Annotated in this window: 51 protein-coding genes (2 of these 51 only partly in view); 24 read left to right on the top strand and 27 right to left on the bottom strand. The window is 60.9% G+C overall.

All coding sequences use genetic code 11. The features are described from left to right. Nucleotides 1–2,577, bottom strand: the 5' end (the start) of a protein-coding gene (locus HBO12_RS14660; protein ID WP_170042508.1) for a DUF4329 domain-containing protein. Its footprint begins 3,339 nt before the window's first position; the window shows 2,577 of its 5,916 coding nt (coding positions 1–2,577); its start codon is at nt 2,575–2,577; its stop codon lies off the left edge, out of view. 295 nt (nt 2,578–2,872) lie between these two features. Here HBO12_RS14660 and urtA point away from each other — a divergent pair, with 295 nt between their 5' ends. The 12 genes from urtA to HBO12_RS14600 all read left to right on the top strand — a co-directional run bounded on the left by urtA (nt 2,873) and on the right by HBO12_RS14600 (nt 14,303). Continuing rightward, a complete protein-coding gene (gene urtA, locus HBO12_RS14655; RefSeq protein WP_169952098.1) occupies nt 2,873–4,138 on the top strand; it encodes an urea ABC transporter substrate-binding protein in 1,266 nt (421 codons plus the stop codon). Nucleotides 4,139–4,296: 158 nt separating this feature from the next. Continuing rightward, nucleotides 4,297–5,799: an urea ABC transporter permease subunit UrtB gene (gene urtB / locus HBO12_RS14650; protein ID WP_170042506.1), complete on the top strand. Its 1,503-nt coding sequence runs from the start codon at nt 4,297–4,299 to the stop codon at nt 5,797–5,799. Further along, the gene (gene urtC, locus HBO12_RS14645; protein ID WP_170042504.1) at nt 5,799–6,878 is read left to right on the top strand and encodes an urea ABC transporter permease subunit UrtC; all 1,080 of its coding nucleotides are present in this window, start codon (nt 5,799–5,801) and stop codon (nt 6,876–6,878) included. Before urtB ends, urtC begins: the two co-directional genes overlap by 1 nt. Beyond that, on the top strand, nt 6,875–7,735 hold the full coding sequence (gene urtD, locus HBO12_RS14640) for an urea ABC transporter ATP-binding protein UrtD (protein ID WP_463671612.1): 861 nt from the start codon (nt 6,875–6,877) through the stop codon (nt 7,733–7,735). The genes urtC and urtD overlap by 4 nt, the downstream gene beginning before the upstream one ends. 133 nt (nt 7,736–7,868) lie before the next feature. After that, the gene (urtE, locus tag HBO12_RS14635; protein WP_170042502.1) at nt 7,869–8,567 is read left to right on the top strand and encodes an urea ABC transporter ATP-binding subunit UrtE; all 699 of its coding nucleotides are present in this window, start codon (nt 7,869–7,871) and stop codon (nt 8,565–8,567) included. A 30-nt stretch (nt 8,568–8,597) separates the two neighbouring features. After that, the gene (locus HBO12_RS14630; protein WP_170042501.1) at nt 8,598–9,437 is read left to right on the top strand and encodes an urease accessory protein UreD; all 840 of its coding nucleotides are present in this window, start codon (nt 8,598–8,600) and stop codon (nt 9,435–9,437) included. Between the two features lie 144 nt (nt 9,438–9,581). Then, nucleotides 9,582–9,884, top strand: coding sequence for an urease subunit gamma (locus HBO12_RS14625; protein ID WP_032862374.1), 303 nt, complete (start codon nt 9,582–9,584; stop codon nt 9,882–9,884). Between the two features lie 9 nt (nt 9,885–9,893). Next, on the top strand, nt 9,894–10,424 hold the full coding sequence (locus HBO12_RS14620) for a GNAT family N-acetyltransferase (RefSeq protein WP_170042499.1): 531 nt from the start codon (nt 9,894–9,896) through the stop codon (nt 10,422–10,424). A gap of 5 nt (nt 10,425–10,429) precedes the next feature. Further along, nucleotides 10,430–10,963 carry a GNAT family N-acetyltransferase gene (locus tag HBO12_RS14615; protein WP_169952110.1) on the top strand — a complete coding sequence of 178 codons (534 nt, stop codon included), beginning with the start codon at nt 10,430–10,432 and terminating at the stop codon, nt 10,961–10,963. Further along, nucleotides 10,960–11,265 carry an urease subunit beta gene (locus HBO12_RS14610; protein ID WP_170042497.1) on the top strand — a complete coding sequence of 102 codons (306 nt, stop codon included), beginning with the start codon at nt 10,960–10,962 and terminating at the stop codon, nt 11,263–11,265. The genes HBO12_RS14615 and HBO12_RS14610 overlap by 4 nt, the downstream gene beginning before the upstream one ends. Nucleotides 11,266–11,378: 113 nt before the next feature. Further along, the gene (ureC, locus tag HBO12_RS14605) at nt 11,379–13,079 is read left to right on the top strand and encodes an urease subunit alpha (RefSeq protein WP_170042495.1); all 1,701 of its coding nucleotides are present in this window, start codon (nt 11,379–11,381) and stop codon (nt 13,077–13,079) included. Nucleotides 13,080–13,178: 99 nt separating this feature from the next. Next, nucleotides 13,179–14,303, top strand: a complete 1,125-nt coding sequence (locus tag HBO12_RS14600) for a sensor histidine kinase (protein ID WP_169952116.1) — start codon at nt 13,179–13,181, stop codon at nt 14,301–14,303. A gap of 1,229 nt (nt 14,304–15,532) precedes the next feature. Here the strand turns inward: HBO12_RS14600 and HBO12_RS14595 are convergent. Further along, nucleotides 15,533–16,477, bottom strand: a complete 945-nt coding sequence (locus HBO12_RS14595) for a DnaJ C-terminal domain-containing protein (protein ID WP_169952118.1) — start codon at nt 16,475–16,477, stop codon at nt 15,533–15,535. Nucleotides 16,478–16,749: 272 nt separating this feature from the next. On the opposite strand from HBO12_RS14595, the gene HBO12_RS14590 reads away from it, so the two are divergent. After that, nucleotides 16,750–18,018, top strand: a complete 1,269-nt coding sequence (locus tag HBO12_RS14590) for an Hsp70 family protein (protein ID WP_170042494.1) — start codon at nt 16,750–16,752, stop codon at nt 18,016–18,018. Between the two features lie 137 nt (nt 18,019–18,155). On the opposite strand, the gene HBO12_RS14585 is transcribed toward HBO12_RS14590, so the two are convergent. From HBO12_RS14585 to HBO12_RS14575, 3 genes are all read right to left on the bottom strand, one after another. Next, nucleotides 18,156–19,169 (bottom strand): AI-2E family transporter, encoded by a 1,014-nt coding sequence (locus tag HBO12_RS14585; RefSeq protein WP_169952122.1) that lies wholly within the window; start codon nt 19,167–19,169, stop codon nt 18,156–18,158. A gap of 181 nt (nt 19,170–19,350) precedes the next feature. Further along, nucleotides 19,351–19,650 (bottom strand): PsiF family protein, encoded by a 300-nt coding sequence (locus HBO12_RS14580; RefSeq protein WP_169952124.1) that lies wholly within the window; start codon nt 19,648–19,650, stop codon nt 19,351–19,353. Between the two features lie 71 nt (nt 19,651–19,721). Continuing rightward, entirely contained in the window at nt 19,722–20,510 is a 789-nt protein-coding gene (locus tag HBO12_RS14575; protein WP_169952126.1) for an AraC family transcriptional regulator, read from the bottom strand. A 97-nt stretch (nt 20,511–20,607) separates the two neighbouring features. Between HBO12_RS14575 and HBO12_RS14570 the strand changes: the two genes are divergently transcribed. Next, nucleotides 20,608–21,480 carry a DMT family transporter gene (locus HBO12_RS14570; RefSeq protein WP_169952128.1) on the top strand — a complete coding sequence of 291 codons (873 nt, stop codon included), beginning with the start codon at nt 20,608–20,610 and terminating at the stop codon, nt 21,478–21,480. Here HBO12_RS14570 and HBO12_RS14565 read toward each other — a convergent pair. Then, nucleotides 21,477–22,367: an esterase/lipase family protein gene (locus tag HBO12_RS14565; RefSeq protein WP_170042492.1), complete on the bottom strand. Its 891-nt coding sequence runs from the start codon at nt 22,365–22,367 to the stop codon at nt 21,477–21,479. The genes HBO12_RS14570 and HBO12_RS14565 overlap by 4 nt on opposite strands. A gap of 177 nt (nt 22,368–22,544) precedes the next feature. On the opposite strand from HBO12_RS14565, the gene HBO12_RS14560 reads away from it, so the two are divergent. Next, a complete protein-coding gene (locus HBO12_RS14560; protein WP_169952132.1) occupies nt 22,545–23,075 on the top strand; it encodes a ferritin-like domain-containing protein in 531 nt (176 codons plus the stop codon). 112 nt (nt 23,076–23,187) lie between these two features. On the opposite strand, the gene HBO12_RS14555 is transcribed toward HBO12_RS14560, so the two are convergent. Then, nucleotides 23,188–25,257: an AsmA family protein gene (locus HBO12_RS14555; protein WP_170042490.1), complete on the bottom strand. Its 2,070-nt coding sequence runs from the start codon at nt 25,255–25,257 to the stop codon at nt 23,188–23,190. 368 nt (nt 25,258–25,625) lie between these two features. On the opposite strand from HBO12_RS14555, the gene HBO12_RS14550 reads away from it, so the two are divergent. Further along, nucleotides 25,626–25,964: a hypothetical protein gene (locus tag HBO12_RS14550; RefSeq protein ID WP_170042488.1), complete on the top strand. Its 339-nt coding sequence runs from the start codon at nt 25,626–25,628 to the stop codon at nt 25,962–25,964. Nucleotides 25,965–26,116: 152 nt separating this feature from the next. After that, entirely contained in the window at nt 26,117–26,749 is a 633-nt protein-coding gene (locus HBO12_RS14545) for a TetR family transcriptional regulator (RefSeq protein WP_076961541.1), read from the top strand. A gap of 5 nt (nt 26,750–26,754) precedes the next feature. Here the strand turns inward: HBO12_RS14545 and HBO12_RS14540 are convergent, their stop codons facing one another. After that, the gene (locus HBO12_RS14540; protein ID WP_170042486.1) at nt 26,755–27,273 is read right to left on the bottom strand and encodes a C40 family peptidase; all 519 of its coding nucleotides are present in this window, start codon (nt 27,271–27,273) and stop codon (nt 26,755–26,757) included. Between the two features lie 309 nt (nt 27,274–27,582). On the opposite strand from HBO12_RS14540, the gene ureE reads away from it, so the two are divergent. The 5 genes from ureE to HBO12_RS14515 all read left to right on the top strand — a co-directional run bounded on the left by ureE (nt 27,583) and on the right by HBO12_RS14515 (nt 31,279). Further along, nucleotides 27,583–28,083, top strand: coding sequence for an urease accessory protein UreE (gene ureE / locus HBO12_RS14535; protein WP_170042484.1), 501 nt, complete (start codon nt 27,583–27,585; stop codon nt 28,081–28,083). After that, complete coding sequence (locus HBO12_RS14530) at nt 28,080–28,754, top strand: urease accessory UreF family protein (protein ID WP_170042482.1); 675 nt, start codon at nt 28,080–28,082, stop codon at nt 28,752–28,754. The genes ureE and HBO12_RS14530 overlap by 4 nt, the downstream gene beginning before the upstream one ends. Before the next feature lie 9 nt (nt 28,755–28,763). Next, nucleotides 28,764–29,378, top strand: a complete 615-nt coding sequence (gene ureG, locus HBO12_RS14525) for an urease accessory protein UreG (protein WP_003217431.1) — start codon at nt 28,764–28,766, stop codon at nt 29,376–29,378. Between the two features lie 22 nt (nt 29,379–29,400). Continuing rightward, the gene (locus HBO12_RS14520) at nt 29,401–29,973 is read left to right on the top strand and encodes a HupE/UreJ family protein (protein ID WP_169952144.1); all 573 of its coding nucleotides are present in this window, start codon (nt 29,401–29,403) and stop codon (nt 29,971–29,973) included. Between the two features lie 184 nt (nt 29,974–30,157). Then, nucleotides 30,158–31,279, top strand: a complete 1,122-nt coding sequence (locus HBO12_RS14515; protein ID WP_169952146.1) for an AGE family epimerase/isomerase — start codon at nt 30,158–30,160, stop codon at nt 31,277–31,279. A gap of 111 nt (nt 31,280–31,390) precedes the next feature. On the opposite strand, the gene HBO12_RS14510 is transcribed toward HBO12_RS14515, so the two are convergent. The 9 genes from HBO12_RS14510 to amaB form a co-directional block, all read right to left on the bottom strand. Then, nucleotides 31,391–32,296 (bottom strand): cation diffusion facilitator family transporter, encoded by a 906-nt coding sequence (locus tag HBO12_RS14510; protein WP_169952148.1) that lies wholly within the window; start codon nt 32,294–32,296, stop codon nt 31,391–31,393. A 164-nt stretch (nt 32,297–32,460) separates the two neighbouring features. After that, the gene (locus HBO12_RS14505; RefSeq protein ID WP_169952150.1) at nt 32,461–33,225 is read right to left on the bottom strand and encodes an SDR family oxidoreductase; all 765 of its coding nucleotides are present in this window, start codon (nt 33,223–33,225) and stop codon (nt 32,461–32,463) included. A gap of 803 nt (nt 33,226–34,028) precedes the next feature. Next, nucleotides 34,029–34,745: an ABC transporter ATP-binding protein gene (locus HBO12_RS14500; protein WP_029300502.1), complete on the bottom strand. Its 717-nt coding sequence runs from the start codon at nt 34,743–34,745 to the stop codon at nt 34,029–34,031. Beyond that, nucleotides 34,742–35,617 (bottom strand): ABC transporter ATP-binding protein, encoded by an 876-nt coding sequence (locus HBO12_RS14495; RefSeq protein WP_029300504.1) that lies wholly within the window; start codon nt 35,615–35,617, stop codon nt 34,742–34,744. Before HBO12_RS14495 ends, HBO12_RS14500 begins: the two co-directional genes overlap by 4 nt. Then, nucleotides 35,614–36,891, bottom strand: coding sequence for a high-affinity branched-chain amino acid ABC transporter permease LivM (livM, locus tag HBO12_RS14490; protein WP_169952152.1), 1,278 nt, complete (start codon nt 36,889–36,891; stop codon nt 35,614–35,616). The genes HBO12_RS14495 and livM overlap by 4 nt, the downstream gene beginning before the upstream one ends. A gap of 2 nt (nt 36,892–36,893) precedes the next feature. Beyond that, entirely contained in the window at nt 36,894–37,808 is a 915-nt protein-coding gene (locus HBO12_RS14485) for an ABC transporter permease subunit (protein ID WP_029300506.1), read from the bottom strand. A 222-nt stretch (nt 37,809–38,030) separates the two neighbouring features. Next, complete coding sequence (locus HBO12_RS14480; RefSeq protein ID WP_104911477.1) at nt 38,031–39,167, bottom strand: branched-chain amino acid ABC transporter substrate-binding protein; 1,137 nt, start codon at nt 39,165–39,167, stop codon at nt 38,031–38,033. 389 nt (nt 39,168–39,556) lie between these two features. Further along, nucleotides 39,557–40,840, bottom strand: a complete 1,284-nt coding sequence (amaA, locus tag HBO12_RS14475) for an L-pipecolate oxidase (protein WP_170042481.1) — start codon at nt 40,838–40,840, stop codon at nt 39,557–39,559. Between the two features lie 152 nt (nt 40,841–40,992). Continuing rightward, on the bottom strand, nt 40,993–42,483 hold the full coding sequence (gene amaB / locus HBO12_RS14470; protein WP_170042479.1) for an L-piperidine-6-carboxylate dehydrogenase: 1,491 nt from the start codon (nt 42,481–42,483) through the stop codon (nt 40,993–40,995). Nucleotides 42,484–42,633: 150 nt separating this feature from the next. Here amaB and HBO12_RS14465 point away from each other — a divergent pair, with 150 nt between their 5' ends. Beyond that, complete coding sequence (locus HBO12_RS14465; RefSeq protein WP_169952161.1) at nt 42,634–43,521, top strand: LysR substrate-binding domain-containing protein; 888 nt, start codon at nt 42,634–42,636, stop codon at nt 43,519–43,521. A 65-nt stretch (nt 43,522–43,586) separates the two neighbouring features. Here HBO12_RS14465 and HBO12_RS14460 read toward each other — a convergent pair whose 3' ends face one another. The 10 genes from HBO12_RS14460 to HBO12_RS14415 form a co-directional block, all read right to left on the bottom strand. Then, entirely contained in the window at nt 43,587–46,967 is a 3,381-nt protein-coding gene (locus tag HBO12_RS14460) for an ImcF-related family protein (RefSeq protein WP_170042477.1), read from the bottom strand. Beyond that, the gene (locus HBO12_RS14455) at nt 46,954–47,937 is read right to left on the bottom strand and encodes a hypothetical protein (protein WP_170042567.1); all 984 of its coding nucleotides are present in this window, start codon (nt 47,935–47,937) and stop codon (nt 46,954–46,956) included. The genes HBO12_RS14460 and HBO12_RS14455 overlap by 14 nt, the downstream gene beginning before the upstream one ends. A gap of 140 nt (nt 47,938–48,077) precedes the next feature. After that, nucleotides 48,078–48,341: a PAAR domain-containing protein gene (locus tag HBO12_RS14450; protein ID WP_170042475.1), complete on the bottom strand. Its 264-nt coding sequence runs from the start codon at nt 48,339–48,341 to the stop codon at nt 48,078–48,080. Continuing rightward, nucleotides 48,338–50,686 carry a T6SS phospholipase effector Tle1-like catalytic domain-containing protein gene (locus HBO12_RS14445; protein WP_170042474.1) on the bottom strand — a complete coding sequence of 783 codons (2,349 nt, stop codon included), beginning with the start codon at nt 50,684–50,686 and terminating at the stop codon, nt 48,338–48,340. Before HBO12_RS14445 ends, HBO12_RS14450 begins: the two co-directional genes overlap by 4 nt. After that, nucleotides 50,674–51,195 (bottom strand): DUF3304 domain-containing protein, encoded by a 522-nt coding sequence (locus tag HBO12_RS14440; protein WP_170042566.1) that lies wholly within the window; start codon nt 51,193–51,195, stop codon nt 50,674–50,676. Before HBO12_RS14440 ends, HBO12_RS14445 begins: the two co-directional genes overlap by 13 nt. 170 nt (nt 51,196–51,365) lie before the next feature. Further along, entirely contained in the window at nt 51,366–51,878 is a 513-nt protein-coding gene (locus tag HBO12_RS14435) for a DUF3304 domain-containing protein (RefSeq protein WP_463671615.1), read from the bottom strand. Nucleotides 51,879–52,057: 179 nt separating this feature from the next. Next, nucleotides 52,058–52,579 carry a DUF3304 domain-containing protein gene (locus HBO12_RS14430; RefSeq protein ID WP_262376983.1) on the bottom strand — a complete coding sequence of 174 codons (522 nt, stop codon included), beginning with the start codon at nt 52,577–52,579 and terminating at the stop codon, nt 52,058–52,060. A gap of 72 nt (nt 52,580–52,651) precedes the next feature. Then, the gene (locus HBO12_RS14425; RefSeq protein WP_170042472.1) at nt 52,652–53,146 is read right to left on the bottom strand and encodes a YceK/YidQ family lipoprotein; all 495 of its coding nucleotides are present in this window, start codon (nt 53,144–53,146) and stop codon (nt 52,652–52,654) included. After that, entirely contained in the window at nt 53,143–53,898 is a 756-nt protein-coding gene (locus tag HBO12_RS14420) for a DUF4123 domain-containing protein (protein WP_169899448.1), read from the bottom strand. Before HBO12_RS14420 ends, HBO12_RS14425 begins: the two co-directional genes overlap by 4 nt. A gap of 10 nt (nt 53,899–53,908) precedes the next feature. Next, entirely contained in the window at nt 53,909–56,293 is a 2,385-nt protein-coding gene (locus HBO12_RS14415; RefSeq protein ID WP_170042470.1) for a type VI secretion system Vgr family protein, read from the bottom strand. 388 nt (nt 56,294–56,681) lie between these two features. Here HBO12_RS14415 and pncB point away from each other — a divergent pair, with 388 nt between their 5' ends. Next, nucleotides 56,682–57,278, top strand: the beginning of a protein-coding gene (gene pncB, locus HBO12_RS14410) for a nicotinate phosphoribosyltransferase (RefSeq protein ID WP_169952179.1). 618 nt of this gene lie beyond the right edge of the window; the window shows 597 of its 1,215 coding nt (coding positions 1–597); its start codon is at nt 56,682–56,684; its stop codon lies beyond the right edge, outside the window.

Genomic DNA, 57,278 nt, shown 5'->3' with positions numbered 1-57,278 from the left:
CCACAAGTCGCCCTGCTGAATCACCGTCAACTCGCCGGCACGAATCACCCGGTGCACGAACTCCCGGGACGACAACGTACCGTCGAGCAGTGCCGCCTGGTTGCCTTTGTCAGTCACCCTCTGGCCGGCCACGCTAAACAGCTCGTTGGCGGTATCGGCACTCGGCACCTGCCAATGCAGCAGCGCCCGGTCAGGGGCTTGCAGATACAACTTGAGCCCCAACCCGGCGATCTGCAGCTTGGAGGTGGCAAGAGCCTGGGTCATGACCTCCACCCATAGCGCAGGTGGGGCAAACCGCTTATACAGCCAGGCTTCATTGGCCGGCAACGGCCTCGGCTCGGAGGCAAACACATTACGGTAAAGGCCAACCAGGCGATAATTGGAGGGCAGTTTCGCCTGACCGTCGGCACGGGCGGGGAACAGACTGGCCAGGGTTGTGCCTGCTGCAACCGGTAGCGTCGCGATATAGCTCGGGGCATTCTGATGCTTGAGCACAAACCCCTGGTAAGCGCCCGCCGGCATGCCATTGATATGGTTCAGGGCGATCAGCGCGGCAACTTGCCCCGTGTTGGCCTGCGGCGTAAAGAACGGCTGCTCCTGCACGGTGTCCTTGGGAATGACCGGTTCGCCGACCCGCCACCCCCTGGCGACACGACCGCGAGCGCCGCCCCAGACACGGTTGGCCAACACCACCCGCAGGTCGCCCGCATCGGCAAAATTCCAGACAGTCCCTTCAAACTCGGTGACCGGCTGGATCGGCATCTCACCGGTCAACTGCTTGAGCAGCGTCTGCTCCGCCGTTGAACCGCTGCTCACGTACTTGAGCAACGAGCCCTGCGGGCCTGACAGGTAGTGGGCCGGGGCAAACTCACGGTTACCGATGACAAACGCCTGGTCGGCAGACGAGAAAAAGCTGATAAATATCTCCACCTCATCGGCCGTGAACTGAGTGTGCAACCCCTGTTCACCGGGAGAGCCCGCCGGGTGCGAGTGGTAAAAGGCGTAGCAGTCGAAGGGAGCCGGAGCAATGAAGTAGTCATGCTCATCGGTGGCCATGATGGCGCGAAAATCAAACTGTATCGACGCACCGGCCACCGGTTCTGTGGCGAAATAACGCGCGCCTTGTCGCAGCACCGCACCGCCATACTCCTTGTCGCGTCGCTCGCCGATCCGGTTGTGAGCCCAGCGCGCAGCATCATCGGCGGTGACAAAGGGCGGACTCAATACGGGTTTGGGAACCCTGGAGACGGCTCGCCACTGCGCGTCGACCGGGCCGAGCCTGTCCCAGATCTTGCCCGCCCGGATCACCGACAGATACCCGCCTGCCGCCACGCGCAGGACAAAGTCCCGAGGGCTCAGCGTACCCGCGAGCAGCGCCGAATCGATCTGGTTATCCACCACCTGACCGTCCGGCTCGACGCGAAACAGTTCAGTCTCGGCGGTCGAGAACGCGCACTTGTATTGCAACAACGCCCCATCATTGAGGTTGCGATAGAAAAACAGCTGACGCTCCGGCCCCAGCAAATCCCTGGACTGCACCCCATGGTAAAGCTGGGTCGCCAACTCCAGCGGGCTAAAAAAGTTACGGTACAGCCACGCGTCCCTGGACGGGAGACGCAGGGGCACCGGAGGGCGTCCCAGATAGACCGCCACCCAATGGAAGCTCTCGTGTGACACGCGCTTACCATCCGAGGTGCGCGGGAACAATTGCTGGATGGACACCGGTGCGGGCCCGCCGGCCGGGGGCTCGACCAGCACATAGTCCTCTTTGTTGGCATCCTTGAGGATAAAGGCGCGTTCAGGGTTGCGTTGCTGCAATACCTCCAGCAGGGCATCAAGCCCGGCGTACACCGGCCCGCAGGCCGGCAGCTCGTAGGTGCGCGAGACAAAGGCTGTGAACGGTCGCCATTGCCTGGGCACTGTGCCTGTCGAGCCACCCCACAACGCACTCGGAACCACGAAGGACAACTGGCTGACACTGGCGGCCTTCTTGAAGAAGGTCTCCGGTTTGTTATCGGCCGGGCCATCCGCATGACCAAAGTGCAGCTTTTTGTCGAGCCACACACCAAAACGCTGCTCCTCAGCCGAGCCGGTGGTGACATACTTGAGCAACCCGCCATCGGGCCCAGACAGATAAGAGGCCGAAAAAAAACCGCGCTCCAAAATAAAGATGCTCAGGTCAATATCCGAAAAAAAGCCATTCAGCCCCCTGACCTGACGCTCGGAAAACTCAGGGTTGTTCTCTTGAAAATCATCGAACGCATCGGGATGAGAGTGGTAGTCGGCCACGCACCGATAGCCTTGTGGGTGCAGGTACTGGCTATTGCTGTCGACTTTCAGCACCGTCCAGTAATCGAAGGTGTAGGCCCCGCCCGCTATCGGCTCGGTGGCATAGAAGTAGCCGTCCGCCAAGCTCTCCAGGATCACCCCGCCATACTCCTTATCGCGCCGGCTGCCGATCTGTCGATGGGCATAACGCGCCGCATCATCCATGGTGACAAAGGCCGGTCCCACTGGTGGCAGTACCACATCCGACTTCAATCCGCTGCCGAACCAACCGCGTTTAGGTCGTTCCATGACATCCCCTCAAATATGCCCCGACCAGACGCTGGCCAGGGTCACGGCGATCTTTACCGTTGGCGCGAGCGCGAGGGCGCTAAATAGATATCCACCGCGCCATACGCCCTGCCCCGTTCGGGCGCACGCCACGCACCAGCACGCCCGGCAAGCCCTCACTTGGTGCAGTGCAACCGACCAGTACAGCCCATGGCCCACATAACAAGGCAGCGCAGCCAATAGGCACAGCCTTTGCAGATGCTCTGGCAACGCCCCTATCCGCCCCCTGAAAATATTGAGTTCTGGAGACCGCACCATGAAGCGTCGCAGCTTGATCAAGGCTTTCACTCTGTCGGCATCCATTGCCGCCATGGGCCTGACCTGGACCGTCCAGGCCGCCGAGACCATCAAGGTCGGCATCCTGCACTCGCTGTCCGGGACCATGGCCATCTCCGAAACGTCCCTCAAGGACATGGCGCTGATGACCATCGACGAGATCAACGCCAAGGGCGGGGTGAACGGCAAGATGCTCGAAGCGGTGGTGGTCGACCCGGCCTCCAACTGGCCGCTGTTCGCCGAAAAGGGCCGGCAGTTGCTGACCCAGGACAAGGTCGCGGTGGTGTTCGGCTGCTGGACCTCGGTGTCGCGTAAATCGGTGCTGCCGGTGTTCGAAGAACTCAACGGCCTGTTGTTCTACCCGGTGCAATACGAAGGTGAGGAAATGTCGCCCAACGTGTTCTACACCGGCGCCGCGCCGAACCAGCAGGCGATCCCGGCAGTGGAATACCTGATGAGCGAAGAAGGCGGCAGCGCCAAGCGCTTCTTCCTGCTGGGCACCGACTACGTGTACCCGCGCACCACCAACAAAATCCTACGCGCGTTCCTGCATTCCAAAGGCGTAGCCGACAAGGACATCGAAGAGGTCTACACCCCGTTCGGCCATAGCGATTACCAGACCATCGTGGCCAACATCAAAAAATTCTCGGCGGGTGGCAAGACCGCCGTGGTGTCCACCGTCAATGGTGACTCCAACGTGCCGTTCTACAAGGAACTGGCCAACCAGGGCCTGAAGGCGACCGAGGTGCCTGTGGTGGCGTTCTCGGTAGGCGAGGAAGAACTGCGCGGCATCGACACCAAACCGCTGGTGGGCAACCTGGCGGCGTGGAACTACTTCCAGTCGGTAGAGAACCCGGTCAACGCCAAGTTCGTCGCCGACTGGAAAGCCTACGCCAAGGCGAAAAACCTGCCGGGTGCCGACAAGGCCGTGACCAACGACCCGATGGAAGCCACCTACGTCGGCATCCATATGTGGGCGCAGGCGGTGGAGAAAGCCAAGTCCACCGACGTCGACAAAGTGCGTGAAGCCCTGGCCGGCCAGACCTTCGCCGCGCCGTCGGGCTACACCCTGACCATGGACAAGACCAACCACCACCTGCACAAGCCGGTGATGATTGGCGAGATCCAGTCCGACGGCCAGTTCTCGGTGGTGTGGCAGACCGAAGGGCCGATCCGCGCCCAGCCGTGGAGCCCGTACATCCCTGGCAATGACAAGAAGCCGGATCACGCGGTCAAGAGCAACTAAGCCCAACCCACGAGCCCGCCCCCTGTAGGAGCTGGCTTGCCGGCGATAGCAGCGTGTCAGTGACAGATGAATCGACTGACACACCGCAATCGCCGGCAAGCCGGCTCCTACAGGGGGTAGGTGTTCACCCCGTCCGCGCATGTTCAGGACAATTTGTTATGCCCACTGCCCTCCACCGCCTCCTCCTGGCCTGCCTGCTGTTGCTGCCCCTGGCCGCACACGCCGGCGATGCCGAAGATTTCCTCGCCGCCAACCCGAGCCAACAGGCCAAGCTGTTGCAGGACTGGGCCGCCCAGCCTGACCCTGCGCGTATCGAGTTGGTCAACGCCCTGCAACAAGGCCAACTCACGGTCAACGGCGAAGCCAAGACCGTGCGCCTGAACAACCGCCTGCGCGGCCTGATCGACAACGTGCAAGCCAGCCAGCAACTGCTCGCCGCCGATCCCAAGGTGCGCCTGGCCGCCGCCCGAACCCTGCAAAAAAGCGCGCAACCGGCGCAGCTGAAATTCCTCGACCAGCAGCTCGCCAGCGAAACCCATGACCAGGTGCACAGCGCCCTGAGCCTGGCCCTGGCCAACCTGCAACTGGTCGACACCGACCCGGCCGTGCGCCTGGCTGCCGTGCGCCTGCTCGGCAGCACCGGCGACCCGCTGGCCCGCACGCGCCTGGAGGCCCTGCTGGCGCCCGGCGTGGAAGCCGACGCCGCAGTACACACCGCGGCCGAAACCAGCCTGGCCCAGGTCAAGCGCAAGCTGCTGGTGGGCGAGATCCTCGGGCAAGCCTTCAGCGGTATGTCCCTGGGCTCGATCCTGTTGCTGGCCGCCCTGGGCCTGGCGATCACCTTCGGCCTGCTCGGGGTGATCAACATGGCCCACGGCGAGATGTTGATGCTCGGTGCCTACTCCACCTATGTGGTGCAGTTGCTGATGCAGCGCTATGTGCCTCAGGCCATCGAGTTCTACCCGCTGATCGCGCTGCCGGTGGCGTTTTTTGTCACCGCCGGCATCGGCATGGCCCTGGAGCGCACGGTGATCCGTCACCTCTACGGCCGCCCACTGGAAACCCTGCTGGCCACCTGGGGCATCAGCCTGATGCTGATCCAACTGGTACGCCTGCTGTTCGGCGCACAGAACGTCGAAGTGGCCAACCCGGCCTGGCTGTCGGGCGGGATCCAGGTACTGCCCAACCTGGTGTTGCCATACAACCGCATCGTCATCATCGGCTTTGCCCTGTGCGTGGTGGTGCTGACCTGGCTGCTGCTGAACAAGACCCGCCTGGGCCTCAACGTGCGCGCCGTCACCCAGAACCGCAACATGGCCGCCTGCTGCGGCGTGCCCACCGGGCGTGTGGACATGCTCGCCTTTGGCCTCGGCTCGGGCATCGCCGGCTTAGGCGGCGTAGCCCTGAGCCAGATCGGCAACGTCGGCCCGGACCTGGGCCAGAGTTACATCATCGACTCGTTCCTGGTGGTGGTGCTCGGTGGCGTCGGCCAACTGGCCGGCAGCGTCATGGCCGCCTTTGGCCTGGGCATCGCCAACAAAATTCTCGAACCGCAGATCGGTGCCGTACTCGGCAAGATCCTGATCCTCGCGCTGATCATTCTGTTTATCCAGAAACGCCCGCAAGGACTCTTCGCACTGAAAGGACGGGTGATCGACTGATGAACCAGCCATTGATGCTCACGGCCGCGCAAAAGGCCGGCCCCAAGGTGACGATTGCAGTGGGCGCGGTGATCCTCGCCGTGCTGCTGGCGTTGCCGCTGCTGTCGCTGCTGCCGTCCGATAACGCATTGCATGTCTCGGCCTACACCCTGACGCTGGTGGGCAAGATCCTCTGCTACGCCATCGTCGCCCTGGCCCTGGACCTGGTGTGGGGCTACGCCGGCATGCTGTCCCTGGGCCACGGCCTGTTCTTTGCCCTTGGCGGCTACGCCATGGGCATGTACCTGATGCGCCAGGCAGCCGGCGGCGAGTTGCCGGCGTTCATGACCTTCCTGTCGTGGACCGAACTGCCGTGGTATTGGCTCGGCACCCAGTACTTCCTCTGGGCCCTGTGCCTGGTGGTGTTGGCGCCGGGTTTGCTGGCGCTGGTGTTCGGCTTCTTTGCCTTCCGCTCACGGATCAAGGGCGTGTATTTCTCGATCATGACCCAGGCCCTGACCTTTGCCGGGATGCTCTTGTTTTTCCGCAACGAGACCGGCTTTGGCGGCAATAACGGCTTTACCAACTTCCGTAGCATCCTGGGGTTTGGCATCACCGAGCCGGGCACCCGCGCGGTGCTGTTCCTGGCCACGGTGCTGCTGTTGGTGGGCAGCCTGTTTATCGGCTGGCGCCTGGCCCGGAGCAAGTTCGGCCGGGTGCTGACGGCCCTGCGCGACGCGGAGAACCGCCTGATGTTCTGCGGCTACGACCCGCGCGGTTTCAAGCTGTTTGTGTGGGTGTTGAGCGCGGTGCTGTGCGGCCTGGCCGGTGCGTTGTACGTGCCGCAGGTGGGCATCATCAACCCCAGCGAAATGTCGCCGACCAACTCCATCGAGGCCGCCGTGTGGGTGGCCCTGGGCGGGCGCGGCACCCTGATCGGCCCGCTGCTGGGTGCCGGCGTGGTCAACGGCATGAAGAGCTGGTTCACCGTGGCCTTCCCGGAGTACTGGCTGTTCTTCCTGGGGGCGCTGTTCATCATCGTCACGCTGTATCTGCCCAAGGGCATCATCGGCCTGCTGAAGAAAAGGGGCGAACAATGAGAGTCACGGCAACCGACCAGTTCATGCTCGAACCGATCATCGAACCGAACCGCGACCAGGGCACCAGTCGCGACGCCATCGGCCTCGGCCAGGCCGCCGGCAAGGGCCTCAATACCCGCCACGGCACGATCCTGACCCTGGAAGACATCAGCGTCAGCTTCGATGGCTTCAAGGCCCTCAACGACCTCAACCTGTATATCGGCGTCGGCGAGCTGCGCTGCATCATCGGCCCCAACGGCGCGGGCAAGACCACCCTGATGGACGTGATCACCGGCAAGACCCGCCCCAGCCACGGCAAGGCCTGGTTCGGCGAAACCCTGGACCTGACGCGCATGAGCGAAGTGCAGATCGCCCAGGCCGGCATTGGCCGCAAGTTCCAGAAACCCACGGTGTTCGAGGCCCTGAGCGTGTTCGAGAACCTGGAGCTGGCGCAGAAGACCGACAAGTCCGTGTGGGCCAGCCTGCGGGCGCGCCTGAGCGGTGAACAGAAGGACCGCATCGATGAAGTGCTCGACACCATTCGCCTGACGACTTCGGTACAGCGCCCGGCGGGTTTACTGTCCCACGGCCAGAAGCAGTTTTTGGAAATCGGCATGCTGCTGATGCAAGACCCACAACTGTTGCTACTCGATGAACCGGTGGCCGGCATGACCGACGCCGAGACCGAGTTCACCGCCGAGTTGTTCAAGCGCCTGGCGGGCAAGCATTCGCTGATGGTGGTGGAGCACGACATGGGCTTTGTCGGCGCGATTGCCGACCATGTGACGGTGCTGCACCAGGGCAGCGTGCTGGCCGAAGGGTCGCTGGCACAGGTGCAGGAAAATGAGCGGGTGATCGAGGTGTACCTCGGTCGCTAAGCCTGATGCAATCCGCTTTATGTAGGAGCTGGCTGGCCAGCGATAGCCAGGGTGACTGACACAGCGCCATCGCAGGCAAGCCGGCTCCCCCATTTGATCCGGTTCCCACAGGGGAATTGAGGAGATTTTGAACATGCTGCAAGTCGACAAATTGCACCAGTACTACGGCGGCAGCCACATCCTGCGCGGCCTTTCGTTCGACGTGAAAGTCGGCGAAGTCACCTGCCTGCTCGGCCGTAACGGCGTGGGCAAGACCACCCTGCTCAAATGCCTGATGGGCCTGCTGCCCGCCAAGGAAGGCGCGGTGAACTGGGAAGGCAAGGCCATCACCGGGTTCAAGCCGCACCAGCGCGTGCACGCCGGTATCGCCTATGTGCCCCAGGGCCGCGAGATTTTCGGGCGGCTGACCGTGGAAGAAAATCTGTTGATGGGCCTGTCGCGCTTTCCGGGCTCTGAAGCCAAGGAAGTCCCCGCGTTTATCTACGAGCTGTTCCCGGTGTTGCTGCAAATGAAGCATCGGCGCGGCGGCGACTTGTCCGGTGGTCAACAACAGCAGTTGGCGATTGGCCGTGCGCTGGCCAGCCGTCCGCGCCTGTTGATCCTCGATGAGCCCACCGAAGGCATCCAGCCCTCGGTGATCAAGGAGATCGGCGCGGTGATCAAGAAGCTCGCAGAACGCGGCGACATGGCGATTTTGCTGGTGGAGCAGTTCTACGACTTCGCCGCCGAACTGGCCGATCAATACCTGGTGATGTCGCGGGGGGAAATCGTCCAGCAGGGCCGCGGAGAAAATATGGAGGCCGAGGGTGTACGCGGCCTGGTTACCATCTAATCTGTAGCGTCTCGTTGATAAGCCCTGACCATGACCGTTCCTGCCCCCACCGCTCTGTTCACCCCCAGTTGGCACGCCGCGCTGGAGTTGGGTTATGCACGCTTTGGCGCCAGCACGCGCCCGGTGCTGCGCCGCCACCTGGGCCCGCTGCGGGTGCAAAAGCACCTGTATGCCGAAGGCCCCGAGGTGTGCCAGCACATCATCGTGCACCCGCCGGGCGGGATTGCCGGGGGCGATCGCCTGGAGATCACCGCCCACCTGGCTGAGGGCGCGTGGGCGCAACTGACCAGCCCCGGCGCCGCCAAGTGGTACCGTGCCAGCGGGCCGGCCTACCAGCAGGTGGCCTTGACAGTCGAGGCCGGCGCCACCCTGGAGTGGCTGCCCCAGGAAACCATCGTGTTCAGTGCGGCCCAGGCCGAACTCAGCACCCGCATCGACCTGCACGGCGACGCCCGGCTGTTGTACTGGGACGTGGTGGCGCTGGGGCGCCCGGCCAGCGGCGAACGTTTCGACCGTGGGCACTTCCAGTCGCACCTGGATATCCGTCGCGACGGCCAGTTGCTCTGGCATGAACGCCAACGCATCGTCGGCGACGACGGCCTGCTCGACTCGCCGATTGGCCTGGACGGCCAGCCGGTGTTCGCCACCTTGCTGGTGACCGGTGACATCGATACCGAACTGCTTGAACAATGCCGAGCGCTGCCCCATGCAGTACGCGGCGACCTGACCCAACTGCCGGGTTTGCTGGTGGCGCGCTGCCTGGCCAGCGAGACGTTACTGGCGCGGGCCTGGTTGATTGATCTGTGGCGGCTGTTGCGCCCGGCATTGCTGGGGCGTGAGGCCATACCACCAAGAATTTGGAACACATGAGATCAAAATGTGGGAGCGGGCTTGCTCGCGAATGCGGTGTATCAGTCAACATATCCATTACTGACCCACCGCATTCGCGAGCAAGCCCGCTCCCACATTGGACCTGTGTTGTTAATAATCGTTTTTCAAAACGGACTGCTGACCATGGACCTGACCCCAAGGGAAAAAGACAAGCTGCTGATCTTCACCGCAGGCCTGGTGGCCGAGCGCCGCCTGGCGCGTGGGGTGAAGCTCAATTACCCGGAAACCATCGCCTACATCTCTGCGGCCCTGCTCGAAGGCGCGCGCGACGGGCGCACCGTGGCCGACCTGATGCACTTTGGCACCACCCTGCTCAGCCGCGAGCAAGTGATGGAAGGCATCCCGGAGATGATCCCGGATATCCAGGTCGAAGCCACCTTCCCCGACGGCACCAAACTGGTGACCGTCCACCAACCCATCGCCTGAGGCCCGGCCATGTCCTTGCTGATTCGTGACGCGGTGCACGGCGATCTGCCGGCGATCCGCGATATCTACAACGATGCCGTGCTCAACACCACGGCCATCTGGAACGATCAACCGGTGGACCTGGGCAATCGCCAGGCCTGGTTCAGCGCACGCCAGGCGCAGTTTTATCCGATCCTGGTGGCGGTGGAGGCCGAGCAGGTGCTCGGCTATGCCTCGTTCGGCGACTGGCGGCCCTTCGACGGCTTTCGCCACACCGTCGAGCATTCGGTGTACGTGCGCAACGACCAACGCGGCAAAGGCCTGGGCCCGCTGCTGATGCAGGCCCTGATCGAACGCGCCCGGGCGTGCGACAAACACGTGATGGTTGCCGCCATCGAAAGCGGCAACCAGGCCTCGATCCGCCTGCACGAACGCCTGGGCTTTGGCATCAGCGGGCAGATGGCCCAGGTGGGCACCAAGTTTGGCCGCTGGCTGGACCTGACCTTTATGCAACTGCTGCTCAGCCCCGGCGCCCAGCCGCCGGCGGTCCACAAGGAGTAACACCGATGAATGCTGCCCAACTGCGTCGAGTCAATGCTGAAAGTTTTGCCCATTACCGCCTGGGTTTGATTGAGCTGTTGCTGGACGCGGTGAAGCATGGCGCTTCGGTGGGTTTCATGGCCGACTTCGATGATGCCCAGGCCCGCACCTATTTGAGCGGTGTGCAGGCGAGTATCGAAGAGGGCAGCCTGCTGCTCTGGGTAGTGGTGCGCGACGAGCAAGTGATCGCCAGTGTGCAATTGGCGTTGTGCCTCAAAGCCAACGGCCTCAACCGCGCCGAAGTGCAAAAACTGCTGGTGCACAGCAGCGCCCGCCGCCATGGCCTGGGCCAGCAACTGATGAGCGCTCTGGAACTCGCCGCGCGCCAGCACAAACGCGGCCTGCTGTACCTGGACACCGAGGCCGGCTCCGGTGCCGAAGCCTTCTACCAGGCGCTGCGCTACACAAAAATCGGCGAGTTGCCGGATTACTGCCAAAGCCCGGACGGGCACTACAGCCCGACCGCCATCTACTTCAAGACCCTGGGGCAACCTGCATGATTCCTGGTGAATATCAGATCCAGCCTGGTGAAATCGAACTCAACGTGGGCCGCCGCACGGTCACCCTGAACGTGGCCAACAGCGGCGACCGTCCGATCCAGGTGGGTTCCCATTACCATTTTTTCGAGACCAATGACGCGCTGACCTTTGACCGCGCCCTCAGCCGCGGCATGCGCCTGAACATCCCGGCGGGCACGGCGGTGCGCTTTGAACCGGGGCAGAGTCGCGAGGTGGAGTTAGTGGAGCTGGCAGGGTTGCGCCGGGTGTTCGGGTTTGCCGGGAAGATCATGGGTGATCTTTAGGGCCTCATCGCAGGCAAGCCAGCTCCCACATGGGAATGCACTTCAAATGTAGGAGCTGGCTTGCCGGCGATAGCGGTTTCACATTCAACACATATTTTCCAGGGTTCACACACATGAAAATCAGCCGCCAAGCCTACGCCGACATGTACGGCCCCACCGTCGGTGACAAGGTTCGCCTCGCCGACACCGAACTGTTCATCGAAGTGGAGCAGGACTTCACGGTTTATGGCGAAGAAGTGAAGTTCGGCGGCGGCAAAGTCATCCGCGATGGCCAGGGCCAAAGCCAACTGCTCGCCCATGAAGTGGTGGATACGCTGATCACCAACGCGCTGATCATCGACCACTGGGGCATCGTCAAAGCCGACGTTGGCTTGAAGAATGGCCGCATCCACGCCATTGGCAAGGCCGGTAACCCGGACATCCAGCCCGGCGTGACCATGGCCATCGGCGCCAGCACCGAAGTGATCGCCGGTGAAGGCATGATCCTTACCGCCGGCGGCATCGACTCACATGTGCATTTCATCTGCCCGCAGCAGATCGAAGAGGCGCTGACCAGCGGCGTCACCACCATGATCGGCGGCGGCACCGGCCCGGCCACCGGCACCAATGCCACCACCTGTACTTCAGGCCCGTGGCACCTGGCGCGCATGCTGCAAGCCAGCGACTCATTCCCGATGAACATCGGCTTTACCGGCAAGGGCAATGCCAGCCTGCCCGAGCCGCTGATCGAGCAGGTCAAGGCCGGCGCCATCGGTTTGAAGCTGCACGAAGACTGGGGCACCACGCCCGCGAGCATCGACAACTGCCTGAGCGTGGCCGATGAGTACGATGTGCAGGTGGCGATCCACAGCGACACGCTCAACGAGTCGGGCTTCGTCGAAACCACCCTCGCCGCGCTCAAGGGGCGCACCATCCACACCTATCACACCGAGGGTGCCGGTGGCGGCCACGCGCCGGACATCATCAAGGCCTGCGGCTTCCCTAACGTGCTGCCCAGCTCCACCAACCCGACGCGGCCGTTCACCCGCAACACCATCGACGAGCACTTGGACATGTTGATGGTCTGCCATCACCTGGACCCGAGCATTGCCGAAGACGTGGCGTTCGCCGAAAGCCGCATCCGCCGCGAAACCATCGCCGCCGAAGATATTCTGCACGACCTTGGCGCCTTCTCGATGATCAGCTCCGACAGCCAGGCCATGGGCCGCGTGGGCGAAGTGATCACACGCACCTGGCAAACCGCCGACAAGATGAAGAAACAACGCGGGCCACTGCCTGGCGACGGCGCGGGCAACGACAACTTCCGCGCCAAGCGCTACATCGCCAAGTACACCATCAACCCGGCGATCACCCACGGCATCAGCCATGAAGTGGGCTCCATCGAAGTCGGCAAATGGGCCGACCTGGTGTTGTGGCGCCCGGCGTTCTTCGGCATCAAGCCCACCCTGATCCTCAAGGGCGGGGCGATTGCGTCCAGCCTGATGGGCGATGCCAATGCGTCAATCCCCACCCCGCAGCCGGTGCACTACCGCCCGATGTTCGCCAGCTTCGGCAGCTCGCTGCACGCCACCAGCCTGACGTTTATCAGCCAGGCGGCGCTGGCAGAGGGCCTGCCGCAGGCCTTGGGCCTGAAGAAGCAGATCGCGGTGGTCAAGGGTTGCCGCCAGGTGCAAAAGAGCGACTTGATCCACAACGACTACCTGCCAGACATCGAGGTCGATCCGCAGACCTACCAGGTCAAGGCCGATGGCGAGCTGTTGTGGTGCGAGCCGGCGGACGTGCTGCCGATGGCCCAGCGTTACTTCCTGTTCTGACCGTTCATCGGCAGGCACCTGCTGTGCCAGTGAAGCCGGGAGACGTTGGCGCTACGATGCGCGACGTTTGTTCACTGTCTTGCACTTGGGAACCTGGCTATGCGCCTATCCGAATTCATCGTGTTGCATGCCGACCGAATCGTCGATGAATGGGAACAGTTTGCCGAAACCCTGACCCCGGCCGCCGAAACCCTGAACCGCGCGCAACTGCGCGACCACGCCCGTTCGATCCTGCTGGCCGCCGCGCGGGACATGAACACCCGCCAGAGCGCCAGCGAACAGGCGGCCAAGGCCAAGGGCGAAGGCCCGGAAAAAACCCCGAGCCTGGACGAAGCGGCCGCCAGCCATGGCGAACTGCGCCATACCGTGGGTTTTGACCTGGTGCAGATGACCTCCGAGTTCCGCCACCTGCGCGCCTGTGTGATTCGCCTGTGGGTCAATAGCCTGGAATCGCCGGACCTGGACTATTTCCAGGACATGATCCGCTTCAACGAAGCCATCGACGAAGCCCTGGCCGAATCCACGGCGGCCTACGCCGAGCAGGTCAATCGCTCGCGGGATATTTTCCTCGCCATCCTCGGCCACGACCTGCGCGCGCCCTTGCAGGCGGTGAAGATGTCCACCGAGATGTTGTTGCGCAAAGCTGCGTTGGACAGCAACGGTTTGAGCCTGCTGGGCAATATCCAAAATGGTGCGCGGCACATGGAGGCGATGGTCAGCGACCTGTTGGAGTTTGTCCGCAGCCGACTGGGCAGCAGCCTGCCTATCGAGCCCAAGCCGATGAACCTGGCCGATGCTGCCAAAGAGGCCATCAATGAAGCGTGCGCAGGCCGCCCGGACTGCCGGGTTCACCTGCACATCGACGGGGAAACCCAAGGGCTGTGGGATCGCGGGCGCATTGATCAACTGTTGCAGAACCTGATCGGCAATGCATTGCAGCACGGCCTCAACAGCCAGGCGGTGACCCTGAGCCTGGACGGCACGCCCGACAGCGTGGAACTGCGCATGCACAACTACGGCCAGCCGATTCCCCAGGCGGCGCTGGGCACCGTGTTCGACCCGCTGGTACGCAGCGCCAACGAAGAGCTGGGCAGCAACTCGACCAGCCTCGGGCTGGGCTTGTTTATCGTCAAGGAAGTGGTGCAGGCCCATGGGGGCACGATTGAAGTGACGTCCAGCGAGGCGGCGGGCACCACGTTTACCGTAGTGCTGCCGCGCCAGTAGACACCACCGATCCCTTGTAGGAGCTGTCGAGCTTTAGCGAGGCGGCGATAGCGGTGGGTCAGGCAGAATCAATGCTGGCAGTGCCGCCGCCATCGCAGCCTCGCCGGGGCTCGACAGCTCCTACATTTCATTTGCGATGTGGCGCAATTTTGTGCCCGGCAACGATCCCCTGTAGGAGCTGTCGAGCTTTAGCGAGGCGGCGATGGCGGTGGGTCAGGCAGCATCAATACTGGCAGTGCCGCCGCCATCGCCGCCTCGCCGGGGCTCGACAGCTCCTACATTTCATTTGCGATGTGGCGAAAATTTTTGCCCGGCAACGATCCCTTGTAGGAGCTGTCGAGCTTTAGCGAGGCGGCGATGGCGGTGGGTCAGGCAGCATCAATACTGGCAGTGCCGCCGCCATCGCAGCCTCGCCGGGGCTCGACAGCTCCTACATTTCATTTGCGATGTGGCGCAAATTTGTGCCCGGCAAAGATCCCTTGTAGGAGCTGTCGAGCTTTAGCGAGGCGGCGATAGCGGTGGGTCAGGCAGCATCAATACTGGCAGTGCCGCCGCCATCGCAGCCTCGCCGGGGCTCGACAGCTCCTACATTTCTTTTGCGATGTGGCGAAAATTTGTGCCCGGCAACGATCCCCGGTAGGAGCTGTCGAGCTTTAGCGAGGCGGCGATGGCGGTGGGTCAGGCAGCATCCATGCTGGCAGTGCCGCCGCCATCGCAGCCTCGCCGGGGCTCGACAGCTCCTACATTTCATTTGCGATGTGGCGCAAATTTGTGCCCGGCAAAGATCCCTTGTAGGAGCTGTCGAGCTTTAGCGAGGCGGCGATAGCGGTGGGTCAGGCAGCATCAATACTGGCAGTGCCGCCGCCATCGCAGCCTCGCCGGGGCTCGACAGCTCCTACATTTCTTTTGCGATGTGGCGAAAATTTGTGCCCGGCAACGATCCCCGGTAGGAGCTGTCGAGCTTTAGCGAGGCGGCGATGGCGGTGGGTCAGGCAGCATCCATGCTGGCAGTGCCGCCGCCATCGCAGCCTCGCCGGGGCTCGACAGCTCCTACATTTCATTTGCGATGTGGCGCAAATTTGTGCCCGGCAACGATCCCCGGTAGGAGCTGTCGAGCTTTAGCGAGGCGGCGATAGCGGTGGGTCAGGCAGCATCCATGCTGGCAGTGCCGCCGCCATCGCTGGCAAGCCAGCTCCTACAGGGTTTTGCTGATTTCCCACACAGGGCGGTTAGCGGCCCCAGGTTTCCCGCGGATCAAAATTGGCCTTTTGCGCCAGTTCCTGCCACAGCGCCTTGACCTCATCGTCACTGCTTTTGGGCATCACGGCCTTGAGCTGCACAAACAGGTACCCGCGCTGCCCGGCCTTGTTCAGCAAGCCATGGCCCTTGGCCCGCATACGCTGGCCGTTCTGGCTGCCGGCCGGGACCTTGAGGTTGATCTTGCCGGTCAGGGTCGGCACTGCGACTTCCGCGCCCAGAGCCAATTCCCACGGTGCCAGCGGCAAAGTGATCACCAGGTTTTCGCCTTCCACCTCGAACTTCGGGTGCGGCGCAAAGCGGATGATCAGGTACAAGTCGCCATTGGCGCCGCCACCGATCCCCGGAGCACCCTGGCCCTTGAGGCGAATGCGCTCGCCATCGGCCACACCGGCCGGAATCTTCACGTTCAGGCTCTTGGTGGTGTTGCTGACGTGCTGGCCCGCCGCATTGTATTGCGGCACCTGGAAGCTGATTGCCTTGGGCTCGGTGGACAGGGTCTCCTCCAGGAACACCGGCAACTCCATCTCCACATCCTGGCCGCGCCGCCCGGGGCTGCGCCCCTGGGCGCCGCCAAAGCCGTTGCCACGCGAGCCGAAGATCGAGCTGAAGAAGTCCGAAAACTCGCCCGTATCCTGGCCACCGCCAAACCCGCCACGGCTCTGCCAACCTGGCGGCCCTTGGAAGGGCTGACCGTGCTGGCCATAGCGGCGCAATTCATCGTACTCGGCGCGCTTGTCGGCACTTTTCAGCGCCTCATAGGCTTCCGAGGCGTCCTTGAACTTCTCTTCCGCGTCCTTTTCCTTGCTGACGTCGGGATGATACTTACGGGCCAGCTTGCGATAAGCGGCCTTGATCTGCTTGTCATCGGCCGTCGGCTCGACACCAAGAATCTTGTAATAGTCTTTGAAATCCATGGGGGCATCACCATCCGTTATCGAGATCGCACAGTCGGGCCCTGCCTGCCTGGGCATTGCGGGGCGATTCGAGGTGCGTCAGAAAAATATCGGCGGCTTGCAGGACAAACTTGATCCTTTCGACAGCCACCAACCGTATGCACAGGAGTTGGGGGCAAGGAGCCGACCTTTCAAGGTAACAAGTCTGCTGTATTTAGCGGATAGTCGGCCTACGCATCTGCACGCGAGTGACATACACTGCGCGGCCGTTTTTTAACCGGAACCTGTTAGACATGAACAACACCTCTCCAGCCCGTGCCTGCGGCATCGACTTCGGCACGTCCAACTCCACTGTCGGCTGGATCCGTCCCGGCATGGAAACGCTTATCGCGCTGGAGGACGACAAGATCACCCTGCCGTCGGTGGTGTTCTTCAACTTCGAAGAACGCCGCCCGGTGTACGGCCGCCTGGCGCTGCACGAGTACCTGGAAGGCTACGAAGGCCGCCTGATGCGTTCGCTCAAGAGCCTGTTGGGCTCCAAGCTGATCAAGCACGACACCAGCGTGCTGGGCACGGCCATGCCGTTCAAGGACCTGCTGGGGCTGTTTATCGGCCAGCTCAAGAACCGCGCCGAAGCCACTGCCGGCCGTGAGTTCGAAGAAGTGGTACTGGGCCGCCCGGTATTTTTCGTCGACGACGACCCGATGGCCGACAAAGAGGCCGAAGACACCCTGGTGGACGTGGCCCGCAAGCTCGGCTTCAAGGAAGTCTCGTTCCAGTACGAGCCGATCGCCGCAGCCTTCGACTACGAATCCACCATTGAACAAGAAGAGTTGGTCCTGATTGTCGACATCGGCGGCGGTACCTCCGACTTCTCCCTGGTGCGCCTGTCGCCCAAGCGGCGCAAGCACGACAACCGCCACGACGACATCCTCGCCACCGGCGGCGTGCATATCGGCGGTACCGACTTCGACAAACAGCTCTCGCTGGCCGGCATGATGCCGTTGTTCGGCTACGGCAGCCGCATGAAAAGCGGGGCCTACATGCCCACCAGCCACCATATGAACCTGGCCACCTGGCACACCATCAACTCGGTGTACTCGCAAAAATCCCAGTTGGCCCTGGGCAGCATGCGCTACGACATCGAAGACACCGGCGGCATTGACCGCCTGTTCAAGCTGATCGAGCAGCGCGCCGGCCACTGGCTGGCGATGGAAGTGGAAGAAACCAAGATCCACCTCACCCACGACGACAGCCGCCACGTGCCGCTGGACCGGGTAGAACCGGGCCTGAGCGTGGAACTGAGCCGCGCCCTGTTCGAATCGTCCATCGACAACCTGCTGGAACGGGTGCGCAACAGTGTGACCCAACTGCTCGACGACGCCTCGGTGGATGTGGCCCAGGTCGACACGGTGTTCTTCACCGGCGGCTCCAGCGGCATCCCGGCCCTGCGCCACAGCATTTCGGCGATGCTGCCCAATGCCCGGCACGTGGAAGGCAACATCTTCGGCAGCATCGGCAGCGGGTTGGCGATCGAGGCAAGCAAGCGTTACGGCTACTGAGTATTAGCTGAAACCACGGCGCGCTCTTTCGCGAGCAAGCCCGCCCCCACATTTGGACCGCATTCCCAAGGCGGAACTCGGTCGACATGTGGGAGCGGGCTTGCCCGCGATAGGGCCAGCCTAGACGCCCTCAACCTTCAGACCATCCCACCCAGCTTCAACTCACTCTTCAAATACGCATAATAAATCGGCCCTGCCACCACCCCAGGCAGGCCGAATGCGGCTTCAAACACCAGCATCGCCAACAACAACTCCCACGACTTGGCGCTGATCTGCCCGCCGACGATGCGGGCATTGAGGAAGTACTCGACCTTGTGGATCACGATCAGGTAGCCCAGCGCCGCCACCGCCACCCAGATCGACATCGACAACGCGACGATGGTGATCAGGGTGTTGGACATCAGGTTGCCGATCACCGGCAGCAGGCCCAGCAGGAAGGTGAGGACGATCAGGGTCTTGGTCAGCGGCAGGTGGATCCCCGCCAGCGGCAGCACCACCGCAAGGAAGATCCCGGTGAAGATGGTGTTGAGCGCAGCGATTTTGATTTGCGCAAAGACAATGTTGCGAAAAGCCTGGACCAGCAGGTGCAGGCGGTCGAACAACGCGGCGGCCAGGGGTTTGCGCTTGGTCAGGTCGGGGACCCGTTGCAGGGCGATGATGGCGCCCAGGACCATGCCGATCAGCAGGGTCACGAACATATGCGCCGCGTCCTTGCCCACCAGCTGCAGTTCGCTCAGGTGCTTGCTCAGCCATTCACCGATAGCCACGCGAAACTCGGCGGCGCTGGCCGGCAGGTAGGCGTCGAGGAACGGCGGCAACTGGCCGCGCGCGCGGTCGACCACGCCCATGAATTTATCGAGGGAAGCCCCGGGGTTTTCCGCTTCGTGCAGCAAAAAGCTGATGGCACCGGCAAAAATCAGGGTCAGCACGCTGACAATCACGGTGCCGAGCAATGCCACCGCCAGCCAGCGCGCGCGCCGGCCTTCGATCAAGCGTTGCAGTTGCGGGGTGAGCATGTTGACCAGTTCGAAGACCAACAGGCCGGCCAACAGGCTGGGCAGCAGTTTTAACGGTAGGACCAGCAGCAACCCGCCGAAAATGATGATGTAGCTGGCCAGCAACAACACATGACGCTGAGAAAACGTTGGCATACAGCCTCTAAACGAACGGCGTTAAAGGATGGGCAGTCTGCCAGCCTTGGGGCAATCAAGCGAGAAGTCTGATGGTTGTGAACACCATCAACTGTGGGAGCGGGCTTGCCCGCGATGGCGCTGGTTGGCTGACACACCGCAATCGCGGGCAAGCCCGCCCCCACAGGGGTATTTAAGCGGGTCAGCCTTTAAGGCAGGTGCTCATAAAGGTTTTACGCGCATCGCCGGCCAGCGCCTTGGTTTTTGCCGTCGCGTTGCAGTCCTTCATTTTTTGCTGCTGCGGGGTCAGGGTCTTGGCGTCATTGGCGGCTGGGGCCGAGAGGCAGGTTTTCATGAAGGCCTTGCGCTCGTCGCCCTTCAAGGTCTTGGTGGAGGCTTCGGCGTTGCAGGTGGTCATTTTGTTTTGCTGGGCAGTGGCCGCAAACCCTTGGGAACAGAGCAGCAGACCGATCATCAACAACGGAATACGCAACATCTTCATGGAGTTTTCTCCCTGTTACCACGCCGAGGGGCGCGGCCTCCCCTGCAGTGTAGACAAAGCCTGTTACACCTTCACCTGCTACGTAAGTTCGTTCGTCGATACTGCTCCGGCGTACAGCCGGCCTGGCGCTGGAACATCGCAATAAACGCCGAGGCGGTGCTGTAGCCAAGGTCAAAGGCCACTTCCTGGACGCTGCGCGTGTTTTCCAGGGCCTCGATGGCCGCCAGAAAGCGCAGGCGCTGGCGCCATTCGCCAAAGCTCATGCCCAGTTCGCGCACAAATTGCCGGGCCAGGGTGCGCTCGCTGACGTGTACCTGCTGCGCCCATAGCGCCAGCGCGCGGTTGTCCCCGGGATCAGCCTGCATGCCTTCAAGCACGCTGAGCAGGCCGGGGCTACTGGCATACGGCAAGAAACAGTCATGCACCGGCGCCTGGCGCAGTTGGTCCACCAGCACCTGGGCCAGGCGCACGTCGGCTTCGTTGGCCGGGATATTCACGTCGCGCTCGGCAAAATCACTGAGGATGGCCTTGAGGATGTTGCTGATGGTCAGGGTGCAGGGCTGCGTGGGCAATTGCTCGCACAGGGACGGCGCCAGGTACACCGAGCGGTAGATAATCGCCTGGGCGTTGTAGGAACTGTGCTGGGTGTTGGGCGGGATCCACACCGCATATTGCGGCGGCGACATAAACCGGTTGCCGCCCACTTCAAAGCGCATCACGCCGCGGGCCGAGTAGTCCAGGGAGCCCCAGGCATGCTGGTGGCTGGAGGCGCGGCTGTCGGCGGCAAATTCCGAGTAGCGAAAGTAGACCGGGGCCGGTAGCACGTCGAAATCGGGCAGGTTGATGTAGGTCTTCGGCATATTGTCTGGATACAGAGGCGGCTTGTCTGGATCGAAGTATAGGCTTCGATCCAGACAAAGGATAATCACCCCTCACTAACGTTCCTGGTTCCTTGCAATGCAATACGCTTATCCGCTGCTGGCCATCTTTATCTGGGCTGGTAATACCGTGGTCAACAAACTCGCCGTGGGCTCGATTTTCCCGGCCGAGATCGGTTTTTATCGCTGGCTGCTGGCCGCCATCCTGTTTACCCCGTTCATGCTCAAGCCAGTCATTGCCAACTGGGCGCTGATCCGCCCCAACCTGGGCAAGATCGCCGTGCTCGGCGTGCTCGGCATGGCGGTCTACCAGAGCCTGGCGTACTACGCCGCCAGCCTGACCAGCGCCACCAATATGGGGATCATCCTGTCGCTGATGCCATTGATGGCCCTGACTGCGGCGATTATCAGCCTCGGCCAGCGCCTGACCTTCGGCGCCCTGACCGGGGCGGTGCTGTCGTTTGCCGGGGTGGTGGTGGTGGTGTCGGCCGGCAGCCTCGGCGCGCTGCTGCAACACGGGGTGAACCTGGGCGACGCGATGATGCTGGTGGCCACCCTGGCCTATGCGATCTACAGCACCCTGCTGAAAAAATGGCAATTGCGCCTACCGCCCCTGGTGTTGCTGTATTTGCAGGTGCTGGTGGCGGTGGTGGTGCTGTTTCCGCTGTTCCTGGCCTCGGACAAGGTCGGCCTGGGCCCGTCGAATATTGGCCTGGTGGTGTACGCCTGCCTGTTGGCATCGATGATTGCGCCGCTTTCGTGGATGCATTCGGTCAAAAACCTGGGGCCGAGCCGGACCACGCTGTTTTTCAATTTGCTGCCGCTGATCACGGCGCTGATTGCAGCGGTGGTGCTCAAGGAGCAGTTGGCGCTGTATCACTTGGTGGGGGGTGTGTTGACCTTGGGCGGGGTGATTTTGTCGGAGCGCTGGACCACGCCGGTAAGGCGTTAAAGCCCGGCCGCCTTCAACCGCTGCGCATGTTCGACAAACAGGCGGATCGGCTCGGCACCCTTGCCCACCAGGCCCAGTGACTGGTTGACGATATCGAAATGGTCCAGCGCATAGTCATCGCCAATCACCGTGCCCAGGTGTGAGCTGTAACGCCCGACCATGCCGTCGCACTGGCCTTTCTCCTTGACGAAGGTGCGCGCAAACAGCCGGCAACTGCGGTTGGTGCCGTCCAGCAGGTTGCGCCCGCGATCGGTCTTGCCCGGCTGCAAAGTGCCGGACCAGGAGTAGTAGCGCACACCGCCCACTTCTTCGGCGCCCTGCCCGCCCCAGGTGTCTGGCAGGCCTTGTGGGTATTGACGATTGAACAGCGCCACCCCCGCGCTGGTCAGCGATTGATGGGAGGCGTGGATATCCGCCGCAAAACGCGGGCCGCGATGGCCGGTTTCCAGAAGCCCCATCAGCACGCCCACCAGGCGCAACAGCGCACTCATGATCCGGCCCTTGGCGCTGTCGGCCGGGTAATGGGTGTGCAGGTAGTCCGCCAATTCCGAACCGTGATTGGGCCCGGCCACCGAGGTCACCGAGGCCACCCATTCCGGGCGTTTGGCCGCCGCGTAACGGGCGGTTAGCGAGCCCTGGCTATGGCCGATCAGGTTGACCTTGTCGGCACCGGTCTCGCGGCGAATCTGCTCGATCTGCACCAGCAACTGCTCGCCGCGTACCTCGCTGGAGTTGAGCGGCGCCACCTGCACCGCAAACACTTGCGCCCCGCCCGCACGCAAGGCCGGGACGATGCCGTACCAATACGGGTACAGCAGCAGCCGCACAAAACCGAGCATGCCCGGCACCAAAACCAGGGGATAACGTGTAGCCAATGTCTGCGGCATGGAGGCAAACGTCCTTCAAAGGGGCGATTGAGCTGATCCTAGACCAGCGCCGCGGCAATCGATATGACACCCGGCAACATCCGATAAAACTTTTTGCGCCACGCAGCACTCACAACTTTGAGCGATCACACCCCGAGAGTGTGGCGCAAAACCGGATATCGCCCTGAGGAGATTGAAATGACCGACATGCATTTGTCTGACGTAAGCACCCTTCGCGAACGCGCGCGCAAGAATGTGGAAAACGGCGCAGTGACCGAAGGCTACAGCGCCGACCGCGAAGAGATCCTGCGCCTGCTCAACGAGTCACTGGCCACCGAACTGGTCTGTGTGTTGCGCTACAAGCGCCACTACTTCATGGCCAGCGGCCTGAAAGCCAGCGTGGCCGCCGATGAGTTCCTGGAGCACGCCAACCAGGAACTGGAACACGCCGACAAACTGGCCGAACGTATCGTACAGCTGGGCGGCGAACCAGAGTTCAACCCGGACCTGCTGTCCAAGCTGTCCCACGCACAGTACGTGGCCGGCAAGACCTTGAAGGACATGGTCTACGAAGACCTGGTGGCCGAGCGCATCGCGGTGGACAGCTATCGCGAGATCATCCAGTACATCGGCGAGAAAGACCCGACCACCCGCCGGATCTTTGAAGACATCCTGGCCCAGGAAGAAGAGCACGCCGACGATATGGCGGACATTCTCAAAGACCTGTAAGCCTGCCAGCAGCACTCACTAATGTGGGAGCGGGCTTGCTCGCGAATGCGGAAGATCAGTGATGGATATGTTGACTGATACACCGCATTCGCGAGCAAGCCCGCTCCCACATTTAGCCTTTCACCGTCTTCGGCGCCTTGCCTTCCCGCATCTGCTGCAACAGCGGCACGCACTGGTTGGGCTCATCCCCGCTCGGCGCCACCAGTGCCAGCAGGCCTGCCGCAGGTGCAACGATCACACCCAGCGCCACCATCCCCGCGCCACGCAGCAATAGCGGCACTGCCTTGACCCCGGCATTGGGCTTGATGAACGGTCCGTTGACGTACAAGGGCGAACGCAGCGAAAACAGGCGAAAGCCCTTGGACTCTGGGGTGATTGTCAGGTCCAGTTGTTCGCTGGCCATGTTCGCGGTGCCGTCGATGTAGATGATCGCGTTCTCGGTGTCGAACACAAACAACCGACTGGTGGCCAGGCCGGTCTTGATGCCGAAGTCCGCCGCTGCGCAGTTGATCTTCACTTCCTTGTCGCCAAACATCTTGCCGACCACATAGTTACCGACGTTCAGCCCGGCGATTTCCATCAGGCCTCGGCTGATGGCACCGTCGTTGATGAGCATTTTCAGATCGCCATTGGCACTGCCCAACAAAGCCGCCACCGAGTTGCCGCGCCCGGCGATATCCGCATCGCCGTTTAGCTCGCCAAAGCTGGTCTTCATCGGTTCAAAGGTGGGGAACAGTTGCTTGAGCTTGAAGTTGCGCGCCGTCAGTTTCGCCCGGCCTTCCAGCGGGGTGATGCGGCCATTGAGGCGAATCTGTGCATCGAGCTTGCCGCCCGCCACACCGAAACGCAGGGGTTCGAGGCTCAGTTGGCCGTCGTTGAGCACCAGGTGCGTGTAGAGGTCGGTAAAGGGCAGTTCGGCGCTGTGGACAATGCGCTTGCCGGTGAACTCGACATCGGCGTCCATATCGCGCCAGCGCTCGGTGCGAAACTCCTCCACCGGCAGCACCTTGGTCGCCGGTTGCTTGCTTTCACCACCACGGGCCTTTTGCTTGGCGTTGGAGTCGGCACCGATCAGCGGCGCCAGGTCGGCCAGCAGCAGTTGGTTGGACACCAGTGCGCCACTGAGCTTTGGCCGTGGCTGGCTGGCGACATAGGCCAGGTCGCCGTGGATGTCGCTGTTGCCGATCTTGCCGTTGAATTTTTCATAGCGGAACGACGCACCGCCCGCCTCATGCAACTTGGCGATCAGGCGCCCATCGGTGGAATAGGCCGGCGAGTCCGGCAGGGTCACGCCGGTCAGTGGGTAAAGGTTGCCCAGGCTGGTGCCAGACAGTTTCAGGCGCAGGTCCAGGGCGCCGAGGTTCAGTGGGTCGGTCAGGGTGCCGGCCAGGGCGATGCTGGTATCACCGACCTTCGCCTGGGCCTGCAGGGGGAACGGCTTGGCGGCGTCTTGCAGGGCCAGCAGCCCGCCGATCTTGCCGCTGCCGGCGAGTTTCTGGCCGTGGTACTGGCCGCTGACCTTGAGGCCAAACGCATAGTCCTGGGGTGTGGCGCCCTGCTCCAGGGCTTTTTTTGCATCGCGCTCGCCGACGATTTCGCTGAACGCAATCGGCTTGCCCAGGGGGTCGATCAGCACATCGAGACGGGTCTTGAGGGTCTGGTCGTCGAGGGTCACGTGGCCCTTGTCGAAGCCGATGGCGCCGATATCCACCACCCAACTGGACGGTTCGGCATTCGGGTCCTTGGGATCAAAGGTGAAGGTCCAGTTGGCGCGGCCATCGGCCAGGCGCTGCAATTGGGCACTCGGCTCGGTCAGGTCGATGCGCGGGATCACCACGCGCTGGGCCAGCAGAGCCAAGGGTGAGATGCGCAGTTCAACGCGCTTGAGGGTGACCATCTGCGGCTGTTTCGACCACTCGGGGTTGCCCAGGCTCAGGTCTTCGGCCACCACATGGGGCCACGGCACCCAGGCGCGCCAACCGCCCTCGTCCGGCTCGCGCTGCCAGACCACCGCCAGGTTGCCATTGATGGCAAAGGCGCGATGCAGCTCTTCGGAGACCTTGGCATTGAGTTGCGGCTTGATCCGGTTCCAATCGAAGAACACCAGGATCAGTACCACAGCGGCGATTAACAGAACGAAGCAGGCACTGCTCCAGGCGAGAATTTTACGAGTGCGCGTCATTGCACAGGGCTCCTGATTACGACTGCGCGTGCCACTGGCAACGCGCGCAAGGACTAAAGCTTATATGGCTACGACTGGCAAATGGCCTGGGGGTTTAACCGCAGATGGCAATTAGCGCTGAAAAGCGCTTTTTCTGACTAATCCGACAGCTTCTTTCATCAACGACGCACCGTTGTTACCCACGCCCGTGTCGAAAATACCCACCCCGGTGCAAAAGCGCGTGCTTGAGAGGCGCGATCTAGAGCCTCGGCGCAGAACAATCAATTCTGTTGATTATTACCATTGTGTTTATGAACTTTTATATCGAGATATCGAGAGTAGCATTAGCCCTGTACCCACTTTATCGCCCTCCCAAGGAGCAACTCATCATGAAACGCCAATTACTGTTCAGTGTTGCACTCTCTGTCCTGGCCACCAGCGCTTTTGCCCTGCCGGCTGCCGAACAAGCCATCCCGCAAGCCAAGGCTGACGCCACGCACATCGGTCAGACCGTTGCCGAAGGTGGTCGCGATCGCCTGGAACAAAAAGGCCTGGTTGAAGGTGGCTCGGACCGTCTGCAAAAACGCGAATTCGTCGCCGAAGGCGGCCGTGATCGCCTGGAACAAAAAGGCCTGGTTGAAGGTGGCTCGGACCGCCTGCAACAACGCGAATTCGTCGCCGAGGGCGGTTCCGACCGTCTGGATGACATGCATAAAGCTACGAGCTAAGCCTGTGCTGGCCCTGAAAAAAGCCCGATCCCCAGAGATCGGGCTTTGACTTTGTGGGATCTGCGCCACCTTTGTCCCGTTACAAGTTCGACGCAGGCAAAGTTGATTTGCTAGAGTGCGTCGCTGTCCTTGTCTACAAAGCCCACCCGCCAATGCTGCCCCGCGCCGAACAGAAGCAACAGACCCGCCTTGCCTTGATGGACGCAGCCCGCCATCTGATGGAGGGTGGCCGAGGGTTTGGCAGCCTGAGCCTGCGCGAAGTGGCCAAGAGCGCTGGCATCGTGCCCACCGGCTTTTACCGACACTTTGCCGATATGGACCAATTGGGCCTGGTGCTCGTCAGTGAGGTCGGCCAGACCTTCCGTGCCACCATCCGCCTGGTACGCCACAACGAATTCGTCATGGGCGGCATCATCGATGCCTCGGTACGGATCTTTCTCGATGTAGTGGCGGCCAACCGTTCACAATTCCTGTTCCTCGCCCGCGAGCAATACGGCGGTTGCCTGGCCGTGCGCCAAGCCATCGGCGCCTTGCGCGAAGACATCACCTCGGACCTGGCAGCCGACCTGACGCTGATGCCCAAGCTGCAGCACCTGGATGCCGACGGTTTGCATGTGATGGCCGACCTGATCGTCAAGAGCGTGTTCGCCACCCTGCCCGACATTATCGACCCGCCCGCCGCGGCCTTGCCGGCGCACCTCACGCCCCAGGCCAAGATCACCCAGCAACTGCGCTTTATCTTTATCGGCCTCAAGCACTGGCAAGGCCTGGGCAGCACCGAATAGGCCGGTCAGCGCAGCGCCTGGAAACGCTTGGCGGTGGTGTAGTTTTTCTTCCAATAGCTGTTGGCCAGTGAGTCGATGCGGATGCTCTTGCCCTTGCGCGGCGAATGAATGAACTTGCCCTCGCCCACATACAGGCCGACATGGCTGACCTGGTTGCGTCCATTGGCCCTGAAAAACACCGCATCGCCCGGTTGCAGCGCGTCACGCTTGATCGTCGCCGCCGTTGACCGGTGCATCGCCGCTGTGGTGCGCGGGATGACAATGTTGGCCTCGGTCTTGAACAGATAGACCAGCAAGCCGCTGCAATCGAACCCCTGGTCCTGAGAGCTGCCGCCCCATTTGTAGGCGGTGCCGAGCAATTGGTGGGCGCGGTCGACTACATTCTCGATGCTCGGCTGCGGCACGGCCTGTAGCGAGGCACTGAAGGGGGCCAGTGAGGTGTGGCGCTTGTTGAGGTTGGCCGAAGCCGATGACGTGACGCCAAACAGGCCGACCATCACTACACATAAAAATGACTTGAACATGATAAACAACGCAGTGGATTAAACACGGGGTGCAATCCTAGTGAAGCGATGCGAAGCAAGATGAACGGCAAATCCAAGATGGTCGTAGGACAAATCCCAAATCACCCCTAGCTATAAATAGCCCCGGCCAAATCGCCCAATTCAGGTGCCATCGCCCCCTGCGGCGCACCAAAATAGATCACTCCAACCTCCTGCCACCGCCCCGTTTAGTGGCGCAATGCCCAGAACCTACGGCCATTTCCTACGCGAAGCGTGGTTGGCAAGCCCCTTGCTCTAGCCTGTTTATCGCTCATTGCTGGAAGCTTCCCGATGCTGGTCATCCACCGCCGAATTGCGCCCCAAGCCACCTGGGCCGCGGAGTTGCTGCTGAACTTCGAAGCCCGCAGCAAAAGCCGCCTGCGCTGTTTCAGTGCCGAGGGTGAAGATGTCGGCTTGTTTCTGGAGCGCGGCCAGCCGCCGCTCTACGATGGGGAATTCCTACAAGCTGAAGACGGACGTGTCGTACGCGTCTGCGCACGCCCTGAACAACTGCTGCACGTCACCTGCAGCAGCGCCTTTGAACTGACCCGTGCGGCCTATCACCTGGGCAACCGGCATGTGGCCCTGCAAGTGGGGGACGGCTGGCTGCGCCTGCTCGATGACTACGTGCTCAAGGCCATGCTGGAGCAACTGGGGGCCCATGCCGCAACCCTCGAAGCGCCGTTCCAGCCCGAGCACGGTGCCTACGGTGGCGGTCATCATCACTCGCGCCACGGTGACGAAGACTTCAACTACCCGCCCAAACTGCATCAGTTCGGCGTGCGCCTGTGAACCCGGCCTGGGCGCTGCTGCGTCTGGCCAGTCCGCAATTGCCGATTGGCGGCTACAGCTATTCCCAAGGCCTGGAAATGGCCGTGGACAATGCCCGTGTCAGCGATGCCGACAGCGCCCGACGCTGGATCAGCGACCAACTGTTGCTCAACCTCGCGCGCTTCGAAGCGCCGCTGTTGCTTGCCCATTGCCAGGCGGCAGCTGCCCAGGACTGGGTGGGCCTGCGCCAACTGTGTGAAGAACACCGCGCCAGCCGCGAAACCCGCGAGCTGTTCCAGGAGAGCCGGCAAATGGGCTACTCCCTGCAACAACTGCTCAACGGCCTGCCGGAACTGGATGACGCGGCGCGGCGCTTTCTCGACATCACCCACGAACCCCATCTGGCCCTGGGCTGGGCACTTGCCGCACGAGCCTGGGCGATCAGCCCCGACGATGCCCTGGCCGCCTGGCTGTGGAGCTGGCTGGAAAACCAGTTGGCCGTGCTGATGAAGACCCTGCCCCTGGGCCAACAGGCCGCCCAACGCCTGACCAGCGAACTGCTGCCGTTGCTGCAACAAGCCCAGCAGGACGCCAGCCAGCGCGATCCCCACCACTTTGGCAGCGCCGCGTTCGGCCTGTCCCTGGCATGCATGGCCCACGAGCGCCAGTACAGCCGCCTGTTCCGTTCCTAGGAGAACCCCATGAACACACAACCTTTGCGCGTCGGTATCGGCGGCCCCGTTGGCTCCGGCAAGACCGCCCTGACCCTGGCGCTGTGCCTGGCCCTGCGTGATCGCTACAACCTGGCGGTGGTCACCAACGACATCTACACCCGCGAAGACGCGGACTTTCTGGTACGCAACCAGGCCCTGGCGCCCGAACGCATCATCGGCGTAGAAACCGGCGGCTGCCCGCATACGGCGATTCGCGAAGATGCGTCGATCAACCTCGAAGCGGTGGATCAACTGAACCGGCGTTTTCCCGGCCTCGACCTGATCCTGGTGGAGTCGGGCGGTGACAACCTATCGGCCACCTTCAGCCCAGAACTGTCGGACCTGACCATCTATGTGATCGATGTGTCGGCCGGCGACAAGCTGCCACGCAAGGGCGGGCCGGGGATCTGCAAGTCGGACCTGCTGGTGATCAACAAGATTGACCTGGCGCCGCTGGTCGGTGCTTCGCTGGAACTGATGAACAGCGACACCCAGCGCATGCGCGGCGGCAAGCCGTTTGTCTTCAGCAACCAGAAAACCGGGGTCGGCCTGGAAGAAATCGTCGCCTTTATCGAACGCCAGGGCCTGCTGACCGCAGCCTGATCCCCTTACCAAGGAGCTGTTTATGAGCCTCAACAAACTGTTTGCCGCCGCCGCCCTGCTACTGGCCCCGGCCCTGGCCCTGGCCCATCCGGGCCACGGCGACAATGGCCTGGTGGCCGGTATCAGCCATCCCCTCGGCGGGCTGGACCATTTACTGGCGATGCTGGCCGTCGGCCTGTGGGCGGCACAGCAACAAGGCGCGGCGCGTTGGGCGCTGCCGTGTACGTTTGTCGGCACCATGCTGATCGGTGGCTTGCTGGGTTTTGAAGGGTTGGCCTTGCCGGCCCTGGAGAGCGGGATTGCCGCGTCGGTGCTGGCCCTGGGCCTGGCAGTGGCCTTGGCGATCCGCCCGCCGGTGGCGGTGGCCGTGGCCGCAACAGCCGTGTTTGCCCTGTTTCATGGCGTGGCCCATGGCCTGGAGCTGCCGGACATGACCAGCCCTTGGGCGTATGCGGCCGGGTTCGTCGGGGCGACGGCGGTGCTGCATGCGGCCGGGTATGCGCTGGTGCGTTTCCTGCCGGCTGCGGCGGCACCGCTGGTGCGGGTGGCCGGTGCGGCTTCGGCGGCGACGGGGGTTTGGTTGCTGGCGGGCTGAGTCTGGCGGCGCCTGTAAGGTACTCATCGCAGGCAAGCCAGCTCCTACATTTGACCGAGTTCTACCTTTGGAATGGGGTCGAATGTGGGAGCGGGCTTGCTCGCGATAGCGGTAGCAAAACCACCGCAGCCCCCAAGCCTGCTACCATGCGCGGCAAACACCCCTGCCGTGACGACGCCAGCCGATGCCCATCGCTCCAAGCTCTGCCAACAAGCCTCAATTGAACGCTGTGCTCACGCACTTCAACGACCTGATCGTGCCGCTCTGGCAGGGTCCGGGCTGGAATGCCGAGTTGGCGCTGCCCTATGAGGCGCTGGATGCCGATCACCGCCCGTTGCCCCCGCAACGCTACCGCGCCATGGCCTGTGCCCGACAGTTGTATGTGTTTGCCAGCCTGATCGGCGCGCCGGGCAAGGACTTTGCCGAAGAACGCGCCGCGACGCTGTTTCGCTCGCTGCAACGGCACTTTCATGACGCCGAGCACGGCGGCTGGTTCTACAGCATCGACCCCCACGGCCAGCCGCTGGACAAGCGCAAAGACCTGTATACCCACGCGTTTATCATCTTCGCCTGCGCCCATTACTGGGCCAAGGTTCGCGAGCCGTTGGTGGAGTCGGTGCTCAATGCCGCCCTGGAAGTGGTCGCCGAGCGCTTTGCCACGGGCGACGGCCTGTATGAAGCGGTCCTGGAGCGTAACTGGTCGTCCCTCAAGTCCGGCCCGCTGCAGAACCCGCTGATGCACCTGGCCGAGGGCTTCCTCGCCACCCTCGCAGTGCGTGAAGATGCGGCGGTGCAACAGGCCCTGCTGGCACTGGCGACGGCCATGCAGCGACGCTTTATCGAACGCCAGCATGGCGTAATGATGGAAAAGCCCCTGGGGGCTGTGGATAACTGGTTCGAGCCGGGGCATCAGTTTGAATGGTTCTTCCTGCTGGAGTCCTCGCCCCTGCTGCGCGGCACTGCGCTGCATGCCTCGCTGAGCCGGGCATTCGCCTATGCCGAGCAAACCGGTGTGGATAACCTCAGTGGCGCGGTCAGCGGCATGTTGGCGCTGGACGGCAGCGTGCGTGACGCCACCCAGCGCATCTGGGCCCAGGCCGAGTACCTGCGCGCACTGACCTTGCGCCCGGGCAGCGCGGCAGTGCTGGAGCGCCAGTTGCTGGCGTTGCAGCAGCATTTTTTACATGCCAAGGGCTGGAATGAGTGCCTGGATGCCAAGGGTGAGGTGAGCCGGCGGGATATGCCGTCGACTACGCCTTACCATTTGGCGACCTGCTATCAGGCGTTGAGCGAGTTTCTCGGCTGATCTTTCTGGCCCCATCGCAGGCAAGCCAGCTCCCACACTTGAAGGGGTTCACCCATCAACAATGTGGGAGCTGGCTTGCCTGCGGTAGCCTCACCTCGGTCTAACGGCCGATCAAGCAATCCACTTGCGGTCCCCAGTAAAGCTGATCGTCAACCACCGCGCCTTGTCCGGCGCGCCCAGCCCTGTGGATATCTCTTCGCGCAGCCCGTCGAGCGTCGCGACCTTATCCACCGGGTAGTCCGCCGGCAGCACCACATGAATCTCGATAAACCGCGCCCGCCCGTGCTTCTGCACGTAGGACACGTAGTCGTCGAAACCATGCCGGGCCTGGGCCGCGTCCATCACTTCGCGCACTTTGTCGTCCAACTGGTCGGGGGCAATTCCCAGCACATCGCGCAAGGCCGGGCGCAAGATCTTCAACGCCGGCGCCAGCATGCTCAGGGCCAGCAGGATCAGGATCAAGGGGTCGACGTACACCGCCCACTCGCCATAGCCCTGGGACTTGAGCAGCAGCGCGGCCAGGAAGCTCACCAGCAGGCCCACGGAGAGCATGGCGTCTACCAGCCAACTGATGTTGTCGAACTGGATCAGCGACGACTGCAGCTTGCGGTTGCGGTGCCGCACATAGAAGAAGTAGGCGAACTCGACCACGGTAAACACCGCAGCGTAGATGATCACCAGCCCCAACTCGATCTCGCGCCCGCCATTGATAATGCCGAACACCCCGTTGAGAAACGCGTAGATGGCGATCAACAGCAGGAAACTGCCTTCGATCAGCAACACCATCGGCTCCAGGTGCCAGTAGCCGAACTGGAAGCGGTCGTTGCTTTTCTTGGCGATCAGCTTGGCCGTGATCAGCATCAGCACCTTGATAAAGGTCGCGATCAGCGAGAAAAAGCCGTCGAATAAAATGGATTGGGCGCCTGATATCACACCCGTGACAATCCCGGCGATCGCCACGGCGAACATCAGGATGGTCGATTGTTTGAGCAGTGCCTGCTCACCTCGGTTACTCACATATCCTCCTGTCAAAACCTTTAAACCGCTGGGTGCGGTGGGGTTTTCAGGAGTGGAGTGTACCTTATGCCGCCTTTTGGCCGATTTGCCGCCTTCGCGAGCAAGTCGAATCGGCGGTGCAGCGATTCGACTTGCTCACGAAACAGGCGACGCGGTCTCAAGCCTTACTTGGCCCCACGCTCAATCGCAAACCCAGCCCAGGTCTGGCTTACCGGCATCAGCTCCAGGCGGTTGATGTTCACGTGCGCCGGGGTGTTCATCACCCAGAAGATGGTGTCGGCAATGTCCTGCGGCTGGATCGGCTCGGCGCCAGCGTAGGTGGCGTCGTAACGCGCCTGGTCACCGCCAAAGCGCACCAGGGAGAACTCGCTCTCGCACAGGCCCGGCTCGATGTTGGTCACGCGCACGCCGGTGCCTTGCAGGTCGCAGCGCAGGTTCAGGGAGAACTGTTTGACGAACGCCTTGGAGCCGCCATACACGTGGCTGCCCGGGTACGGGTAGTTGCCGGCGATGGAGCCCAGGTTGACGATCCCGGCGCCACGGCCATGGGCGATCAGGCGCGGCAGCAACAGGCTGGTGGTGGTCAGCAGGCCCTTGATATTGGTGTCGACCATGGTCTCCCAATCGTCGAGGCTGCACTTGGGCGCCGGGTCGGTGCCCACGGCCAGGCCCGCGTTGTTGATCAGCCCGCGTAGCTTGCTGAACGACGCCGGCAGGTTGGCAATCGCCTCCTCCATGCCCTTGCGGTCACGCACGTCCACTACCAGGCCATGCACCTCGGTTTGCTTGGAAAGCTCTTCGACCAGGGCATTCAAGCGCTCGGCACGTCGACCGGTGAGCACCAGTTTCCAGCCAGCCTCGGCAAAGCGACGGGCACAGGCTTCGCCGAAACCTGAGGTTGCGCCAGTAATAAACAGCGTGTCGGACATGGTGTTCTCCTTGCGGGCATCGAGAAAAAATCAGCCAGCAGAATGCCCTTACGCCGCCGTCGCGGCAACCGCTATGCACACAACTTGAAGCACATCTGGTCAATTTTTAACCACCACAGGCAAAGCCTTATAAAACGTGGCACGCAGCCATGTGCGCGCAGGTTATCCACAGCTGCGCCCACAGTCTTTGGGGGCAAGTGCAAAACCCTCCAGGCCGCTGTGTACAAGGCTTTCAGGGCGATTCAAAAAGTTTTTTGCTTGACCTTGGGCGGCCCATATGTAGGCCCATGGGGGAGGACGCGCCAGGAGGCATGGCTCCAGGCCAGTAAATCCGGCCCCTGCACACGTCTTTCCAGAGTTTAACCACAGACTTATCCACAGGCTTGCAGGTCATGTTCCGGTCATATACCTGTGTCTATGAACAGGTTGACAAAACCTGCGGCACCTCCCGAAAAAGCCCCTGATCAAAAAACAGCCACCACGCTGTAAGCCCCGTAGATAAAGGCGTACAGCCAGCTACTCCCATGTTACCCACAGCCGGTTCCACAGTGGATGGGGACAAGTCATTTGTGTGACAAAACAGGGATTTGCGGCGGCTATATGTCGCGCTTTGGGAGGTGTGTGGATTTGTTTTCCACAATTTGCCGGAAGGCCTGCGGACTACCGAAAAATGTAGGCGCCCGCTTTATGTGGAAGCCGGGCTTGCCCGCGATGGCAGCACCTCGGTGTACCTGAAATACCGAGGTGTCTGCATCGCAGGCAAGCCAGCTCCCACACAAGCCGGCGCCTAGGGTGATGGCGGGTTAGTGCCCGCCGAGGTAGGCGTTGCGCACTTCCTCGTTCACCAGTAGCTCCTTGCCACTGCCGGTCAAACGGATTTCGCCGTTGACCATCACATACGCCCGGTCAGACAGGCGCAGCGCGTGGTTGGCGTTCTGCTCCACCAGGAAGATGGTCATCCCGGTGGCCGCCAGTTCGCGCAAGGTGGCAAAGATCTGCTTCACCACAATCGGTGCCAGGCCCAGGCTCGGCTCATCGAGCAGCAACAGCTTGGGCCGGCTCATCAACGCCCGGGCAATGGCGAGCATTTGCTGCTCGCCACCGGACATGGTCATGGCCCGCTGGTTACGCCGCTCCTTGAGCCGTGGAAACAGCTCGAACATGCGCTGCATATCCTCGCTGGCGTGCTTGTCGCCAATGGGGATGGTGCCCATCAGCAGGTTTTCCTCGACGGTCATGTCGGGGAACACCCGCCGCCCTTCCGGGGACTGGGCGATGCCGTTGGAGGCGATGTAGTGGGACGACTTGTGGGTAATGTCCACGCCCTGGTAGAGGATCTGCCCGGACTCGGCACGCGGCTGGCCGAAGATCGACATCAGCAGCGTGGACTTGCCCGCGCCGTTGGAGCCGATCAGGCTCACGGTTTCGCCCTCGTCGATGTGCAGCGAGACTTTCTTCAGGGCCTGGATCGGGCCATAGAACACGTCCAGGTCCTTCATTTCGAGGATAGGCGTCGTCATACCAGCTCCTCCTCATCGGCGCCCAGGTAGGCCGCGATCACTTTCGGGTCGTTACGGATCGCTTCCGGCCCGCCCTCGGCAATGACGTTGCCGTGGTCCAGCACCACGATGTGGTCGGAAATACTCATCACCATGCCCATGTCGTGCTCGATCAGTACCACTGTGAGGTCGTGTTCGTCGCGCAGCAGGCGAATCATCGCACTGAGGGCTTCGGTTTCCTGGGGGTTGAGGCCAGCTGCCGGTTCGTCCAGGCAGATGATCTGCGGCCGGGTGCACATGGCACGGGCGATTTCCAGGCGGCGCTGCTGGCCGTAGGACAGCTCGCCAGCCAGGCGGTTGGCGCAGTCCACCAAATCCACCACTTCCAGCCAGTAAAAGGCGTGGTCCAGTGCGTCGCTTTCTGCCTTGCGGTAGCCCTTGGTGTTGAGAATGCCCGCCAGCATGTTGCGGTTGACCCACATGTGCTGGGCCACCAGCAGGTTTTCCACCACCGACATTTCCTTGAACAGGCGAATGTTCTGGAAGGTACGGGCCAGGCCTGCGCGGTTCACCAGGTGGGTGCCGCCGAACATCTTGTAGTACACCCGACTGAAAAAGCTCTTGGGCGACACGAAGTCGGTAGGCTTGAAGCGCTCGCCGAGCAACTGGATCACGTTGGTCTGCTTGCCGCGGATGTTGAGTTCGATCTTGCCGCCACTGGCCGTATAAAAGCCGGTCAGGCAGTTGAACACCGTGGTCTTGCCGGCGCCGTTGGGGCCGATCAGGGCGAAGATCGAGTTGCGTTCGACCTTGAGGCTCACATCGCTCAAGGCCTTGATGCCACCGAAGTGCATCATCAGGTGTTCCACGTTGAGGACAACTTCCTTGCTCATGGCGCTACCCCCTTGCGTGGTGTCACACCGGTACGGCTGATCCGGATCAGGCCCCGTGGCCGCCAGATCATCATCACCACCATCAACACGCCAAACAGCAACACCCGATACTCGGAGAAGCTGCGCAGCAGTTCAGGCGCCACGGTCAGCACGAACGCGGCAATGACCACGCCCACCGTCGAGCCCATGCCACCCAGTACCACGATGGCGAGGATCAGCGCCGACTCGAAGAAGGTGAACGAAGACGGGTTGACGAAGCCCTGGTAACTGGCAAAGAACACCCCGGCCAGGCCGGCCGTCGAAGCGCCGATGGTGAAGGCCGAGAGCTTGACCAGTACGTGGTTCAGGCCCATGGAACGGCAAGCAATTTCATCCTCGCGCAAGGCTTCCCAGGCGCGGCCCACTGGCATGCGGGTCAGGCGATGCTTGATGTACAGCACCAGCAGCACCACCAGAAACAGCACGATGTAGATGAACAGGAACTTCACGTTGGGGTTGTAGGCGATGCCGAAGAACTCATGGAACGGCACCCCGCCCTCCTTGGCACGCCGGCCGAACTCCAGGCCGAGGAACGTCGGCGATGGCACCGGCATACCGTTTGGCCCGCCGGTAAACGACAGCCAGTTATTGAGCACCAGGCGGATGATTTCACCAAAACCCAGGGTCACGATGGCCAGGTAGTCACCGTGCATTCGCAACACCGGGAACCCGAGGATGCACCCCGCCAGTGCAGCAGCAATGGCCGCCAGCGGCAGCACCGTCCAGAACCCCAGCCCGAGGTATTGGTAACCCAGGGCCAGGCCGTAGGCGCCGATGGCGTAGAACGCCACGTAACCCAGGTCAAGCAGCCCGGCCAGGCCGACCACGATGTTCAGGCCCAGACCCAGCAACACGTAGATCAGCCCGAGGATCACCACGGTCAGCAGGTATTTGTTGGCGAAAAAAGGAAAGACAATGGCGATCACGATCAGCGCCGGGATGATCCAGCGCAGCCGCGACTTGTAGTCCGGCGCCAGCACATGCACGCCAGAGCCCGAGCTTTCAAAACCCTGGAGAATCTTCAAGCCCTTGGGGGTTTGCAGGAACAGGCTCATGAGCAGGCGACCGGCCATGACGATGGCCACCAGCAAGCCGACGCGGGCCGGTTCCAGGTTGAAGCTGTAGCCGTCCAGGACCACGCCGACGATGGGGCCGAATACGATCAGGGAAATCAGCCCGGCGAGGACCGCATCGACCACACTTTTCTTGATATCGATAGATTTGGCAGCAGACATGTTTACACCTTCGCCACGAGCGGGCGACCAAGCAGGCCCTGGGGACGGAAAATCAGAATCACCACCAGCAGGGAGAAACTGAACACGTCTTTGTAGTCAGAGTTGATCAACCCCGAGAACAGCGACTCGGAAATCCCCAGGATAATCCCGCCCAGCATCGCCCCAGGCAGGGAGCCGATGCCGCCGAGTACCGCTGCGGTAAATGCCTTGATGCCGATGATAAAGCCGGCATAGAAGTCGAACGTGCCGTAGTTCAGGGTGATCAGCACACCGGCCAGGGCCGCCATGGCGGCACCGATGACAAACACGTAGGAGATCACGCGGTCGGTGTTGATCCCCAGGATCGAGGCCATCTTGCGGTCTTGCTGGGTCGCGCGGCACATGCGGCCGAGCTTGGTGTACTTGATGATGTAGGTCAGCAGCGCCATGCCGGCAAAGGCCGCGACCAGGATGAAGACCTTGGTGTAGGTCAACTGTACGAACCCGGTGCCGATATCGACGCGCCAGGCGCCGGCCAGCAGGGTGGGAATGCCTTGTTGCTTGGCGCCCTGGGCGATCTGCGCGTAGTTCTGCAGGATCAGCGAGATCCCGATGGCGCTGATCAGCGGGGCCAGGCGAGTGGAGTTGCGCAACGGTTTGTAGGCGACACGCTCGATGACCCAACCATAGACGCCGGTGACGACGACGGTGAATATCAGGGTGCCGAGAATGAGCAGCGGGAAGGATTCGAGGCCGAAATAAGCCAGCAGTGCCAGACTGATCGCCGCGAGGTAAGCGGAAATCATATAAACCTCGCCATGGGCGAAGTTGATCATGCCAATGATGCCATAGACCATTGTGTAGCCGATGGCGATCAGGCCATAGACCGACCCGAGGGTCAGGCCGTTGACCAGTTGCTGCAGGAAAATACCATCCATAACGCAATCTCACGCGGTGAGAACCTGCACACCCTTGGGCGTGCGGCCCTTCTGGAGGAAAAAACAGATCTGGTGCCGGACGCAATGGCCCGGGCAACCGCGATCCAGTGTGGGAGCTGGCTTGCCGGCGATAGCGGTCTCACATTCAACACAGGTGCTGGCTGTCAGTCCGTCATCGCGGGCAAGCCCGGCTCCCACAAGGGGTCGGTGGTGGCTGGTTGATTACTTCTGCTTTTCCAACTGGTGGTACTTGCCGTCCTTGTCCCACTGGTACACCACGTAGTCGGAGACCTTCAGGTCACCCTTGGTATCCCATTCCTTCTTGCCCATCACGGTTTGCACCGGGTTGGCCTTGAGCCACTTGGCCGCGTCTTCGCCCTTGTTGGACTTGGCGCCGTTGAAGCCGGCCGCCAGGGCCTGGATCGAGGCGTAGGCGTACAGGGTGTAGCCTTCAGGCTCGGTGCCATTTTTGCGGAACTCTTCCACCACGGCCTTGCTGTCTGGCAGCAGGCGCGGGTCGGCGCCGAAGGTCATGTAGACGCCATCGACGTATTGCGCACCACCGGCGGTCGCCACCAGTTCGTCGGTCACCACACCATCGTCAGACATGAACTTGACGTCTTTGAGGCCCGCTTCACGGATCTGGCGCACCAGTGGGCCGGCTTCCGGGTGCAGGCCGCCGAAGTACACGACATCGGCGCCCAGCGAACGGATCTTGGTCACCAGGGCGCTGAAGTCTTTCTCGCCACGGGTCAGGCCTTCTTCGAGCACCGGCTTGACGCCGCGCTTGGTCAGTTGGGCTGCGGTGGCATCGGCCAGGCCTTTGCCGTAGGTGTCCTTGTCGTTGATGACCGCAACTTTCTTGCCCTTGAGCACGTCGACGATGTAGTCGCCGGCCACGATGCCCTGCTGGTCATCCCGCCCGCACATGCGGAACATGGCGCCCAGGCCACGCTCGGTCACTTGGGGGTTGGTGGAGCCAGGAGTGATTGCGATGATGCCCGCTTCGTCGTACACCTCGGAGGCTGGAATGGTGTTCGACGAGCAGAAGTGCCCGACCACGCCGATCACTTTGTCCTGGTCGGCCAGGCGGTTGGCCACGGCTACGGCCTGCTTGGGTTCGCACGCGTCGTCACCGGCCACCAGCTTGATCTGCTCGCCGTTGATCCCGCCCGCCTTGTTGATCACATCGGCCGCCGCCTGGGCACCTTTCATGTACTGCTCACCGAAGGCAGCGTTGGCACCGGTCATCGGCCCCGCCACGCCAATCTTCACATCAGCTTGAACAAACGTAGAAACGCCCAGCGCGGCAGCTACCGCGAGGGCCAGGAAACCTTTCTTGTAAAACGTCTGGGACATGAGTGGTGCTCCGAGTTTTTTGTTGAATGGGCACTGCAATTTCACTTCAAACTTTCACTTGAAACCTTCACTGGAAAGCTGAGAGCAAGCGGCGTGCCATTGCGTTTTTATATTTCAAAAAGACACGGTGTCATTGTTATTACAGGCGTTTCGATGCCTTTTTGGCGGGACGTGCAACCCTCTGGAACGCAGAGGTGCAACCACTGGCCCGAAAGAGTGAAACCTGCCCATTGGACTGATGTCAGCCAGCCATCAAGCGCCCCTTCGAGCATCTGTAACCATGCGCGTAACGGAAGTGCACATTTACAGTGCGTCACTGCTACGACTCGCACCAATACAGATTAGTAGCCGGCTAAGAAAATGCCGGCTTTTGAAGGGTATTTCGCTGATCAGATGACAATTCGCAGGCATTGGCCCGCGTGGTACAGCGAGAATCCGGCCTCGTACAGGCAACTGCGCAGGCCCACGCCGGCCAGCGGCTGCATCGGCGCAAACGGAATCGGCAGGGCCTTGGGGTCCTGGTGGCACAAGTAATCGGCAAATGCCTTGCCCACCACGCTGCCAGTGGTCACCCCACGCCCGTTGTAACCAGTGACTGCCACCAAACCGGGCGCCGGCTCGAAAAGACGCATCAGATGGTCTGGGGTGAAAGCGATGCAGCCGGTCCAGGTGTATTCCCAGTCCACTGCCTTGAGAAATGGGAAATAGTGCTGCTGCACGCGGTCGGCCCAGGCCTTGAGAAACCAGGTGGGTTTCTGGTTGCCATTGCCCAGGCTGCCCAGCAACAACCGCCCATCGGCATCGCGGCGGATGCTGCTCAGTACCTGGCGGGTATCCCAGGAACCCTGGCCGCCCGGCAGGATTTGCTGCGCAGCACCACCGCTCAGGGGCACCGAGGCCACCTGATAGTAATAACCGGGGAAAAAATTGCGCCGCAACTCGGTCCACTCGCCTTCGGTGTAGGCATTGGAGGCGATCACCACTTGTGCAGCCTGCACCGCACCCTGGGCCGTTTGCACAGACCAGGATTGGCCCTGGCGCTCCAGTTGGGTCACCGGTGAATGATCGAACAACTGCCCACCCAGGCCCACTGCGGCATTGGCCAGGCCACTGGTGTAGGCCATCGGGTTCAAGGTGCCGGCACGCCGGTCGAGCAAGGCGGCGGCGATCTTTTGGGTGCCGGTGGCCTGCTCGCACGCAGCACCGGTCAGCAGCTCCACGGGCGCGCCACGGCGCTTCCATTGTTGCTCGCGGCTGCGCAGGTCGGCTTCGCCACGGGCGTTGTGCGCCATGTGCAACGTGCCCTCGCGGCGCAGTTGGCAATCTATCCTGTACTTGTCGATCAGGCTGAACACCAGGGACGGCGCTGCGCCAAGCATCCGGTTGAGCTGGCTGCCCACCGCCGTGCCGAAACCAGCCTCGATCTCATCCGGAGGGATCCACATCCCGGCGTTGACCAGCCCCACGTTGCGCCCCGAACCACCATGGCCGGTGCGATGGGCCTCCAGCACGCAGACACTTTTACCTTGCTCCAGCAGGTGGATGGCCGCCGACAAACCGGTGATACCGGCGCCGATCACACACACATCCACCTTGACCTCGCCCTTGAGGGCGATGCGATCCGGCCGGCCAGGGGTCAGTTGTTCCCACAAACACGCTTCGCGTAATGGCATTGCCAGACTCCGGGATCTAACAAACAACTCTTATTCTGAATTGCGAACCCAATCGAATGTGGGAGCTGGCTTGCCAGCGATGACGATGGTGAATTCAATACCGCTATCGCCGGCAACCCAGCTCCCACATTGACCGCATTTCGGCTGGAGGCTCAGTCGAAGGTAATGCCCTGGGCCAACGGCAGCTCCAGCGAATAGTTCACGGTGTTGGTCTGCCGGCGCATGTATCCGCGCCAGGCATCCGAACCCGATTCACGCCCGCCACCGGTTTCTTTCTCGCCGCCAAACGCGCCACCGATCTCCGCGCCACTCGGCCCGATATTGACGTTGGCGATCCCGCAATCACTGCCCACCGCCGACATGAACTGCTCGGCCTCGCGCACATCGGTCGTAAAGATGCACGACGACAGGCCTTGCGGCACGGCGTTGTTCAAACGCAGCGCCTCGGTGAAGTCCTTGTAGCCCACTACATAGAGAATCGGCGCGAAAGTTTCGCTGCACACTACATCGCTCTGCTCAGGCATTTCGACGATGGCCGGCGCCACGTAGTAAGCGTTGGGGAACTGGTCCTGCAGCTGGCGCTTGCCGCCAAACACCTTGCCGCCTTCGCTCAGGGCCTGCTCCAGGGCGTCCTGCATGTTTTCAAAGCTGTGCTTGTCGATCAGCGGGCCGACCAGATTGCCTTCCAGAGGATGGCCGATGCGCACCTTGGAATACGCGGCCTTTAGGCGCGTGACGATTTCATCCTTGACCGACTCGTGGGCGATCAGCCGGCGCAGGCTGGTGCAGCGCTGGCCTGCGGTACCGACCGCGCTGAACAGGATGGCGCGCACGGCCATGTCCAGGTCGGCGCTGGGGCCGAGGATCATCGCGTTATTGCCGCCCAACTCCAGAATGCTGCGGGCAAACCGCGCGGCAACCTTGGGCGCCACTTCGCGGCCCATGCGCGTGCTGCCAGTAGCGCTGATCAGCGCCACGCGCGGGTCGTCCACCAGGGCGGCGCCGGCATCGCGCCCGCCAATGACCACCTGGCTGAGGTACTGTGGTGCATCGCTGAAGTTTTTCGCCACCCGCTCGAACAAGGCCTGGCAGGCCAGTGCGGTGAGCGGGGTCTTTTCCGAGGGTTTCCAGATCACCGCGTTGCCGCACACCAGCGCCAGCGCGGTATTCCACGCCCACACTGCGACCGGGAAGTTGAAGGCGCTGATCACGCCCACCACGCCCAGCGGGTGCCAGGTTTCACGCATATGGTGGCCAGGGCGCTCGGAGGCGATGGTCAGGCCATACAACTGGCGCGACAGGCCCACGGCGAAGTCGCAGATATCGATCATTTCCTGCACTTCCCCCAGGCCTTCCTGGGTGATCTTGCCGGCTTCCCACGACACCAACTCGCCCAGGTCGGCCTTGTACTCACGCAAAAGGTCGCCGAACTGGCGCACCAGTTCACCGCGACGGGGCGCCGGCACCTTGCGCCAGGCGTCGAATGCATGCTCGGCACGACTGACCTGCTGCTCGACCTCGGCGGCGCCTTCCCAGTGCACACTGGCAATGCGGCTGCCATCGATAGGGGAATGCACGGGCTGTTTCCCCGCCTGGTACAACGCCGGGTCTACCCCCAGACGATCAAGCAATGCGGCAACCATGGGTCACTCCTTCAATCCATCAACAAAAAATGCGCCGCAGCCCGCACGACGATCCAGGCCTTATTTGTAGCTGGCCCAGGACTTGCCAACAAACGACGATTAGGCGAGATATCATTCCGTTTATTCATGCAAAACAAAAAGAGGCATGCCGTGCTCAATAAAAGACATTTGCCCTCGATCACCGCGCTGCAATGCTTCGAGGCCGTGACCCGCCACCTGAGCTTCACCCGTGCCGCCGAGGAGCTGAACCTCACGCAGAGCGCCGTCAGCAAGCAGGTCGCGCAATTGGAAGAGTTGCTGCAGCACCTGCTGTTTCGCCGGGTGCGTCGGCGCTTGCAGATGACCCCGGCGGGCGACCTGTACCTGGTGGAAGTGCGCAAGATCCTGAGCCAGGTGGAGATGTCGACCCACTACCTGCGCTCCTACGGAGGCGAGACCGAAGTACTACGGGTGTCCACGCCCTACACCTTTGGCGCGCGCTGGCTGGTGCCACGTCTCAAGGGCTGGCGCCTGCGCCACCCGCAGATCCACCTGGACCTGTGCAACGAACAGACGCCAGACGAGTTGCTGCAAGGCAAGGCCGACCTGGCCTTCTACTTCGGCGCAGGCGCAAGGCCCGGCACCGAGAGCCTCAAGCTGTTCAGCGAGGAACTGGTGCCGGTGTGCGCCCCCGAGAGCCTGCCGGCCCTGCCCTTGCGCGACCCGACGCAACTGAGCGAACTGGTGCTGCTGCAAAACGCCTCACGCCCCCAGGGCTGGCACGACTGGTTCGCCAGCCTCGGCTACCAGACCGAACACAGCTACCACGGGCCGCGCTTTGACACCTTCTATATGTGCATCCGCGCCGCCCAGGTGGGCTGTGGCGTGGCGCTCCTGCCGCGTTTTCTAGTGGAAGAAGAGCTGGCAGACGGCAAGTTGGTGATCCCCTGGCAGCACGCACTGCCCAGCCAGGACGCGTACTACCTGGCGTACCCGGAGCATTCGGCGGAGGTGCCCAAGGTGCGGGATTTTGTGAAGTGGATGATGGAGCAGAAGTGAGCAAAGTGTCTGCGGCTAGAGCGGGATAGCAAACCATCCGCAGCAAGCCCCGCTCTCCAAAACCACTACCGATCAATCTGCGCATAGGGCACCTCTACAGCGCCCTCACTCAGAAATATCTGCTGCGGCAAGGTGAAGTCACGCAATTGCAGCAAGGCCAACGGCCCTGCGCCTAGTTCCGTGCGCAGGTTCCAGGTCAGGCTTGCGCCGTCTGGGGCCTTCAGCACCATACGATAGTGGCTGTCACCATCGTCCAGATGCGTGATTTGGGCTTTTTCCAGCAGGCGGATCAGGCCCCAAGTGCCCTGGAAGTCGCCGAACAGACGCTCGCCGGTATGAATGCTGGTCCAGCTCAGGCTGGCCCCCGGGTGGTCGCTGCGGCCCGGCCAGTTGAAGCGCTGCCAGATTTCGCGCTGGTTGAAATACTGGTGCTGTTCGCCATTGAGCACGAAGGTGGTTTGCACTACATCACGCACCGGTTTGCCTTGTAGATCGAAACTCAAGCCCATGCCGCCATCGGTGTAGATCACATCCGCCAAATGACTGAGCTGGTTGATCGCCGCCAGGAACTGCGGGTTGAAACGCAACCCCTGGCTGTGACGCGGATCGGCCACCCAACGACTGCCTTCCTTGCGCAATACGCCGCGCAGTTGGCGTTGCAAAAACTGCTCGATGCGCCCGGAGTCGGCGCGGATCATCTGCCCCAGCATCGGCAACGAGGAGTCGCTGGCGGTGTTTGCAAAAGGGTAACGACCGGCGAAGGCGCCTTGCCAGTCGGTGACCACCGCCCGTTGCCATTGATTGTTGAGCCCTGCCGCTGACGGTTGCAGCACCCGTTGCCAGGCTTGCTGCAACGGCTGCACGAACAGCGTCTGGCCGACGCCACCCCACTCCGCGCCCAGGCTGGAGGCAATCAGGCTGCCGTAAGACTGGGTATCTGTCAGGTCGACGCTTTTGCCCTGAAATACGGTCTGCGCCAAGGCCTGGGTCATTTCCTGCGGGTCGGGCGCATTGCTCACTTGCTGCAATTTCAAACGTACCCGCGTGACCCGAGTGAGAAACGCTTGCAGGCTCAACCGGTCGTTATCAGCCTTGCCCTCCGGGTCTTTGCCCAGCAACATCAGCAGCGGACCGAAGGTGGCATCCAGCGGGCTACGTGGCGTCTGAGTTTGCTGGTCGATCACCGGCACCTTGTCCTGGTCGATCAGCTTTTGTGCGGACTTGATCAGCGAGTCGGCCAATGCCTGCGTACGCGTCCCGGCTTGGCCCTGATAGGCCAGGGTGTTCATCAGTACAATCAACGGCGACTGGCGCACATCGGTCATCAGGGTTAACTGGTCGATCACATCGGGCAGGCTGTCAGCCTGATGCCAGCGCAAGGTGTTGAGAAAATCCAGCCAGGCATTGGCGTAGTCCAAAAAGTAACGCTCGGTAAGACGCTCCTTGAGCACCTCCGGCGTCAACTCAGCGGCGATGTCGGTTTGCTTGTCGCTGAGCACCCAGTCAATTTCCTCGCGGCGCGCCTCGGCGATTTCGTCGATGGCCTGGCGCACTTGGCCTTCCCAGGCTTGGCGGGTGAACACGCCCGGCACGCTGGCTTCGGTGTAGAACAGCGCCAGGACGTCGGTCTCACCGACCATGTTTTGCACCCCCATGTCAGGGTATTGGTTAGCAGCCAGGTCGAGGACTTGCTGGTACAGGCTGGTCTCGGCATTACGCTGGCCCAACTGGCCGAGCAGCACTTGCCGGGTCAGTGCTACCAGCGTCGGGTCAGCCTTGATGGCCCATTCAGGATGCGCCGCCAGATGCTCGCCATAGAACTGCCACAGCGTTGGCGACAGACCTTGCCACAGCCCCGGCGATACGCCAACGCGCGACGGCTCGGCGTTGCTCAAGGCTTTGGTCAGAAAGACCGCATTGGCTTTTTGCGGGCGTGCCAGCATCAGATACGCCTTCAATTGCTCGTAGGCACTCTGAGCCCGCTCGGCCCGTTGCTCGCTGCCCGGTGGCAGGCTGATCAAGGCGTTGAGCTGGCGCTGCAAATTGGCCGCCGCCGGGTCACGCATCAAACGGTTGTTGGCTTCGACATAACGCGGCCACACCACCTCGAACAAATCCGGGTTCCGGTTCAGACCGAAACGTTGATACCAGGGCACACCGTGTTCGGCGCGATAATCCAGGCGGGAGAGTTCGCGCACCAGGTCATTGAGCGCAGTCAGTTGCGCATCGCCGTTGCCCGGCTGCTCCAAGGTCGCCAACGAGGCCTGCACCTGGGCAATCTGCATCCGGTTGCTGACAAACGACAGCAACAGACCGGCGCCCCACAGCGTCGCCAGTCCCAGCATCAATACATAGGCGACACGCGGAACACTCCAGCCCAGCCGACGGCCACTGGCTTTATCGTCCAGCACGCCGTGCCACACCGGCGCGGCCGGCCAAACATGTTGAGCATCGCGCTGAGTACGCTGCACCGGCAGGCTGAACCACAACCCGCGTAACGGCACGCCACGGGCAAACTCACCGGCCAGAGGGGCCAGCGTGTGACGCCAACGGGCAATTCCCTCGCCCTGTAAGTCCCGCGACAGGCGTAGCAGGAAGTCATGGCTCATCTCACCATTCATCTGCGCCAGGCCCTCGCGGCGCAATGGCTCCAGCAACCGAGACAGAGAGGTTTCCAACGCCGCCGCCGTTAAACGTGCAGGCAACAGGCAACCGACCGGGCGTGCCTTGCGAGTAGCCTGAGACCATGCGCTGTCGCAGACATGCCACAGGTGCAACGGCAACTGCCAGCTCAGGCTGCGGGCCAGGCGCTGCAACTGATGAATGCCCGCCGCGATTGCGGCATCATCGGCGGCCTGGGTGTTGTTCAGCGCCCAGACCACGCCGTCCAGTGCGCGCCAGCGGCTGAGGCCAGCCCATTGTGTAGGGAATGATTGGTCCCGCGTCGACTGGGCACTACCGCCCCACAAGAGCACGGTGCCTTGGCCTTCCAGCCAGCGTTTATCGGCCAGGGTCGGGGCTATGGCTTCGACTTGCGCGGGTTCGCCGAGGACCAATAGGAGGCGGACTTTGCGGCGCCAGAAGAAGCCGTAGCATTCGCGCAGGTGCTCGCGCAGCTCTCCTACCTTTGCCGCGTCTGGCGATGTCGGTTCCGGGTTCAATCGCAAGTTCGGCGTCTCAGCGTCCGCCCCCACAACCCGCCGTGCCTGGCGAAGCGCCAGACGATCCCATGCCAGCAAAATGACCGGGCAGAACCAGCAGAGCGCGAACCACAACCCCAGGCCCCACAGCAGTAAGTGCTTGATCGGAATTTTCGGCCAGCCCAGATAGCCGCCACACAAGCCATACAACAGGCCACCGAGCAGCACCAGCAGCGTCATGATCAGTAGATAGCCCAACCCCACGCGCACCAAAGAGCCCTTACCTACGTCTTTAACTGTTGCCATGAGGCACCGCCACTCCAATCGCCAATCGTTTGTTTCCATCCTGGCTCAGCCAACCACAGGGCTGACCCGCCTCTCCCGCCTGCAGCAATGCCAGGGACATCCCGATAAATGGCGCAAGGTGCGCCAGCACGCCCCACTGCCCGGCCAGTTGATGCCCCACCGCTGACCAACCGCCCTCTACAAACGCTGCCTGGCTGGTTTTATCCAGTGCCAGGCAGGTGGTCGGAGGAGATTGCAGCCCGGCGTAACGCTGCATCTGTGTACAGAGTTCGACAGGAGACTCGCTCGCCAGGTATTCACCGCGATGCAACAACTGCCGGCCCTGTCGGCTTGCCCGCCAGAGGAAGCCGGCTTCACCGGTCAGCTCACCCTCGTCTGCGCTCTCCACCGACACCACACCGGCGCACAACAGCCAATCGTTCTCGCCACAGCAATCGCGGTGGAAGGTATCGATCAGGTCATCCAAATCAGTCAGGTTCTGTAATGACAAACGGGCCTCGGGCAACACCACGCCCGCCCGGGCCAGCGCATCAGCGAAAGCAGCCTGGCTGCTCTCATCTCCTACCCATGCAATCGCCCGCAGTTGCGACCAGCCCTCGACCAGCCCTGGGAGCGCCAGGGTCAAGCGAGCCAAATGCCGGGCCAGGGCCGGGGCACGCTCGGTGAGAGCACTCATCGACAACGGACAACGCAACATGAGATGCGTGGCGCCGGGTGTCGCCAAAGGCTTAGACAGCGGGACGTCTTTCATCAAGTTGCGGTAATCGGTTTGCACATCACCCACAGGTCCCAGTAACAACACGTCCTGCACCGGTAGCCCGAGAGAGCGCCATTGCCACCAACGCTGTATGGCGGTCTCCAGCGTACGCAGATACACCGTGCGATTGAACAGCTCGATCTGCCACACCACCACACGCACCGCCAGCACCAACGCCCAGCACAGCGGCAGCACTGCACTCCACAGCCACAGCTCCAGGCGCGGTTGCTCCTGGGGCCACACCAGCAGCAAGACTGCCGACTGCGTCCCCCACAGCAGCACCAACCCCAGCCACCAGCGTCCCCAACGTGGTGCGTCCGGTTCGATAGAGCCAGGGTATTCAGGGGGGCCATTCATGGCGCGACACTCATAAAAGTTGCCGCCAAGGTGCTGACCAACTGGCAACCGCACGCGCAACGATGGCCATCCAGCGCCACAGGTTTGCCGTCCATGGTAGAAATCGAGGTACCTTCAATAATGTGCGTCATGCCATGCAGATTGCAGCGGACTTGATCGTCTACACAGGCCACTGGTTTGCCGAAGGCTTCGTAGTGTCCCGATAACACCTCACCGCCGAAGGGGTGCAATGGGTCGCCCAGCCGTACCAGAGGCATCATGAGACCACCGCCTTCACCTGCTCGACCAAGCTGCCCGTCTTGCGCAACATCGCACTGGTCTGCTCGATACGCTGCATATAGTCATCCAGCGAGATCTGGCGCTTCTGTTCGGCCACCACCTGGCCGATATGGCGGGTCGGTTGCAGGAGTTTCTCGGCGCCCGGCAGGAACGGCATCGCCAAGCCAGTGGCTTTATCGATCACCTGGTAGCCGATAGTCGCCGCCCCAATACCCGCCGCCAGTCCGCCAACACCACCCAATACGCCACGGCGCTTGATGCCATACACCGTAGCCCCGGCAATCATCGCCACGCCCAATATGCGACCGGCGACTACAACCGGAGATAGATCGCGGCTGTTGTCGTTACCGAAATAGGTCATGCGGTAAAAGAAATAACCGGCCCACAACTCCCTCGACTTCAACTTATCGTGCATGAACCAGGCCCGCGAGTCGTGTATCTGGTCATCGAACAACGCCACCAGCAGGGCCATGTCAGGGTCTGCACTGGACGTACCTTGAGCATCACGGAACAGTTGCTTACTGCGCTGATCGCCTGCCGTCTTGAGGAAATCATGATCCTTGGACTCGTCATTCTCGTTAAGCAGGAAGACCGCGTCACGTAACACCACATCAGTCACCGTGCCTTGCCAACTGGTCTGCTCGCGCTTCTGCCCCGTGTAGTCGGACTTGAACTCTGCGGCAGCCTGACTGAGCTGGGTCTGGTCGATTGTCGGTTCGTAGATCCGCGGGCCCGGCAGATTAGGGTTTTCCAGTCGTTTACGCGGCATGCCTGCCACTTCTTTTTCATAGTCCTTGCGCTCTTCACTCGCAATGTAAGCCGTGACTTCTTTGGCCTGAGTGAAATACGGCTGGCGTTTGTAGCTGTCGTTATCATCCTTGAGGTCATTAACATAACGGCCAATGCGCCAGCCGGTGATCCAGCCCAATTGATCAGCCAGAGCGTCTTCTACGGTTGTGCTCAGCCTAGGTGGTTTGTACTCCCAGGCAAGGCCATTAATGGACTCCTCGGTTTCGATAACCTGTAGGGTTTTGCTCCGCCAGGCGTTGAAGCGTTCGATTACCTGAAGATTTATATCGAACTCAGTGTTAGTTGCCTCAGACATGACACGCCATAACTTCTGAGTAACCAGCGTTTTAGGCAACACCTCCTCAGGCACCTGCAACGGTGCACCCGCTGCAAAAGCTGCCGCATACAGGTCGTGCAGGACGATCTGTGACATCAATTCATTAGTGCCACCACGAGCTTTGCCCTGGTCATTTTCGGGGTAGCCGCCGCCAACATCGGAGTGCACACCGGGGTAAACCACCTCATAGGTGTTGGCCGGATACTGGCCGTTCTCGTTCCGGATCGAATCTAGCGGGAAGCATGAGCGCTGCTCAAAGCCGGCGACAAAATGTCGGCAACACTTGACCAGCTTCGGGAAGCGCTGTGCATCCGGCAATAACTGGGTGTCATCGGCCCAATCCATGTGCCCGGCGAAAAACGGGGCCGCATGGGCGATGCCCACCGAGGCCACGGTGTCCAGCACACCGAGAAATTCGACGCTCACGGGTAAGCCCGCCAGTTCTTGAACAGGTTGCTCGGCGCCCTCAGGGGTGTCGAACAACTGGCTCAGCCAGGTGACAAAAGTACGGGCCTCGGCTGCTCCTCGGGAGAAGCCGTACACAAACAGTTTGACCCCCAGCACGCGAGGCTTGGCCAATTCCGTTTTGGCCTGCAAGGGGGCCAATAACTCGTTCATCGTCCGCCGCCGGTTACCTTGACCTAGGGCACTCATCAGAGGCGCCTTCAAGGTGCTCATGGCCTGGACCTTGGTTTTGGCAATAGCCCTATCAATTTCTTTCTTATCGTTAAGCGCGAAAGACAGGGCACTGGCTACCTGCACCAACGCCCAGTTGATGCGATCCTCACCACCAGTGGCATATTTCAGCCCGCCTTCGCTGTAATCCAGTTCACCAATTTCGGGAAACGGAGTACCGACACCCGGCATGTAATAAGAAAAATAGCCTTTGCTCTTGGCATCATTGTCTTGAATCGACGCATGATAGAGTTTGGCGATATTACTGGGGTGGTTACTCTTGGTATCGTTACTGTCGTTATTGTTGGTGCCATCGAAAAATAGACTGATATGCAGACTATGACAGCAGTCGGAATGCCGCTTCTGCCCTCTGGAATTAACCCCCTGACGGTAACGGCTCTCCTCGAAAGTTTGTTTATTGTAATTGGCGGCCACCACCGAAGTTATCGTCGGCAAACGACCACTTACAGGAAAAACCGGAGGAGCCCAAGCTTTAGCTATGGAATTGCTTTTCATTTCGGACATACAGCGGGCTCCTTCATTTGCTTAGGCTCTTTAATCGGGTTGTTCGGCGAGCCGTAGCCCCAGCAAGAAGTTGTGACTTTGACCTGATTACAGACTAAAAAATGCACCTTAAGATCACAAGACTCTGTACCTGGCCACTCCGGAATTTCCACTGTGACTCTATGGTGCTGATAATTGGCTTTATGTTTAGCTTGTGCGGCTCGATAGCCATCAGTTCCTAACGGCGGCCATTTTGAGTAAGCAAAAGGGTCAGGGTCGACTTCCCACTCGACATTAGCCTTCAAACCAGGTCGCCACTTAGTCGGCATGATGATGCAGCACGAACTCCCGCCTCCTCCATGGGCCCTGTAACCATTGACCGAAAACCAATTGATTGCACTCAAGGTATGGTTGACGGCCTGTATATTTCCGGCCGCCATTTCGTTATCCGCAGAGGAACATCCGAATAGCATTAAGGCCAACAAGCCACACAACCCTTGCATCAGAAATTTTCTCATCATTAATTTCATAGCCTTAAACCTCCCTGACCACAACCAAACTAAAAATGTTGCGCACGTAAATAAATAGTCACTCCAAGGTTTGTTTTTGTAATTGGCGGTCACCACCGACGTCTCGGAAGGCAAACGACCACTGACAGGAAAAACCGGAGGAGCCCAAGCTTTAGCTATGGAATTGTTTTTCATTTCGGACATACAGCGGGCTCCTTCATTTGCTTAGGCTCTTTAATCGGGTTGTTCGGCGAGCCGTAGCCCCAGCAAGAAGTGGTGACTTTGACCTGATTACAGACTAAAAAATGCACTTTAAGATCACAAGACTCTGTACCTGGCCACTCTGGTATATCCACTGTGGCGCTGTGGCGCTGAAACTTCGCTTCATGTTCAGCCCATGCCTTCTCGTCAAAGCCATAACCTGTAGTTTTTTTCTTTATTTTTGCAAAAGGGTCAGGGTCGACTTCCCACTCGACATTAGCCTTCAAACCAGGCCGCCACTTAGTCGGCATGATGATGCAGCACGAACTCCCGCCTCCTCCATGGGCCCTGTAACCATTGACCGAAAACCAATTGATTGCACTCAAAGTATGGTTGACGGCCTGTAGATTCCCGCCCGCCATTTCGTTATCCGCAGAGGAACATCCGAATAGCATTAAGGCCAGCAAGCCACACAATCCTTGCATCAGCGATTTTCTCATCATTAATTTCATAGCCTTAAACCTCCCTGACCACAACCAAACTAAAAATGTTGCGCACGTAACTAAATAGTCACTCCAAGGTTTGTTTTTGTAATTGGCGGTCACCACCGACGTCTCGGAAGGCAAACGACCACTGACAGGAAACCTGGGAGGGGCCCAAGCTTTAGCCACTGAGTTATTTTTCACTTCGGGCATACGGCTGGCTCCTTCATTCCCATAGGGTCTTTAATGGGATAATTGGGTGAACTAGGTGCCCAGCACGAACTCGTGAGTTTTATCTTATTGCAGACCAAAAAATGCACAGTCAGACCACATCTTTTAGTTTCCGGCCACTCCGGAATATCCACTGTGGCCCTGTGGTGCTGATAATTGGCTTTATGTTTAGCTTGTGCAGCTCGATAGCCATCAGTTCCTAACGACGGCCATTTTGAGTAAGCAAAAGGATCAGGATCGACTTCCCATTCGATATTAGCTTTCAAACCAGGACGCCATTTAATCGGCATGATAATGCAGCAAGATCGCCCGCCCCCTCCGTCAGCTCTATAACCATTGACCGATAACCAATTGATTGCACTCAAGGTATGGTTGACGGCCTGTATATTCCCGCCCGCCATTTCGTTATCCGCAGAGGAACATCCGAATAACATTAAGGCCAGCAAGCCACACAATCCTTGCATCAGCGATTTTCTCATCATTAATTTCATAGCCTTAAACTTCCATGATCACAGCCAAACTAAAAATGTCGCGCACGTAACCAAACAGTCACTTCAGAACTACTAATTGCGCGAACCAAAACAGAAGCCCATATCAAGGCCCAAATTTTTGAGTGCCACTTCATCCGGCCCGCCCTCCGCGAGGCAGTATTTATCTCTAAGATACGCACTGAATTTTCGTTCTTCGACTATCTTTTTTTGATGATCGCTATACAACATCACTGTATCGACCACGAAATCTACGGGCATACTGAGCAGAGTGGCAAAAGGGCACACTATGCTTAGATAACAAAACATAGGTACGTAGTCGTAGCCACCGCGGCCTTCCAACGAAAGTAATCTCCAGTCATATTGAACACCTGTATAGTAGTGACCTGAGCCACTGTAGACTTTCGATGACTCGCCTCGCTCAACTAATGTTCCGCAGCCGGCAATAATGGCTACTAGGCAAAACAACGCGATCAAAACCAATCGCTTCAGCACACCGAACTCTTGCCTGAACGAATTTTCTGTATTCCGAACAAGCTGACCATACAATGCTGCTTGTTTGAAGCTCACAGTTTTAGCCTCACGTATTCTGTCAAATCACCAAAGTAGTTTTCCTGGCTGGCCTGTACGACTAATGCATATAAAGAGGCGAAAACCAGCTCCCGACTCTCTTCCAAGCCATCAAAATTCCCACCATCCAGCAATTGCTGTGCATCTCCAATACAACCGATCAAATCGCATTGCTGATCGCTGAGCTCCAGGAACGGGCTAACTTCGATACTGCCCTGATGTGCCTGGCAATTACCTTGCAACCATTGCGACTGATCATCCCGATCCAACCAGCCCCAATAGCAGGCCGTTTGCAGATATTCGCCACGCTGGTCAGTGGTCAGGATCGACGACATCAGCAAGGGAAAAATTCGCGGGTCGTAATAACGCAACAAGCCTGCCTGCCCACCCCACTGCATTTGCGACAGGGCTTGCAGGGCGTGGCTCAATGCCTCGAAGGGTAATGGAGAGATCACCACCACCAGCCGGGCATCGGCGGCGCAGTGAGTCATCAACTCCTCCAACCAGGCTTTATGTTGCCAATGCGCCAGATCCAGACGCATCAACAGAGGGGCCTGATCCAGCAGGTTTTCTTCGGGCGTACCGCTGAACAGTGAGAACCACGGAACTTCTGGCCTCAACATCTTCAGCGCAGGTACTGCGCAGTTGTTCCAAGCGGATTGGTCGAGCAGTAGATCAACCTGTTGGATGCCGACGCTGGCACATACCTGTTCGATCTGCTCTTGCCATTGAGTAGGTGTTGTCATCTGCATTCCCCTTCGATCAACCTTCGCGTTTCAGTAAACCGATGGCATTTTTTCGAGCCCTTTCAAGGCACTCTTTACACACCGACTGCGGCAACTCAGGCATCGGAAAACTCTGGCTGGTCGTGGTTTCCCAGACGTGTTGGCCCTTAAGGTTGAGCTTGCCAGGGGTGTGGATGTCGATGGCCCCGGCTGGGGTGATGCGGATGTAACCGCCGCCGCAAGCCAGGGTGATGCCATTTTTGGCGGTCAATTGCAGGTGGCCTTGTACCGACTGCATGGTGATGTCTTGCTGGGCAATCAGATTCAACACGTCGCCGTGGGACTCAATTTCCAGCGGCCCCTTGCCGGACACCAGGCGCATGCCTTCCTGCTGGGCCAGCAGGGAGATGCCTTGATTGGCATGGGCAGACAATCGCTGGGCGGCGGCCAGGTTGATCTCGTCGTTGCTTTGCACGTACAGCGCGTCGCCGCTTTTGAGCAGCAAGCTGGCAGGGGTCACTGCACCGATGCCCTTGGGGGCGCTGAGCAGGATGGCCGAGGCGTTCAGGTCTTTGGCGCTGTCCTGAAACTGTTGCAAGCCGTCGATGGCGGGCTGGCGGCTATGGTGCGCCTGAGCGATCTCCTGCCAGTCGGCAATTTGCTGTTTCGCGCCCTGGACCTGACTGGAAGCAGGTTCCATGGCCAGTACGTCACCGGTGGCCTGGGCCTGTTCATCAGCACTGATAAACACCCCTTTCCCGCCACGAATTGCGCCCCAACCGTCAGTACGCAGTTCAAACCCTTCGCCACGTTTTTTGCGCTCGGCATCCACCAAATGCCCCAAGTTGAGTTGACTCTTACCACTGTGCTCAGTACTGAGCTTGACGTGCTCCTGCCCCCGCGTGTCATCCATACGCAGTTTGTTATTCGCCGGCGTACGCAGCACGTTGCGTTTGTAGTTGCGCAAGGTCACGTGGTCGACATGCTGGCTGTCGTGCAACGCATGGGCAATGTAGGGCCGGTCGGGGTCGCCCTGTTCGAAGGCGATGGCCACTTCGGTGCCGGGGATCAGCGGCAGGTGCAGGCCGTGGGTGTCGCCGGCGTATGGGCGGGCCAGGCGTAACCACAGGCTTTCTTCGCCGGGTTTCCAGCTGTCGCGGTCGAAGAGGAAGTTAACTTTGTATCGACCTTCGATATCGATATGGCCGTACGGGTCGTGCTCCTGCGGGCTGGTGACGCGGGCCGGGACGGTGCCGGCGATTTGTGGCTTTTTTTGCAGCGGGGGGCGGAAGCACACAGTTTCCGAGTAAGGAATCGCCTCAAAGTTGACCTCAAAACTGCGATCACGAGCAGCACGGGTGGTCAGGTGGGTAATCACCGCACCGGGGCCAAAGGCTTGCGGGGCGCCGCCGGAGATTTTCAGGACTTGGCCGGGTGCCAGGGTGGCGCTGCTGCTGGTGCCGCTGAGGTGAGTCTGGTCGTTGAGGTAGCGTTCGTGACGCAGGCGTGCGTAGAAAAAACCGCTTTCACTTTGCAGGTCTTCGTCCTGGGCATGAGGATCGCCGAGGCCGGTGTAGGGTTCAGCGTAGTGATAGGCCTCGCCGTAGGTGGTACTCGCGCCACGGCTTTGGTCGACGTCGCCGTTGAGTTGGGCGTTGGCGACACGGTGGTAGTAGGCGCGGATGTTGACGTGCTGCTCCACCACCTGATGGCTCGATTGCAAGGCCCACACGCCGTCTTGCCCGCTGCTGCTGGTGCCGGACTGCGGACGGTAAGGCAGCTCGACGTCGAACTGGTAGTGACGCTGATCATCGTGAAATTCCACCACGTCGATGTTCAGGCGTTCGTCGCGGGTGAGGCGGTACCAGATGCCCACGTCGGCCAGCAGACGCGAGATAAAGGCCAGGTCGCTTTCGCCGTATTGCATGACCTGTTCGCGCTTGGGGTATTCGCGCACCAGGCTGAAGAGAAAGTCCTGGCCTTCAAAATCGTGGCGGCTGCGCAGGATACTTTCGACAATGTCCGGTACTGATTGGTGTTGATAGATACGAAATTGTTGGCCCCGTCCCAGCAACGCCAGACGCGGTTCCAGGATGACTTCGTAGCGGGCTTCGTCCAGAGAGCCGGACAGGCGTTTGAAACCGGTGACCACGCCATGAAGTGTGCGCAGTGGTTTAGCCGCCAGTGGGGTGAAACCGCGCCTCTGCACATTTTGCGGCGCACCATTCATGCTGAAACTGGCACTCTGCCCAATCATGGCACCGGCAGTAAGATCACGCTCGATACAGGTGAACTCAACACGATAGACAAAGGGCAGGCTAAGCCGCTCTTCGCCGGTGAAATTCAAGACATCAAGGCGGGGCTCAACGTTGCGCACCCTCAGGGTGTGTCGGCTGTGGTCGAAAAAGGGAGTCGAATTCATTGGCGCTCCCTATTCAGCACACAAGACACCGGGTCGCCCCTTCGCTGAAACGTGTGGTTCGAACCTGCTGATACAGTGCTGGATATCATTCATGTCAGTCCCTGGGTAAGCCTCTTCACAAAGAGCCAGGAGGGTAAAGGCTCTTTATCACCCAGTAATGTCGGAGCATTCGTCTTTCCCAGAAGGGAACTTCTCGATTCCTTTTTCTCACCTTGAGCACCGGGATCGGCATGACGTCATTGAGGCTCACAGTGGCCAATATCGGCCTGGGTGGCCCTAGCAAAAAAACTGCTGGCAAAACGGCACAAATCTATGCGCCACTAGCACCCTTTCTTTAATTGCGCGTACAAGGTCGGCGCCATCGCCGCCCCGTTTGGAGATTCCCGCCATGAGCGAGAGTGTGTTTGCCGATCGCATCGTGCAGAACCTGCTCGACACCGACTTCTACAAGCTGACCATGATGCAGGCGGTGCTGCACAACTACCCCAATGTGGAAGTTGAATGGGAGTTCCGTTGCCGTAACAGCGAGGACCTGCGCCCCTACCTGGCAGAAATCCGCTACCAGATCGAGCGCCTCGCCGAGTTGAGCCTGAGCCCGGATCAGTTGGGCTTCCTGGAACGCATCAGCTTTATGAAGCCGGACTTCCTGCGCTTCCTTGGCTTGTTTCGCTTCAACCTGCGCTACGTGCAGACCGGCATTGAGAACGGCGAGCTGTTTATCCGCCTGCGCGGCCCCTGGCTGCATGTGATTCTGTTTGAAGTGCCGTTGCTGGCCATCGTCAGCGAAGTACGCAACCGTTATCGCTACCAGACCATCATCCTGGAGCAGGCCCGAGAGCAGTTGTATCGCAAGTTCGACTGGCTGACCGCCAACGCCAGCAGCGATGAGCTGGCCGAGTTGCAGGTCGCGGACTTCGGTACCCGCCGGCGCTTTTCCTACCGCGTGCAGGAGGAAGTGGTGAATGTGCTCAAGCACGACTTCCCC

Source organism: Pseudomonas sp. WS 5059 (assembly GCF_012985525.1).
Lineage (GTDB): Bacteria > Pseudomonadota > Gammaproteobacteria > Pseudomonadales > Pseudomonadaceae > Aquipseudomonas.
The sequence above is the reverse complement of the archived record's forward strand: the minus strand, read 5'-3'. Positions and strand labels throughout refer to the sequence as shown.

What these genes read in the sequence shown, in the direction of transcription:
- HBO12_RS14420 (WP_169899448.1), bottom strand. Translation starts at nt 53,898, where the DNA reads ATGCAGATGACAACACCTACTCAATGGCAAGAGCAGATCGAACAGGTA.
- HBO12_RS14625 (WP_032862374.1), top strand. Translation starts at nt 9,582, where the DNA reads ATGGACCTGACCCCAAGGGAAAAAGACAAGCTGCTGATCTTCACCGCA.
- urtC (WP_170042504.1), top strand. Translation starts at nt 5,799, where the DNA reads ATGAACCAGCCATTGATGCTCACGGCCGCGCAAAAGGCCGGCCCCAAG.
- livM (WP_169952152.1), bottom strand. Translation starts at nt 36,891, where the DNA reads ATGTCTGCTGCCAAATCTATCGATATCAAGAAAAGTGTGGTCGATGCG.
- HBO12_RS14450 (WP_170042475.1), bottom strand. Translation starts at nt 48,341, where the DNA reads ATGATGCCTCTGGTACGGCTGGGCGACCCATTGCACCCCTTCGGCGGT.
- amaB (WP_170042479.1), bottom strand. Translation starts at nt 42,483, where the DNA reads ATGGTTGCCGCATTGCTTGATCGTCTGGGGGTAGACCCGGCGTTGTAC.
- HBO12_RS14615 (WP_169952110.1), top strand. Translation starts at nt 10,430, where the DNA reads ATGAATGCTGCCCAACTGCGTCGAGTCAATGCTGAAAGTTTTGCCCAT.
- urtB (WP_170042506.1), top strand. Translation starts at nt 4,297, where the DNA reads ATGCCCACTGCCCTCCACCGCCTCCTCCTGGCCTGCCTGCTGTTGCTG.
- HBO12_RS14460 (WP_170042477.1), bottom strand. Translation starts at nt 46,967, where the DNA reads ATGGCAACAGTTAAAGACGTAGGTAAGGGCTCTTTGGTGCGCGTGGGG.
- HBO12_RS14540 (WP_170042486.1), bottom strand. Translation starts at nt 27,273, where the DNA reads ATGTTCAAGTCATTTTTATGTGTAGTGATGGTCGGCCTGTTTGGCGTC.
- HBO12_RS14445 (WP_170042474.1), bottom strand. Translation starts at nt 50,686, where the DNA reads ATGTCCGAAATGAAAAGCAATTCCATAGCTAAAGCTTGGGCTCCTCCG.
- HBO12_RS14495 (WP_029300504.1), bottom strand. Translation starts at nt 35,617, where the DNA reads ATGAGCAAGGAAGTTGTCCTCAACGTGGAACACCTGATGATGCACTTC.
- HBO12_RS14500 (WP_029300502.1), bottom strand. Translation starts at nt 34,745, where the DNA reads ATGACGACGCCTATCCTCGAAATGAAGGACCTGGACGTGTTCTATGGC.
- urtE (WP_170042502.1), top strand. Translation starts at nt 7,869, where the DNA reads ATGCTGCAAGTCGACAAATTGCACCAGTACTACGGCGGCAGCCACATC.
- urtA (WP_169952098.1), top strand. Translation starts at nt 2,873, where the DNA reads ATGAAGCGTCGCAGCTTGATCAAGGCTTTCACTCTGTCGGCATCCATT.
- amaA (WP_170042481.1), bottom strand. Translation starts at nt 40,840, where the DNA reads ATGCCATTACGCGAAGCGTGTTTGTGGGAACAACTGACCCCTGGCCGG.
- HBO12_RS14565 (WP_170042492.1), bottom strand. Translation starts at nt 22,367, where the DNA reads ATGCCGCAGACATTGGCTACACGTTATCCCCTGGTTTTGGTGCCGGGC.
- HBO12_RS14440 (WP_170042566.1), bottom strand. Translation starts at nt 51,195, where the DNA reads ATGAAATTAATGATGAGAAAATTTCTGATGCAAGGGTTGTGTGGCTTG.
- HBO12_RS14600 (WP_169952116.1), top strand. Translation starts at nt 13,179, where the DNA reads ATGCGCCTATCCGAATTCATCGTGTTGCATGCCGACCGAATCGTCGAT.
- HBO12_RS14520 (WP_169952144.1), top strand. Translation starts at nt 29,401, where the DNA reads ATGAGCCTCAACAAACTGTTTGCCGCCGCCGCCCTGCTACTGGCCCCG.
- HBO12_RS14580 (WP_169952124.1), bottom strand. Translation starts at nt 19,650, where the DNA reads ATGAAGATGTTGCGTATTCCGTTGTTGATGATCGGTCTGCTGCTCTGT.
- HBO12_RS14620 (WP_170042499.1), top strand. Translation starts at nt 9,894, where the DNA reads ATGTCCTTGCTGATTCGTGACGCGGTGCACGGCGATCTGCCGGCGATC.
- HBO12_RS14515 (WP_169952146.1), top strand. Translation starts at nt 30,158, where the DNA reads ATGCCCATCGCTCCAAGCTCTGCCAACAAGCCTCAATTGAACGCTGTG.
- HBO12_RS14435 (WP_463671615.1), bottom strand. Translation starts at nt 51,878, where the DNA reads ATGATGAGAAAATCGCTGATGCAAGGATTGTGTGGCTTGCTGGCCTTA.
- urtD (WP_463671612.1), top strand. Translation starts at nt 6,875, where the DNA reads ATGAGAGTCACGGCAACCGACCAGTTCATGCTCGAACCGATCATCGAA.
- HBO12_RS14575 (WP_169952126.1), bottom strand. Translation starts at nt 20,510, where the DNA reads ATGCCGAAGACCTACATCAACCTGCCCGATTTCGACGTGCTACCGGCC.
- HBO12_RS14505 (WP_169952150.1), bottom strand. Translation starts at nt 33,225, where the DNA reads ATGTCCGACACGCTGTTTATTACTGGCGCAACCTCAGGTTTCGGCGAA.
- HBO12_RS14430 (WP_262376983.1), bottom strand. Translation starts at nt 52,579, where the DNA reads ATGAAATTAATGATGAGAAAATCGCTGATGCAAGGATTGTGTGGCTTG.
- HBO12_RS14595 (WP_169952118.1), bottom strand. Translation starts at nt 16,477, where the DNA reads ATGGATTTCAAAGACTATTACAAGATTCTTGGTGTCGAGCCGACGGCC.
- HBO12_RS14550 (WP_170042488.1), top strand. Translation starts at nt 25,626, where the DNA reads ATGAAACGCCAATTACTGTTCAGTGTTGCACTCTCTGTCCTGGCCACC.
- HBO12_RS14590 (WP_170042494.1), top strand. Translation starts at nt 16,750, where the DNA reads ATGAACAACACCTCTCCAGCCCGTGCCTGCGGCATCGACTTCGGCACG.
- HBO12_RS14560 (WP_169952132.1), top strand. Translation starts at nt 22,545, where the DNA reads ATGACCGACATGCATTTGTCTGACGTAAGCACCCTTCGCGAACGCGCG.
- HBO12_RS14545 (WP_076961541.1), top strand. Translation starts at nt 26,117, where the DNA reads ATGCTGCCCCGCGCCGAACAGAAGCAACAGACCCGCCTTGCCTTGATG.
- HBO12_RS14480 (WP_104911477.1), bottom strand. Translation starts at nt 39,167, where the DNA reads ATGTCCCAGACGTTTTACAAGAAAGGTTTCCTGGCCCTCGCGGTAGCT.
- ureE (WP_170042484.1), top strand. Translation starts at nt 27,583, where the DNA reads ATGCTGGTCATCCACCGCCGAATTGCGCCCCAAGCCACCTGGGCCGCG.
- HBO12_RS14570 (WP_169952128.1), top strand. Translation starts at nt 20,608, where the DNA reads ATGCAATACGCTTATCCGCTGCTGGCCATCTTTATCTGGGCTGGTAAT.
- HBO12_RS14485 (WP_029300506.1), bottom strand. Translation starts at nt 37,808, where the DNA reads ATGGATGGTATTTTCCTGCAGCAACTGGTCAACGGCCTGACCCTCGGG.
- HBO12_RS14630 (WP_170042501.1), top strand. Translation starts at nt 8,598, where the DNA reads ATGACCGTTCCTGCCCCCACCGCTCTGTTCACCCCCAGTTGGCACGCC.
- HBO12_RS14585 (WP_169952122.1), bottom strand. Translation starts at nt 19,169, where the DNA reads ATGCCAACGTTTTCTCAGCGTCATGTGTTGTTGCTGGCCAGCTACATC.
- HBO12_RS14610 (WP_170042497.1), top strand. Translation starts at nt 10,960, where the DNA reads ATGATTCCTGGTGAATATCAGATCCAGCCTGGTGAAATCGAACTCAAC.
- HBO12_RS14555 (WP_170042490.1), bottom strand. Translation starts at nt 25,257, where the DNA reads ATGACGCGCACTCGTAAAATTCTCGCCTGGAGCAGTGCCTGCTTCGTT.
- ureC (WP_170042495.1), top strand. Translation starts at nt 11,379, where the DNA reads ATGAAAATCAGCCGCCAAGCCTACGCCGACATGTACGGCCCCACCGTC.
- ureG (WP_003217431.1), top strand. Translation starts at nt 28,764, where the DNA reads ATGAACACACAACCTTTGCGCGTCGGTATCGGCGGCCCCGTTGGCTCC.
- HBO12_RS14415 (WP_170042470.1), bottom strand. Translation starts at nt 56,293, where the DNA reads ATGAATTCGACTCCCTTTTTCGACCACAGCCGACACACCCTGAGGGTG.